Consider the following 53,591-nt stretch of genomic DNA (forward strand, 5'->3'; position numbering starts at 1 on the left):
GCAATACGCATGCTTCAAAAACTCAATATTTGGGATAATCTTCAAAAACATGCAGCTGCTTTATCATACATGAGAATTATAGATATAACTTCTAGAATTGTGCATGCTCCTACGGTGCATTTTTCTTCTGCTGAAATTGGTGAAAAAGCTTTTGGCTATAATATACCTAATGTAAAATTGAACAGTGCTTTAGTCGATGCTGTTACACATACGCCTAATATTACAAGATTTGTTTCTGCAGCCAAATCTTTTCATCACACAAAAAAACATGTATCTATTACTCTTGCTGATCGTAGAGTCCTTCAAGCACCACTTGTTGTTGCAGCTGATGGACGTCACTCTCTTACACGTACCGCAGCAGGGATAAGTGTCAAACAGTGGAATTATCCACAAAAAGCACTTGTTCTCAACTTTTCTCATGAGTTTTCTCATCAAAATACATCAACCGAATTTCATACAGAACATGGTCCATTTACACAGGTTCCACTACCAGGGCGAAGATCTAGTCTTGTATGGGTTGTTCATCCTTCTCGTGCTGAGGAATTATTGAATATAGAACCAAAAGTAATTGCAAAAATGATCGAAAACCAAATGCAATCAATGCTTGGAAAGGTAAGCTTAGAAACATCAATTCAAGCATGGCCGCTTTCAGGACTTCTTTCTCATCATTTTGCTGCTAATCGAACAATTTTAGTGGGTGAAGCCGCTCATGTTTTACCCCCTATTGGTGCACAGGGATTGAATTTAGGATTCCGTGATGTCCAAACTTTGATTGATATTTTACCCAATAAAATATCTAATTTTAACTTTGAAATGATTGTTGCACATTATAACAAATGCCGCAAACCAGATATATTAATCCGAAGTGGAGCTGTTCATACACTTAATTCTGCTCTACTTTCTCATATGTTGCCTGTTCATATCTTACGAAGCGTTGGGCTTGGTTTGTTACATAGTTTCTCACCATTACGTAATTTATTTATGCGCGAAGGAATGTATCCCGGTTATGGATTCAAGGAAATTATGCAAATATCTAACAAAATCATCTAAACAGCTCTACTGAGCAATAATAAGCAATATAATCGCTCTATGATTTAATATTGCATTTTTAATCATATATATTATTAATGTGAAAAATATTTTTGTTCTTTCTAATAAAACATGTATAATTAATATTAGTATAAATCATTTTTATTAAAAATTATTATATATTTAGCATACTGATATGAAATAATAGAGAACTTAATTATAGATTACAGCTGAAATTGTAAAGATATCTTTCTAAATCATATCTGTTAAATTTTGCACTATAAAGCAAATGAAAAATAATACCGTTTTGAAATATTTATTTTATAACATTAAGTATAATATTAAAAATAAAATCATCTTGGGAACCTGTTAGTAACACAGAGGTTAATGAAGTGTCGTTTCAACAAATGGTGACAAGATGAAACTAAATAAATTTTTGAAATTAAGTATTTTTTTTATAGTGATTGTATGTGTCTCGTTGATAGTCACTACTTCAATCAGTGAAGTTTTTCATCTTCCTTATTGTCAAACCTTTACCTATAGCTCTACTCAAAATGTCACTAAAATAGGTCAGAACTCATTTACTGCTTCACAAGTTAAAAATTGTCTTATGCAAAATGGTTTTGAGAATATTAAACGATTGCGTTTAGATGACAAAGGCATCTGGCGTGCTTTAGTAAAATTTAAAAAGTCTCATTTTTTCGTATCGGTTGACTATTCAGGAACAGTTAGCATTCAAAATGAAAGAAAAAAATATGATTGATTTTAAAACTTACAGCAACGTTTCTTTTCATAGCTGTAAGAAAAAAAAATTAAAAAAGTGCTGCCATTCTATTAAAGAATTTGCTTTCATTGGCGGATTAAATGGTAGCATATCAGGAGCTATCGCGGCAACTCTTGCAGCTTATGGTTATATTGCTCTTCCAGGATTTGGTCCAGTTATCACAATGGGTATAGGAGTAGCACTTTCTGCCGGAATGATAATAGGAACATTGGTAGGATCAGGAATGGGAGGGAGTGTCGGTATATGCTGTATTTTATGGGAAATTTATATGAATCATAATAATTTTTTCTCTTATAAATTTTATAATGAATAGAAATTTCTCGTCATTTTTTCTATTAAAAACAATTAAATCATATGTTTGTTTTTTGATGAAACGACTATCATATTATAAATGAAATAATATCTAACTTATTAAAATTTCTTGCTTAATTCCTTATTACACCTCAAAAAGTAGATTTTTTAAAGCATCTCTTGAAGAATTGTAAGCGAAATATAATTATTAGTCTATGAAAGCTATATTTTTTATAGATCAAAAAATAAGAGTTATCTTCAGAAAAATATATATAATTTAATTAATAATTATTTTTATAGATAATAATTTATTTAAATATAATTATAAAGGTATTTTATGAAAATATTATTATTAGTTTTTATGGCATTTTTAATTCATAAAAATTCTGCATTAGCACTATCAACACAAGTAAATATTTATAAATTAGAAGATAATAATTCCAAAAAGGCTATTGGTAGCATTAAAATTGAAGAAAACACATACGGTTTGATTTTTATCCCTAATTTATCTAATTTATCAGAAGGGATGCATGGTTTTCATGTACATGTAAATCCTTCATGTGATACAAAAGATGGCATAATTGGTGGAAGCGCAGGTGGACATTATGATCCGGAACATACCGGAAAACATTTAGGACCTTATAATATCAATGGTCATCTTGGTGATTTACCAGCACTTTATGTTGATAAGCAAGGATATGCCATGATGAGCGTTCTTTCTCCACGATTAAAAAAAATCTCTGAAATTAAAGGGCACTCTTTAGTCATTCATTTAGGGGCAGATAATCAATCAGATAAACCATTACCGCTTGGCGGAGGTGGTGCGCGTTTGGCATGCGGTATTATTAAAAAATAAAGAGAGTATTGGGGCAAACTGTGACAGTACACACTTCCTTTACCATAAGATCTGAGAGAAATTTATTTTTTTAAATCTATTTCAAGAAATTGAGTAAACTGTGTGAATATTTTATAAAATTAATGTTTTTTTTGAATGTTTAATTCGGATAACAAAAAGCTTAATAATAATCAAAACGAATAGAAATAGAAATTAAAGAAATAGTAGTATAAATTCTCCGTAAGAATACTTCAATATAAGGAAGTAATATTTTTAATGCTTGATGTAAACAAAGCAAATGCGATTATCTTTTAATAATGCAGAGAATTTTTTTCACTCATAGCCCAATTTCTACCATTAGGGGGCATCACTTTACGTCCAGAAGGTGTGATGATTTCATAAATATCCTTAAGCGTTACTCTTTTTACGGATAAGTCTCCAGATTTCCAAGAACCGCGGGAATCATTATCAGGATTTTTATAGCGGGCATCCATATTGCTTGAACGAGGAAGTAAATTAGGGCGCCAAATCGTTTTGTTTTTGGCATAACCCATTATAAAATCATGGTTATCAGAAAGCCATTTTGTATCATTTTGTGGAGCATATTTCTTTTGCCAAATAATATTGTTGATGAAATTTTGGCAACCAAAAATTTCATCCGTCATCACTTTAAGATAGAATATTTGATTTGAGGCATGATAAGATTTCTCAAGATCTTCTAATAAGATACGAGGCTTTAGTTTGGGGCATTTTTCTTTTCCAATCCAGTTAAGTTCTAATTTTGGTTTATTATAATGCATGTAATCGTTTTTAAATCCAAATGTTTGAGAAAAACGATGTATTCACGAACAGTATTGTTAGTACCATCCGACAGCAATTTGAGCTTCTTCTGACATACAATCAGGTGTCCATGGTGGATCAAAAGTCATAGTGACTTCAACATACGAAACCCCTTCAACTGCACTGACTGCATTTTCTACCCACCCCGGCATTTCACCAGCAACAGGACATCCCGGTGCTGTAAGAGTCATTTCAATTTTTACTGAACGATCATCTTCAATATCAATACGATAGATCAGTCCTAGCTCATAAATATCAGCAGGAATCTCTGGGTCATAAACTGTTTTGAGAGCAGCAATAATATCATTCGTCATACGATCAATTTCATCTGCTGGAATTGCTGATATATAAGATTTTTTATTTTTTCTTACAGTTTCAACAGATTCTGTAGAATGACGCTCTTCAATTGATTCAGCCATTAAAAAATGTCCTTGTTTCTTTCAATGCTTCTACTAATTGATCTACATCTTCTTGAGTGTTATACATGGCTAACGATGCACGACAAATAGATGTTAGACCAAAGCGCTGTAATAAAGGCTGTGCACAATGGGTTCCCGCGCGTATTGCAACTCCTTTTCTATCAATAAACATAGCGATATCATGGGCGTGAATCCCTTCAATTGTAAATGATATAATAGCTCCTTTATTGGGAGAATGACCATAAATACGCAATGACTCAACCATTTTAAGTTTTTCCTGCGCATAAGCTAAAAGGGATCTTTCATGGGCATGAATCGTACTACGACCTTTCTCTTGTATATAATCAATAGCTGCAGTTAATCCAATAGCTTCAACGATAGGAGGAGTGCCTGCTTCAAAACGGTAAGGAGGCGCATTATAAAAAACCTTATCGGTTGTTACCTCCTCGATCATTTCCCCTCCCCCTTGAAAAGGACGCATTTCTTCTAATCTATCTTCCTTACCATACAGAACGCCAATACCGGTGGGACCATAAAGCTTATGACCTGTAAAGACATACCAATCACAATCGAGATCTTGCACATCAACAGTTAAATGTATTGCTCCTTGAGAACCATCAACAAGAACAGGAATAGAATTTTGATGTGCTAGCTTAATAATCTCTTTAACAGGAGGCACAGTTCCTAATATATTGGACATATGCGTTATAGCAACAAGCCGCGTTTTTTCACTTAAAGCCTTTTGGAAATCTTCAATGTGCAGAACACCATTTTCATCGACAGGAACAAAAATAAGTTTAACACCTTTTTGTTCACGGATAAAATGCCAAGGAATAATATTTGAATGATGTTCCATGATAGTTAGAACAATCTCATCACCTTCTTTGAGTTTAGGCATAGCCCAACCATAAGCAACAGTATTAATAGCTTCTGTTGCATTTTTCGTAAAAACAATTTCTTCAGCTTTTTGAGCATTTATAAAAACACGAACGGTTTCACGAGAATTTTCATATGATTGTGTTGCTATATTGGCTAAAAAATACATTCCCCTATGCACATTAGCATAACTATAGTGATAATAATTATTCATTGCATTGAGTACTGACATTGGTTTTTGGGCAGAAGCACTACTATCAAGATATGCTAATCGCTTTCCATAAACTTGATGGTGCAAAAGAGGAAAATCACGCCGAATTTCTTCGACATTATAAGTAAATGTTTGTACGTTATTTTCCATTTTTTCTACCTTAAACATTTTTTTCAAGCCATTTACTAATGATAGTCTCCAAAACAATTTGAATATTATCTTGCTTAATGTCATCAATGAGCTCAGAGATAAATCCTTTAATCAAAAGTGCACGAGCCGTTTTAAATGGGATACCACGCGCCATAAGATAAAAAAGATAATCATGATTAATATTAGCAACTGTTGCACCATGACCGCATGCAACATCATCAGCAAAAATCTCCAGTTCAGGCTTTGCATTAAATTCTGCATCATCTGAAAGAATAAGGCTATTACAAGCCATGCGTGCATCTGTTTTTTGCGCTTTTTGAGAAACTCGTATTATTCCTTGGAAAACTCCAACAGCCTTATCTGTAACTACATTGCGTATAATTTCGGTTGATGTTGATTTTTCTTCCATATGACGAACAGTCATTGTAAGATCATTATGTGTTTGTCCTGATAATAAATTTATAACGCGTAATTGAAAATCAGATTCTTCCCCCTGTAATTCAATATCGACTTCTTGGCGATTTAATTGGCTCCCTATATTAATGACATAAAGTGATAACTTTGCTCTTTGATCAAGAACAGCACAAAATCGACCAAATTGTGTAGAATTAAAATCACGATTGCGAATGAGAATCCATGTGACATCACTATCAGCAGCAACATTTAATGAAAATATTGAACTGACAAAGGTATCTTTATCATTGCCAACCTGATGTTCAATAAACATAACTTGACTATTTTTATCAACTTTTATATCCGAAAAAATATGAGATTGTCCCCCCATTTGTATATTTTGTAATTCAATGGGTATATTTAACTTTGTATTTTCAGGGATGTGAAAAAGCCAACCATCTGTAAAAAAAGCTGTATTTAACTGTGCAATAAAATCCTCATCAGAAATGTTTTGATTTATCTGTACAGAATTATCTTCTAATGCGTCTGAAAGGCGTTTTACTATGATATTGTCTACCTTTGACTCTATCAATGTTTTTCCATTGTTTATCGAGAAAACAGCACTTTCTGAAAGCAATGCATCAACTAATTGACTGTCTTGAACTTTTGAAAAATTGCTAATAGACTTCAGTAAGGTACGCAGATTGGTATAATGCCAGCTTTCGATTTTACGGGAAGGAATCCGTGTCGTTTGAAACTGCTCAATAGCTTTCTTGCGGATTTCCTGTACAGCTTTATCACCAGGTAAGTCGTTTACATACTGATTGAAATTACTGAGTATATTTTCTTCAACCGCTAACAAGTTTTGCTGTGCATTCATATTCAATAACCTCAACCCGCTTCTCTGATAAGATCAGCATACCCATTTTGCTCTAAATAAATCGCTAAGGATTTATCTCCGCTTTTGATAATTTGTCCTTTATAAAGAACATGTACCGTATCAGGAATAATATAATTAAGCAGCCGTTGATAATGGGTAATCACCAAAAATGAACGTTTTGAATCCCGAAGTTTATTAACACCATCTGCAACAATTTTTAGTGCATCAATATCTAAACCAGAATCCGTTTCATCTAAAATGCAAAGTTTAGGTTCAAGAAGTGCCATTTGTAAAATTTCAGCGCGTTTTTTTTCTCCACCTGAAAAACCTACATTTAAAGGACGCTTTAGCATATCCATATCTATTTCAAGTTTGGCTGAAACTTCTTTAACACATTTTATAAATTCAGGAATTTTAAGCTCTTTGTCACCTCGTGCTTTGCGTTGAGAATTCATCGCAACTTTTAAAAATTCCATCGTTGCTACCCCTGGTATTTCCATTGGATATTGAAATGCAAGAAAAACACCATCTGCAGCACGTTCTGCTGGATCCATTTCTAAAAGTGATTGTCCATTATAGAGAATCTCTCCTTCTGTTATTTCATAATCATCATGACCAGCAATCAAATAAGACAAAGTTGATTTTCCAGCTCCATTTTGTCCCATGATAGCGGCAACTTCTCCATCTTGAACTGTCAAGTTTAAACCACGAATAACTTCTGTATCGGTCTCAGCAATACGGGCGTGCAAATTTTTTATCTCTAACATAATTTAATCCTGTTTTGGCTGTTTTTTCAGATACCAATGCGTATTATTTTACCTTAGCATCCACCTACTTTTGTAATTACCATAGAGGTCATTTTTAGCATTATTTGCTACTGTTACAGCCTTTTTACTTCAAATCTTCTATTTATCTAATTAAATGAAATTACCCAACACTACCTTCAAGGCTAATACCAATAAGCTTTTGTGCTTCGACAGCAAACTCCATGGGAAGTTTTTGAATGACCTCTTTTACAAAACCATTTACAATTAATGCGATAGCTTCTTCTTCGGGAATTCCTCGCTGCATAACATAAAAAAGTTGGTCATCAGAAATTTTTGATGTTGTGGCTTCATGTTCAAACTGAGCTGTTGCATTTTTTGCTTCAATATAAGGAACTGTATGCGCACCACAATCATTCCCGATTAACAAACTATCACACTGCGTAAAATTACGCGCATTTTGTGCTTTTCGATGTGCTGTGACTTGTCCTCGATAAGTGTTATTTGAAAAACCTGCAGAAATGCCTTTGGAAATAATACGACTGGATGTATTTTTTCCCAAATGAATCATTTTTGTACCGGAATCAATTTGTTGATGACCGTTTGCAACAGCAATAGAATAAAATTCTCCACGCGTATTATCACCACGGAGTAAGCAGGATGGATATTTCCAAGTAATCGCAGAACCAGTCTCAACTTGTGTCCATGAAATTTTAGAGTTATCACCTCGACAATCTCCACGCTTCGTCACAAAATTATAAATACCACCCTTTCCATCTTTATCGCCAGGATACCAGTTTTGTACTGTAGAATATTTAATCTCTGCATTTTTAAGGGCAATAAGCTCAACAACAGCAGCATGAAGTTGGTTTTCATCACGTTGGGGTGCTGTACACCCTTCAAGATAAGAAACATAAGAATCTTCAGCGGCGATAATCAATGTTCGTTCAAATTGGCCAGTGTTACGTTCATTAATCCTAAAATAAGTTGAAAGCTCCATAGGACAACGAACCCCTTTGGGAATATAAACAAATGAACCATCTGTAAAGACAGCAGCATTTAAGGCCGCATAATAATTATCACTTACAGGTACAACTGTTCCTAAATATTCTTTTATAAGTTCAGAATGTTCAATAATCGCCTCTGAAATAGAACAAAAAATCACACCAGCACGTGCCAGCTCTTTTTTGAATGTTGTTACAACAGAAACAGAATCAAAGACTGCATCAACAGCCACCTGTCCCGATACAGACATACTGTCATCAAAAGTAGAGGGATCAGACTGTTTTCTTACTCCTGCCAAAATCTCTTGTTCTTTAAGGGGAATGCCAAGTTTTTCGTACGTTGCTAATAACTCAGGATCCACTTCATCCAAAGATTTTGGTCCTGTATGATTTTTTGGAGCAGCATAATAATAAAGCTCCTGAAAATCAATTTTAGGATATTCAAGACGTGCCCAATGAGGCTCTTGCATTGTCAGCCAACGGCGGTAAGCTTTTAAGCGCCATGTTATCATCCATTCAGGCTCATGTTTTTTAGCAGAAATAAATTTGATTATATCTTCATTTAAGCCTTTTGGAGCTTTATCTGTTTCAATATTGGTTTCAAAACCATATCTATATTGGTCAACATCTATTTCACGTACTTGGCGTATTGTTTCTTGTACTGCCGGCATAAATTTTCTCCATTTTTTGGCGTCAGAAACCGGTAACTAAAAGTCTTGTTTTTTTTTACAAGATTAAAGTAAGTAAGTTATTTCCTAGGCTATAGGTAAAGTGCAAAAATTTCAATCAAACTTATCCTATTTTTAAAATGATTCTAATTTATAATTTTCTGATGAGAAATCTTACCCTTTTTTTCTGCTTATAATTTGAGAAAAAAAGGACAGAAAATCATCAATATCTTCAGAAGTTGTGTCACGCCCTAGCGAAATGCGAATAGCACCATTTGGAACATGATACCCCATTGCCTCCAATACTTTGCTTTGTTTTACTTTTCCCGAAGAACAAGCAGAGCCGGATGATATAGAGAACCCTTCTAAATCAAAAGCAATTTGCATTGTTTCAGCTTTTATATTTTTCACGGTAAAGTAAGTTGTATTTGGCAAACGTTGAACTTTTTTGCCAAAAATTTCAACATTTTTACTTATTTTTTGTAGTCCATCTTCTAATTTATTGCGTAAATATATTAACTGTTTTATTTCCTCCTGTGTGAAACAATCAGCTATTGCTGCTCCAAAAGCAGCAATAAGGGGCAATGCTTCTGTTCCTCCGCGGAGACCTTTTTCTTGTCCTCCCCCAATAATAAGAGGGTGTGGCATGAGAAGATTACTACATGAAACAAAAGCACCGATTCCTTTAGGACCACCAACTTTATGTGCAGACAGTATAAAAAAGTCTCCTCCTAGCTGATTAATATCTACGAAATTTTTATCTACATATTGTGTCAAATCAACAATAAGAGTGCCTCCTAAATCCCGAACAATAGCGGCGATTTCTGTTAACGGTTGAATAACACCCGTTTCACTATTTGCAGCTTGAATAGCAACAAGAGGTAAACCTTTTGTTTTATCGTGAACCGTTAAGAGTGATATTAATTTATCTTGTTGAATGAGTCCATCTTGATTAACAGCAATGACGCTTATCAATTCTTTAGAAAAACGCCCTCCCTCTGCAACAGAGGGATGTTCAGTCGCTCCAAGGTAAAGATGAGAAAATTGAACTTTTGCATTCCCCATATTGTAAAAGGGTGTTAACAAAGTCATTGCTGCTTCACTCGCACCAGAAGTAAATACCACGTGATCTGGATCTGTTTTAAGATTTTCAGCGATTTGTTGACGTGCCTTTTGCAACAAAGTTTTAGCCGCACGCCCTTCCTTATGAACCGATGATGGATTACCAAATATCTCTAAAGATTCCAGTAACGCCATCCGTGCCATTTTTTTGAGCGGTGTTGTTGCGTTATGATCAAAATATCGGCGTTTTATAACCATCTTACATCGCAATCATTAATCTTATGAATTGATGAAAAAAATAGCGCAATTTTCTTGAAAAGCGCACTAAAAAAAGAATATCTAATAATTATTTAAGAGATTCTATGGTAAAAGTCGACCAAGGTCAATGAGAGCCTTTTATTGCATTAAGGAGCATTTTATGCCAGAAATTATTTTTAACGGTCCCGCGGGTCGGCTCGAAGGGCGTTATCAACCTTCACAACAAAAAAATGCACCCATTGCGATCATTTTACATCCTCATCCCCAATTTGGTGGAACTATGAATCATAAAATTGTCTATGATCTCTTTTATATGTTCCAACAACGTGGCTTTACAACTTTACGTTTTAACTTTCGTGGTATTGGTCGTAGTCAGGGTGAATTTGATTATGGAATAGGAGAACTTTCAGATGCTGCTGCTGCTCTCGATTGGGTGCAAACACAACATCCAGACTCTAAAAATTGTTGGGTAGCAGGATATTCATTTGGAGCATGGATTGGTATGCAGCTTTTAATGCGCAGACCGGAAATTGAGGGATTTATCTCTGTTGCCCCTCAGCCTAATGTTTATGACTTTTCATTTCTTGCACCTTGTCCCTCCTCTGGACTTATCATTCATGGTGGTATCGATAAAGTTGCTCCTCCAAAAGATGTTCAAATACTTGTCGATAAATTAAAAACACAAAAAGGAATCATCATCACACAAGAAATATTGGAAGAGGCTAATCACTTTTTTAGTGGATGTCATGAAGAGCTTATTGAGCGATGTACTCACTATTTGGACAACCATATCACCAATGAACTTCTCGCTCCTCCTCCTGAAATACTTTCACTAACTTAGGAAAACACGATAGATTTATACAAAATCAGCAAAAGTCGTCTCTGATTATAACAAAGTAATTTTTTAGTCTGTATTTAAAACTTTTCTAAATCTTATTTCAGGATAGAAATGAGAATAACAGAATGTCTTTTTTCTATTACTGAAAACTCTTTTTTTTTAGCGTAAAAGGAAATAATACCTGTATTATTATCTATATTACCAATATGTCTCTTTCTCTTGTGATGTGTGTATCAGTTATGATAGATAACGTTCCATTAAATAATCACCTATTATATGAAATGAATGTACTCTTAAAATTAGGAAATTGAATCTGTGTTTGCCTTTAAATCTGATTTTTTACACATTATGAGCGAACGTGGTTTTATCTACCAAATTTCAGATGAAAAAGGCTTAGATGATCTTTTTTCAAAAGAAACTGTAAGCGCTTATACTGGATTTGATCCAACAGCATCGAGTTTACATGCTGGAAGTCTTCTTCAGATTATGATGCTTTATTGGTTACAAAAAACGGGACATCGCCCCATTGCATTAATGGGTGGAGGAACCGGTTTGATCGGTGATCCTTCCTTCAAAGATGAAGCGCGACGCCTTCTGACACAAGATGATATTGCTGCAAATATTGATGGTATTAAAAAGGTATTTGCTAACTATTTGACATTCGGTGACCGAGAAACTGATGCTTGTATTGTGAATAATGCCGAATGGTTATGCAATTTAAACTACTTAGAATTTTTGCGTGATGTAGGAAAACATTTTTCTGTCAACCGTATGTTGTCATTTGATTCCGTCAGACTCAGACTTGAGCGTGAGCACTCTTTGTCATTCTTAGAGTTTAATTATATGATTCTGCAAGCTTATGACTTTGTTGAACTTTATAAACGTTATGGGTTGCGTATGCAAATGGGGGGCTCTGATCAATGGGGTAACATTATTAACGGAATCGAATTAGGGCATCGTTTAGGAACACCACAATTATATGCGTTAACATCACCATTGCTGACAACCTCTTCCGGTGCCAAAATGGGTAAATCATTGAATGGGGCTGTATGGCTGAATGCGGATATGCTTTCACCTTATCAATTTTGGCAATATTGGCGTAATATAGAAGATGCTGATGTAACACGATTTCTAAAGCTCTATACCCCTTTGCCAATGGATGAGATTCTTAAACTTTCTGTATTACAAGGGACAGAAATTAACGAAGCAAAAAAAATTCTTGCAACAGAAGTTACAGCAATGTTGCATGGACGTGTTCTTGCCAATGCAGCAGCAGAGACTGCTCGCAAAACGTTTGAAGAAAAAACTCTGGGAGAAAATCTTCCAACTGTTGAAATTAATGCCTCAGAATTAAAAAAAGGTGTTGGATTGCTCACTCTTTTAGTACAAGCAGGACTCGCTAAATCTAATAGTGAGGCACGCCGACACGTTCAAGGTGGAGGTGTACGTGTAAATGATCAAATTATTGAGGATGAAACACATCTTATTATTGAAGGGGATGTCAGTGCAGAAGGAATCATTAAACTTTCTTTCGGTAAGAAAAAACATGTTGTGATGAAACCAGTATAATCTTTTGTTGTTTTGTTTATGTTGTTCACGTCGATCTTGTTCTTCCAATCCAATCGTTGTGATCGGGCGAGTTTTGTTAGGAAAATAAAGGTCTTTTCAAAACAATAATGTTCTAGAGAGTTGAATAGTTCTTTTCTTCTGTATACTCTGATATCTTATACCTGTTACACAAGAAAGAAAGATGAAAACAATGACAAGACCAATGAAAGGTACCCTTGCTCCTGATTTTAATTTGCCTCGCGATGGAGGAGAAACAGTGTGTCTTTCTGACTTTAAAGGAAAACCTGTTGTTTTATATTTTTATCCAAAAGATGACACCAGTGGCTGCACAAGCGAAGCACTTGATTTCACAAAATTAAAGATGAAATTTGATGAAATCGGTGTTGCTGTTATTGGAATCTCTCCAGATAATGTAAAAAAACATGATAAATTTAAATTAAAACATGAACTTGATGTCATCTTGGTTTCTGATGAAGAAAAAACAACCCTCGAAGCTTATGGTGTTTGGGTTGAGAAAAGCATGTATGGACGCAAATATATGGGTGTTGAACGGAGCACTTTTCTCATTGATGCAAATGGAATAATAGCAGAAGAATGGCGCAAAGTAAGCGTATCTGGGCATGCTGAAAATGTTTTAGCTACTGCAACACTTTTACATCATAGTGGTAACTTGTAAATTGAGTGTTTGATTTACTTTAAAAAGCAAAAGTTATCCTCCGAATATCGCAAATTTTTCTTATTTCAGCTTCTTCCTATTACTTGCGATATCATAAGCAGGATTGGCGTGTGAGAAAAAAATTGAAGAAAAGAACAAGAAGATCCCTCTTTGAATCTTTAAAGTATCAAGGGCTATAGTAACATCACAACATCAATAAAACGAATAGCTTAAGAAAAAAATCTACATGGCTTGAAGGAAGGATCTATAATTAACGAATATCCTCAATTTCTTTGTCTTGTCTATAAATGCGCCGTGCGAGTGCAGCCTCTATAAATGCATCTAAATTACCATTAAGTACGGATTGAGGGTCCGTATTTTCAATTCCTGTACGCAAATCTTTGACAAGCTGATAGGGTTGAAGAACATAAGACCTAATTTGATGTCCCCATCCGATTTCTGTTTTAGAAGATTCAGCAGCATTGGTTTCTTCTTCTCTTTTTTTAAGCTCTTCTTCATAAAGCCGTGCACGCAACATCGACCAAGCCGTAGCCCGATTTTTATGTTGAGAACGCTCTGTTTGACATTGAACAACAATACCCGTTTTTATATGTGTGATGCGAACAGCAGAATCTGTCGTGTTAACATGTTGTCCTCCAGCTCCCGATGCACGATATGTATCAATACGCACATCTGCCTCTGAAACATCAACTTCAATATTGTCATCAATAACTGGATAAACCCAAATGCTCGCAAAAGAGGTATGGCGCTTTGCATTCGAATCAAATGGAGAAATCCGCACCAAGCGATGAACGCCTGATTCTGTTTTTAACATTCCATAAGCATTATGCCCTTTTACAAGAATAGTCGCTGACTTTATTCCTGCTTCTTCTCCATCATGAATTTCTAAAATTTCAACCTTCATTTCATGCTGTTCAGCCCAGCGCATATACATACGTAAGAGCATAGAAGCCCAATCTTGGCTTTCTGTTCCCCCTGCTCCAGCATGAGCTTCTAAATAGGTATCATTCGGATCTGCCTCTCCTGAAAGAAGTACGTCAATTTGCCTTTTATCTATCTCATTTTTAAGATTACGTATTGAATTTTCTGCATCAGCGATAATTTCAACATCACTTTCTGCTTCGCCCATCGCGATAAGCTCAATGCATTCTTCAAGTGTTCTTGTAAATGATAAAAGACCATTGATTGAATCATCAAGACGTTGACGCTCACGCATCATATCTTGTGCTCGTCGTGCATCATCCCATAATGACGGATCTTCCGCTTTTTGATTAAGATATTCAAGACGCTTTAGTGATTGATCCCAGTCAAAGATGCCCCCTTAGCAATTGAATTGCTTTCTGGATTTCATCAACTAATGTTTCTATTTCTGCTCGCATAATTTAACACCGTATTTTTTAACATTCTTTCTGGTTATGTCTCTAGAATTTTATACAAATTTGATAGCTGCTGTGAAGAAATAGCACGGATTTATCCCTCTATTTACAGGACCGACACTGTAAAAAAATAAAAACCATGACTCATGGCGAAAGGAGCTTTTGTTGATTAATACAGCCCACCTGTCCCACTTTCAAGGGCTTTATTGACTTGTGGAGAAGTAGTTACTGCAGGAACACCTTCTTGAAAAGAATTTGTACTCCCAATAACTTGATATATATCAGCAGGACCAGTTCCTGGTTTAAATGCTTCTATAATGACATCTTGATCTCCTCTTTCTGCAAGCATTCCTGTTTTCCGATTAATTGGCATTAAAATCATGCCCTTTGGCATCTTAAAGGGAACATCTGGCTTCCCTTTAAGAGCATTTGCCATAAACTCACCAAAAATAGGTGCAGCTAATGAACTTCCGGTTCCATTATATCCTAACGGAGCAGGTTGATCGTAGCCGATAAAAATACCAACGACAATGTCAGGAGTAAATCCCATAAACCAGACATCTTTAGAGTCATTGGTTGTCCCTGTCTTAGCGGCAATATGTCGATTAAGATAACGTAAACGTGCTGCAGTACCACGCTGAACAACCCCTTCCATCATGGATGTAATCTGATAAGCCGTCATAGGGTCAAGAACTTGATCTCGCTCATCAATCAATGTGGGTTCACTTTGATTATTCCATGAATGCGTATTACAATTTTCACAAATACGATCATCATGACGATAAATTGTCTTTCCATAACGATCTTGAATTCTGTCTATCAGAGAAGGTTTAATAGAGCGTCCCCCATTGGCAATAACTGAATAAGCTGTAACCATTCGTAATACTGTTGTTTCGCCAGCCCCTAAAGCCATGGGAAGATAAGGCTGCAATTTATCCACCACGCCAAAGCGTTCTGCATATTCAGCGACAAGAGGCATTCCCATATCATTGGCAAGCCGTATTGTCATAAGATTACGAGAACGCTCAATACCATAACGCAACGTTGAAGGTCCCGCAAAGGTACTACCATAATTTTTTGGTTGCCAAACTTCACCATTATATTGACGAACTTCAATGGGACCATCTAAAACAACGGATGCTGGTGTATACCCGTTATCAAGAGCTGCAGCATAAACAAAAGGCTTAAAAGCAGACCCAGGTTGGCGATAAGCTTGGGTTGCACGATTGAATTCAGATGCGGCAAACGAAAATCCTCCCACCATCGCAAGAACGCGCCCTGTATGAGGTTCCATAGCAACAATTGCACCTTCAACCTTTGGAATTTGTTGTAAACGATAAGTGTTGTTTGTATTAGATAGTTTTTCAACAAAAATGACATCCCCAACTTGCAGAACATGAGATAAGCTCTGAACAGTTTTTCGATAACCATTTTCTTTTACAACATGGAGTGCCCATTTTGAATCAGCTTCAGATAAAACAGCAATTTCCTGTTTTTTTGATAATATACCTGAAGCTTCGCGCTGTGGCTGTAAACCAATCTCTACTTTATTGGGATTAGTAGAAAGAACAACAGCTAAACGCCATTCAGGAACATCACTTAGCCCTGTGATATTTGCAAGTTCTATCCCCCAATCACCTGTCTCATCAATATGCGCATAAGCTCCACGCCATCCTTGCGAATGATCAAATCTAATTAATCCATCGTGCAAAGCACGCCGCGCAATAAGTTGTAAATGCGGATCAAGTGTTGTACGAATGGAAAGCCCACCTTCATAAAGTGTTTTAGCCCCATAGCGATGTATTAAACGACGTCGCACTTCTTCAGTAAAATAATCAGCCGCAAAAACATAACTATCACTCCCACGTATTGTCGCTCCTAAAGGTTTAGCTTTCGCTTTTTCACCTTGATTACGCGTTACATATCCATTTGCAATCATTCGGTCTATAACCCAATTACGCCGATCAATAGCACGTTGTGTATTCTTAAATGGATCATAATTTGCTGGTCCTTTTGGAAGAGCAGCCAAATAAGCACATTGTTCTAGCGTCAGATCATTGACGGATTTATTGAAATAGGTCAAAGAAGCAGCTGCTATACCATAAGTGCCACGACCCAGATAAATTTCATTGAGATAAAGTTCGAGAATATGATCTTTTGAATAAGTTTTTTCAATACGCATTGCTAAAATAGCTTCCTTAAATTTACGCTCTAACGTTGTTTCTGAACTTAAAAGGAAGTTTTTAGCGACTTGTTGTGTTATAGTTGATGCACCCTCTGGACGTTTTCCAGAACCAATATTACGAATATTATTGATCAAAGCTCGAGAAAGTCCTTCAGGATCTAAACCAAAATGATGATAAAAGTTTTTGTCTTCAGCCGAAATAAAAGCATTTATAACAAGCTTTGGTATTGATTGAATCGGCAAATAGAGGCGATGTTTTGTTGCAAACTCTGCCATAAGACGGCCATCAGAAGCATGGACGCGGGTCATTACCGGCGGCTCATAAAGTGAAAGAACTTCATAATCAGGGAGTGCATTTGCTTGACCACTGCTTATAACACCCCACGTTATTGCTCCGCAAAGTCCAATAGCAACAAAAAAACGAAGAAGATATCTTAAAAAAATCATCATAAAAATGGCTATCGCTTTCTTAAGAATTAATCAAAGAAAAAATAGGTTACTTCAAACACCCCAAGTGGATATCACCACAAGATTGAGATCAAGAGAATTTGTTTTCTATCTTTTATTTATATTAAGGTACACTAAAACCCCATATTGATACTCTATTTTCTTACAAATTTAAAGAGGCCGTATCATTTTCTGCCTATAATCAGCAAATTGACGAATAGAATGAGCAATAGAGGCTGCCATTTGTTTTCTCCAACGAGGATCATTTAATAACTTTTCGTCCTCTTTATTGGATAAATAACCTATCTCTATCAAGACGGAGGGTATATCTGAAGCTCTTAAAACTTGAAAATTAGCATACCGATGTGGGTTATTAATCAAGTTAATATGATTCTTTAATAAACTTGAAATAACACTATTTGCAAAATTAACCGAAAATGTATGTGTTTCACGTCGTGTAAGATCCATCAAAATATCTGTAACTTCGAGCGTTTCATCTGCAGGCAAACCATCGAGCAAATCAACTTTATTTTCATTTTCAGCTAAAGATTTTGCAATGGCATCAGAGGCTTTTTCTGATATGGTATACACTGTAGCACCGCGAAGAGAATGTAGATCAATCGTATCCGCGTGAATAGATATAAAAAGATCAGCATCAAACTCTTGCGCTTTTTTAACTCTTTCACTCAGTCTTAAAAAAATATTGGAATCTCGCGTTAAAGCAACAATAATATGAGAATCCTTTTGTAATTCGTCTCGCAAAGCACGCGCAAAGTCTAAAGTCACATCTTTTTCTAAGATTCCAGTAACACCCCGTGCACCACCATCAATACCACCATGACCAGGATCAAGAACAACACGGAAACTATATGCTGGAATTAACTGTGTTTTTGTATCAAAAATGGTCCTTTGCTGGTTCTTTAATATCTCATCAAATTTTTCTTGTGTACTTTTACGAATATCAATCAGCAACTGCCATAAACCATTATTTAATTTTTTTACGACACTTTTTTCAACCACAAAAGCCGTTTTACTTGTCAAAATAATGCGTGAAGTCTGTATGTCAGAAAAAGCATACCGCACATCTGAAAGCATAACGGATAATGTATTTTGATTTTTTAAAGGCGTATTTTGTACTGAAAAGTCATTCGTAGGTAAATTGATAATCAAACGTGCAGGCCTGTCTAAAATCTGTAAACGAACATTTGGCTTTGAATTGAAAACCGCAATAATACGCGTATAAACACTATCACCAATGGTTCGAAAATTAATAAGTCTCAGAGGATCTGCAGCTTGAACACTGGTTTGTAATAGCAAAAAACATAATAAAAAGTACGTGACGAGCACAATAACATCCTCATACGCTGTTTTCAGCTTTTTGGTAAAAAAAACTCTTATCATAAGCAAAGTACTCTACATTACATTTGTAATAATTTATCTTGGTTATATAAAAACGATACAGCAATTTATTCTCTATCTTTCAATAAAAGCTAAATAAACACCCCAAAACGAAATTAAGGTCATAAATATCTTATCATTATACATGATGTACATTGTTACTTGCCAAACGCATGATATCAACATAAAAGAATATTTATGCTTCCGAGCTGATAATAGTCATCTAAATTATCTGTAACTCATATTAAGTTGTTTTTAGAGGTTTTTTGCCTATTATGCGTTGAGACTTTTTTATGGATGAAAAATTTCTATGTTATAACATTAGGATTGCATTACTTAAGATTCGTTGGTTCGGATATCCGAACTGTTTTAAAGATTATTTTACCGGAGACTTTTAAAAAGTATGAGTCATAAAAAACAGATGGAGATAATGATGAGAAATGGTGTAAATGCAGTCATGCCTCTGCACGTGGTGTTCCATCCTGTTTTTCTGGTACCTCCCTTTTATGGCAGACAGCCTTTTATGTTTACGAATAGTTATAGCGTTCGTTTGAATAAAATTGTGTATGTCGCCTTCAGGATATTAACTTATGTCAAACAAAATGCTTATAGATGCCTCCCATCCGGAGGAAACACGTGTTGTTGTTGTTCACGGCAACAAAATTGAAGAACTTGATTTTGAATCAGAACATAGAAAACAGCTCAAGGGGAATATTTATCTCGCACGTATTACGCGTGTAGAACCCTCTCTCCAAGCAGCTTTTGTTGAATATGGTGGAAACCGACATGGTTTTTTAACATTTTCTGAAATTCATCCTGATTATTATCAAATTCCTATTGCTGATCGCCTTGCTCTTCTTGAAGAAGAGGAAAAAGCAGCTGTAGGAGAAAATTCTGTAGATGCCTTTACGGAAGAAGCAACTAACAATAAAAAACGCTCCAGAAGAACAAAAAAAAATGGAAAAAACAATGTCATAGCAGCCGATATTGAAAATGATATCACATCTGAAGTGACAATAATTGATAATACAGAAGAAGCATTAAATGCCGATATCTCTTATGATGAGATCGAAATGGTCGGTGCTGAGGACATCCGTGAAGAGCTCCCAATTTATCAAAGAAAACAAGGGCGCCAGTATAAAATTCAAGAAGTCATTAAACGACGTCAAATTTTGTTGGTACAAGTCATCAAAGAAGAGCGTGGCAATAAAGGTGCTGCTCTTACAACATATCTATCTCTAGCAGGTCGTTATTCTGTTCTAATGCCCAACACAGCACGTGGTGGTGGTATTTCACGAAAAATTACGAACTTACAAGACCGTAAGCGTCTTAAAGAAATCGTAAAAGAATTAGCAGTTCCAAAAGGTATGGGCGTTATCTTACGAACCGCTGGTGCCAATAGAACAAAAGCTGAAATTAAACGTGATTATGAATATCTTATGCGGTTATGGGATACTATTCGCACTTTGACACTCGAGTCAACGGCGCCATGCCTTGTCCATGAAGAAAGCAATCTCATCAAGCGTTCTATACGAGATCTTTACAATAAGAACATTAGTGAAATTCTTGTCTCTGGAGACCAGGGATATCGTGAAGCGAAAGACTTTATGCGTATGCTCATGCCGAGTCATGCAAAAGTTGTGCAACCTTACCGTGATCCTACACCTATTTTTGCAAGAAATAATATTGAAATTCAACTTGATAAAATGTTGCAACCACAGGTTTCTTTAAAATCTGGTGGTTATCTTGTTATTAATCAAACAGAAGCACTTGTTGCTATTGACGTAAATTCTGGCCGCTCTACGAAAGAATTCTCTGTCGAAAAGACAGCCTTACAAACTAACCTTGAAGCTGCTGAAGAAGTAGCGCGTCAATTACGCTTGCGTGACCTTGCTGGTTTAATTGTGATTGATTTTATTGATATGCTTGAAGAACGCAATGTGAAGCTGGTCGAAAAAAAATTAAAAGATTGTTTAAAAAATGATCGTGCTCGTATTCAAGTAGGTCATATTTCACACTTCGGCCTTTTAGAAATGAGTCGTCAACGTATTCGCATATCGGTTTTAGAAAGTACAACACAGCCCTGCCCACATTGCGCAGGAACAGGAAATATACGTTCTGAATCATCAATTGCGTTACATGTCATGCGCTCAATTGAAGAATATCTTCTTCATAATTCGCAATATAATATTATCGTGCGCACACCCGTAGCAACAGCGCTTTATGTATTAAATCATAAACGCAACATTCTTGTTAATTTAGAAGCTCGCTTTAAGCTTAATATTAGTATTGAAGCAGATGATAGTATTGGGACGCAACATCTTGTTATTTCTAAAGGCTCAATAGCAGAGAGCATTTCTCGATCTTCATTGGAAGATGCCAATAAGAAAGAAATTGAAGATTCTGTTTTCATAAAAAGTGAATCTATTGAAAATCCTTCTCTCATTGAAACGAACCAAAAGCGTCGGCGCAAAAATCGTCCTGGTGAAATTACTGATCATTCTCTTTCCAATGTTCATAAAAAAGAAGATATCTTGAATGATGATTCTTATCGTCGAGGACGCCGTCGAGGACGTCGTGGTGGTCGACGCAATCAAGATAATAGTAGTTTTCATCAGATTCGCCTTCCTTACGCAGAACCAGTGGGAGATTTTGCTAAGCAGGCTTTAGCAGAAATTAAAGCAGTGCATCGCAAACGTCGTGTTTTACTTGCTAAATCCTTTGAACTTGAAGAAATAAAAAATAATACACAAGCTCTAGATATACAAAAACAGGGTGAATCTGAAAAAATTGATACAAGTATTAAACCTAAAAAACGTAAAACGCGTTCTTCAAAAGTATTAGAAAATCAACTTTCTTTAGAGAATGATCAAAATGTCGCAGAACAAAAATCTCTTGAAGAAAAACCTAAAACCAGTTCGGTACGTAAAGCTAAAACAAAAAAAGCAGACAAGTCTATTCATGAGGTAGAAGATAAAATTCTTGAAAATAGTAAAAAATCAACACGTGGAACACGTAAAAAAAAATCCTCTAAAGAGACAACACAGATACAAAAAATATTAGAGAAAGAAACTATAGTCAAGATGCAGGAAGTCGTTGAAACCTCTCCCACCCAAGTTGAAGAAACAATTAATCAACCCGTTGTTATTTCATCAACGCCTAATGATTCTTCCAAAACTGAACGTATTGGTTGGTGGAAACGCAGAATTCTTTCGAAAAATTAAGGATTAAAAAAACGCCACAGAAAACTGTGGCGTTTTAAATAAACAATTATAGAAGACGTTTCAACCAATTCTACGGTGTGGGTTTATTACTTTTGTTTTGCTTTTTCTTGCTCAGCCCGCATGCGCTCTTCAATTTCTTTTTGCTTTGATTGAATGGCTTGCTGCAGCTTTATTTGTTCTTGTTGGAAATCTTTTTCCTCCATACCAGGACCGGTATAGGCTGCTGTAAACCCATTAAGAGAAAATTCAATAGGATTAGCTGAACCACGGAAATTAACTGTGGTTACAACCATTTTTGTACCACTTTTCATAGCTGCTATAAGCTTATCATCTAAGACATCATTGGCAATACAACTTGGTCCATTACAAATAATATAAGGAATTTTTTTAGAGAAGTTGTCACCAATTTTAATGTGAACACCTTCTGGCAAAAAACGACCTGTAGGTACTTGAATACCTATACGTTTTTCATTTTGCTTCCCTTTTATTTCAACAAGATTAAAAGCCGTTAAAGGTTGTCCCGTATTCGATAATACAGTATTCATTGTATTACAAATATCAACATCATGCTGCTTACTGCAAACTTTGTACCAGCCTTGTGACAAAGTTTGCGCATTTGCAGAAATACCAGCTATAAGAAAAAGGGCAGCGGCTCCAACTAATACTGAAACAGCAGAATAAACATTTTTATGCGACATGATTAAGTTAATCCTTTCAACGCGCTCTTAAGTAACTTCAAAAAAATATTAAATATAATTCCAACTTAAATTTATTAAATTATAATGAAATAACACTTAAATTTTACTAGTTTTACTTCAATATATAAAAAAAAGTCAAATTTAGAGAAAAAATACGACGAGCCATTCTAATTTTTATACACCCATATAATTCCCCTCTTCATCACATTGGCATTTAATGCAATCTATCCATAAAACACCTCTGTGCATTTGAACTAAGATTACACAAACGAATCAATATTGCAATATTAATTAAAATAAACTCCCATACTACTCTAAAAGTCTTACTAATTAAACTTTTTACATTTATTACTCTTCATATTAAACTTATAGAACCTTAGAAGTAGATGTTGCAATGCATGAATCTCTAAAATATCAGATAAATTTTACTGTTTTCCTTATGTGCCTCGTGTGATACACAAAAAATCATTTACGGTATTATCGAAACATTTGATGAATTAAAACCAATGATTGTCTAAAATTTCTGTATAATTGTAAGAGATTTTTTTGCTAATGGACAATTTTTTGCCCTTGTTTACAAAACAATGGTGATACACTTTTGTAATAAAATTTTTATATTCTATATTTTTTAACTAAAAATTTTAGTTAAAAAATACCCTACTAGAAAAGTGCTGTTTTCTTAATTAAACAACACATTTTCTTAGAGAGAAAATTTATAACTGTTGAAAATATTTTATTTATAATAAACTTCCTTAAAATATAACAACATATTAATTTATAATAATAAATTATCTTTTTTCTATATTGTATGAAAGATTCTGATAAGGAATAAAAACACCCCCTACGAATCATCTCACGTGCCTAAAGCCATAATAACTTTATGCTCATATACCAAACATTATATATTGCACTTCTGTACAAATATCATCTCTCAGATTTATATGTGAATAAAAAATATAGCTTTTATCAATTTATTTTAAGTTATTTCTCAAATAAAAGAATCTACTAAAATGATAAATTATTTTCATCTTTCATAACATCAAAGATACAAATTGTTAATAATTTAAATTTTTAATGTAAAAATGAATTTAACATGTCATTCTGTACTACTGTATAAATTAACCTAGATATATAAAGTATATCTCTTATTGTACTTTATGATACGAAATGTATCGTCATTGAAATAATTAATCAGCTAAAAATAAAAATCTACAAGCACAAAAAATGTGTTTTTATCACTTAAATATAAAATTATCTTTTAATATAAAAAATATAAATAAATTTATTTTATGTATCAGTTATTTCCTCATCTTAATTATTCTGTATTTAATTGAGTAAATTTTTAATGATATATCATTATAGAATAATTTTTTATAAAGTTAGTAAATTATACTTTTATAGGAAATTAATTATTTTACTATTTTTAACATATTTTTACAAAAATAAAACAATACTTTTTAATTTAACTATTTTTCAATATAAGAACGCATACGATTTATAATATTCTTTCTCTTGTCTAGAAGAATTATATTATATAATTCTTTCAAGTTTCTACACAATATAGATAAATCTTTTATAATCCGACTACCCTCTGTAATATTATCTTTTACATCATCAAATGTTTGTTTTTCATAGCTATTAAGAGCCTTCTGTTAGCAATTCTTTTATATTGCTGTAAACTGGGGCTTATCGAATTAACTGCGTCTTTTGCCCAACCAAAATCTTTATCTTTCCAATCAAAATCTTTGCACAAAATAGCACCTATATCACTCTGCAATATATCCGATAAGGTTTTGTAACTAATAATAAATATGAGGATAATTTTTCATTATCTTATCATCTCCCCAACACCTTCATTCATTTTCCATTTATTAAATAATTCAGCTTTTCTTTATATTCTCCTACTTCGTACTCTCTCGCTATATGTACCCTAGATATAAATTTTATTTTTTTTAATAGATCCTATAATTTCGAACCAAGATTATAATATTCATTCTTCAGATTTTTCAGTTCTTTAAAAAATTTATCTCGTTCCTGCAAACGCTTATAGTATTCTTCTTTAGAAATATTTTTTCCCAAATATCTAAATGAGAAATACTTTCTTCAATAAATTGTATGCTATCTTTAATATTCTTTCTTTTGTTTTTATAATGTTTGTATTGTTACTCAGAAGATAACTCAGCGTAAGCGGTTTTTATGCCATATTATTACAGGGAGTGAAAAACGCCTACGTTAGCAATTTTTGTAATGAAGAAAACATATTATCTTGTCCTAAATTTTTTCTTTTTAGAGAACACACCTATATGCACGTTCTATTTATTGCGGTTACACCGTCTAAACTATTTTTTCATTATATCAATATGTATTATAATGAAGAACGAAAAATTAATATGTAAGGAGTTCTTTTATTATAAACTTAAATTTTATTCTTATAAAAAATAAATAAATATTTGTTTTTATAGAATAATTTTATAAAAATGAGTAACATTTCTGAAACAATAAAAAATTTTAAACAGAATGTTGTGCTGCCATTTCAACAAGCTGTGTCATAATATTCGCTGCTCCAACAAGCCTTTCATCCGCTGTGGACCAATCACGAATAAGAGCGATACTTTGATCTGGTCGAATTTTTGCCATCGAACCTTGTTTTCCAACCCACTGAACAAGAGCAACACTATTTGCAAAATAATTATTGCGAAACTGTATAACAATCCCCTTTGGTCCAGTATCTAATTTTTCTACATGCGCTTTTCGACACAATGTTTTGATATAAAAGACTTTAAGAAGGTGTTTAACTTCAAGCGGTAAAGGACCAAAGCGATCAATTAACTCTGCTGCAAATTCATCAATTTGTTTTAAATCATCAAGTTCTGTTAAACGACGATAAAGCCCCATACGTAATGGCAAATCAGGCACAAAACTTTCTGGTATCATCACTGTTGTACCAAGTGAAATTTGAGGAGACCATTGCCTATCTTCATTTAGCTCTCCATCTTTTAATTCAGCAACAGCTTCTTCAAGCATTTTTTGATAGAGTTCAAATCCAACTTCTTTGATATGCCCCGATTGCTCTTCACCTAAAAAATTGCCTGAACCGCGGATATCCATGTCATGGCTTGCCAATTGAAAACCGGCCCCCAAGGTGTCAAGAGATTGTAAAACTTTAAGACGGCGATCAGCAGCAGCTGTTAAAACTTTACCAGCAGGAAATGTAAAAAGAGCATAAGCACGTTGTTTTGAGCGCCCTACCCTCCCTCGTAACTGATAAAGGGCAGAAAGACCAAACATCTCAGCACGATGCACAATTAATGTATTAGCTGTTGGAATATCAAGACCTGATTCAATAATGGTTGTCGATAGCAAAACATCATATTGCCCATCATAAAATGCATTCATGATATCATCAAGTTGTCCAGCCGGCATTTGTCCATGAGCCACAACGAATTTCAGTTCTGGTACATGTGTTTTGAGATATTCTTCTACAAAAGCTAGATCAGAAATACGAGGACAAACATAGAAACTTTGTCCGCCACGATAATATTCTCGAAGCAGGGTCTCTCGTATAACAAGTGCATCAAATGGTGAAATAAAAGTACGAACCGCCATTCTATCAATGGGGGGTGTTGTTATCAATGAAAGTTCACGTACTCCCGATAAGGCTAATCCTAAAGTGCGTGGTATGGGAGTTGCTGAAAGTGTGAGAACATGAATATCACTTTTAAGCTCTTTTAAACGCTCTTTGTGTTTGACACCAAAATGCTGCTCCTCATCAATGATAAGAAGTCCTAACCGTAAAAAATTAACTGCACCACTTAATAATGCATGGGTTCCAATGACAATATCGATTGTACCATCTGAAAGACCTTTTTTTACTTGTGCAAGTTCTTTCGCTTTTACAAGCCTTGAAGCATGTCCAATCTTAACCGGTAATCCTTGAAAACGCGAAATAAATGTCTTGTAATGTTGACGTGAAAGCAAAGTTGTCGGTACAACAACAGCAACCTGATATCCATTTAAAGCTGCAACAAAAGCACTTCGAATGGCTACTTCAGTTTTTCCAAAACCAACATCACCGCATATCAAGCGATCCATCGGCTTGCCTGAGGCTAAATCGTCTAAAACAGCATCAATTGCATTCATTTGATCTTCCGTTTCTTCATAGGGAAAGCAAGCAACAAATTCATCAAATGTCCCAACTGGTGGAAGTAAAGTAGGCGCAGCGCGAGTCATACGCTCTGCAGCTATACGGATTAATTGCCCTGCCATTTCCAATAAATGTTTTTTAAGCCGAGCTTTACGTGCTTGCCAAGCAACACCCCCTAATTTATCTAAAGTTATCTCTGTTCCTTCTGAGCCATAACGTGAGAGAAGCTCAATATTTTCAACAGGTAAAAAGAGTAAATCACCTCCAGCATATCTAATTTCAAGGCAATCTCGTAAAATTCCAGTGGTTCTGATGGTTTTAAGCCCAACAAATTGGCCAATACCGTGGTCAATATGCACAATAATATCACCAGAATTTAAAGCAGAAATTTCAGAAATAAAATTTGTATTATTCTTACGCCGCTTTGGCGATCTTATAAAACGATCGCCAAAGATATCTTGCTCTGCTATAATAGCCAAATCTTCAGCCTCAAAACCATGTTCTATCATGATAACAGCTGCTAATACGCGATCTCGTGGTGTTGCTTTGACAGTTTGTAAGGATTTTGCAACATCTATTTTTTTCAATCCATGCTCGTCGAGAACTTGTAGCAAACGATTGAGAGATCCTTCACTCCAACACGCTAAAAGCACTTTTTTACCAGCAGTACGTAAAGATGCGATATGATCAATAACACTTGAAAAAACATTTTTTTCCTGCGCATTACGCTCTTTTACAAAATCATATCCCTGTTTAACATTAGTGTGAATAACAGTTTGTTCCAAACTTTGTGGTATATTAAAAGGCGAAAAATCAATACGCTGTGAAGATTGTTGCACACCTTCCAAAACACGCTCTGGCGTTAAATAAAAAAGACTAGGATCTATTGGATGATAAGAAGTAGAATTTTTTTCATCATTTTCGCGCTCTTTGCGCGCGTTATAATAGTCTTCAATAAGACGATAGCGCTCAATGAAGACTTCTTCTATACGATGCTCAAAAACTATCGGTAAGTTGCCACAATGGTCAAAAAAACTATCAAGGTTTTCATAAAAAAATGGAAGCCAATGTTCCATACCGGCAAAACGCCGACCTTGAGAAATTGCTTCATAAAGCATGTTATTTTTTTGTGATACACCAAATGTACGAGTATAATTACTTTTAAAACGGCTGATGCGTTCTGGTGTAAGAACAACCTCACTCATTGCCTGTAATAAAAGTTCAGTTTTTTGGCCTGTTGTCCTTTGACTTTCTGGATCAAATACGCGGATACTTTCTAGGGTATCTCCAAAAAAATCAAGACGTAAAGGTTCAACATCTATCGGAGAAAAGATATCAAGTATTCCTCCTCTTACAGCAAACTCACCAACATCACGGACAACCGTAACGCGTTCAAAACCATTGGTTTCTAGAAATTGAATAAGATTTCCCATGTTATTGCGCTGGCCAACACGTGCGTGAATAAGCTGAGCTTCTATCATTTCACGAGGAGGTAACTTTTGCATAATCGCATTTGCTGTTGTTAATATAATTGCAGGATGTGGATCTTTACGTAAATTTGCTATGTGTACCAATGCTGATAGTCGACGTGCCATAACAGCAATTCCTGGTGACACACGATCATAAGGCAAACAATCCCATGCAGGAAATTGAAGTACGGATAAATTGGGCTCAATAAAATTTAAAACTTGTTGTAAATGCACAATTTTTGTTCCGTCACGGACAACATAGATGAGCGGTTTACCTTGTGCAATTTCTGAACTTAATTTAGCAAGCGCAAAAGCTTCAAATCCATCAGTAACTCCATCAAAAATCATACGAACAGAATTATTTTGGGGAATAACAATTTTTTTAAATATAGGCATCGGAACTAATAACTTAAGCAGGTACGATAATTGGCAATATCACGAAAAAGTGGACTATCAACTTCAGAGGGTGGCGAAATTTCTCCAGTAATCCATGTGAGTAAATCACGATCATCAAAAGACATAATATACTCAAGTTCAGAGAGCGTTTTATCATTCATTTCAGTAATATGAGCATCGACATAATGTCCAAAAATGAGATCCATTTCACGAATACCACGATGCCATGCACGAAAAATCAATCGACGACGACGCACATCTAATTGATTTTTGTCAACGACAAAAACTGTCATAAAAAATCTCCTTGAATAAAGTAATATAAACTATTCAATTAGTCATATAAAATTTGTACCTTTCTTTTAAGGAAGTTCTACAATCTTTTGTTCTTTAAGTGTAATTCGACGATGCATTTGCTTAGCCAAAGCGTAATTATGTGTTGCAATAAGAGCAGAGAGACCAGACTGACGAACAAGGATAGATAAAGCTTGAAAGACATAAGCTGAAGTTACTGGATCAAGATTTCCTGTAGGTTCATCAGCCAAAAGAACCGAAGGGCCATTTGCTACTGCACGTGCAATAGCAACACGTTGTTGTTCTCCTCCTGATAACTCTGAGGGACGATGGTTCGCACGATGAGAAACACGCAGATACGTCAATAATTTGCGTGCACGATCTTCTGCTATGGATTTTTTTAATCCTGCTATCATTTGCGGTATCATGACATTTTCTAATGCCGTAAACTCTGGAAGTAAATGATGAAATTGATAAACAAAACCAATATCATTTCGTCTTATAGCTGTGCGCTCACTATCAGAGCGCTTTGCACAAGAAACACCCCGTAACATCACATCACCAGCTGTTGGTTTTTCTAATAACCCAGCAATATGAAGAAGTGTTGATTTTCCAGCACCAGATGGTGCAACAAGTGCGACAAGTTCTCCACGATTAAGAATAAAATTCGCTTTATCTAAAACAATAAGCGGCTTATGACTCTCGAAAAAGCGTCTTTCAATCTCTACAAGCTCTAAAATAGCTGTCATTATTCATACCTCAAAGCTTGTACGGGATCTAGCTTAGCAGCACGCCATGCCGGAATGAGAGCAGCAAGAAACGATAAGAATAAAGCCATCATAGCAACCAAGATGGTCTGCTTCCACTCAATTTGTGCAGGCAATTTTGTTAAAAAATAAAGTTGAGGATTAAAAACGTCGACATTAAATAACCAAGATATAAAGTCTTGGATATGATTAATATTCGTGGTCGCAATAACACCTAAAACTAAACCTAATATAGTTCCAATAAAACCAATCATCATTCCTGTAATGATAAATATACGTAAAATTGCACTCTGTTGAGCCCCCATCGTGCGTAAAATTGCAATATCATGACTTTTGTCTTTTACAAGCATAATCAGCCCTGAAATAATATTTAAAGCAGCAACAAGAACTATCAGAGAAAGAATGAAAAACATAACATTTCGTTCAATCTGTAAAGCTGAAAAAAAAGCCTGATTGCGTGTACGCCAATCAATTAAATAGACCTGTTGATCAACTGCTTTTTCTACAACAGGTTTTATTTGATCAACAGCATCAGGATCATTTAGAAATAATTCCAAAGACTGAACCTTATCTCCCAAATTAAAAAACATTTGTGCTTCATGGAGAGGCATAAAGATAAATATTGAATCATATTCAGACATACCAACTTCAAAAATAGCAACGACTTTATAGGCTTTCACACGTGGGGTCACGCCAAAAGGAGTCTCATCACCATCTGGAGTAATAATACGAAGATCTCTTCCAACTGTAAGTCCTAATTTTTCTGCTAAGCCACTTCCAATTGCAACACCTTCTTCTTGATCAAATTGAGAAATCGATCCTAATTTAATATTTTGAGAGACTGTTTTAAGCTTTTCTAGATCTTGTTTGCGCATACCACGAACTAACGCGCCAGAGCCACCTTGAGCTTCACCTTGAACAAGCGCTTGCCCCTCAATAACAGGCAAAGCAAACTTCACACCATTTGTAGTTTCTAAAGAAGAAATAAGAGTCTTATAATCAGAAAAACCAGAATCAACTGTTTGAATAATAAGGTGCCCATTCATACCAAGAATACGATTGAGAAGTTCTGTACGAAAGCCATTCATCACCGCCATAACAACAACCAAGGCGAATACTCCTAACATAATCCCAATAAGAGAAATAATTGAAATAACAGACGCAACGACATGTTTTTTATTGGGAATCATATAACGAAAAGCGATCATCCACTCGTAAGATGAAAACCTGTTGTTTTTCAGCCTCTTCATAACATTTCCTATTAAATTATAGAAAGTTGGCTGAGTACATCTTCAACCTTTAGAGATTTTTTTACACCTGTTTTTCGATCTTTAATTTCAACTTCATTTTGTGCAATGCTGTTAGGACCAACAATGATTTGCGTTGGCAAACCAATCAAATCCATTGTTGCAAATTTTGATCCAGGACGTTCATTTCTATCGTCTAATAACGGATCAAAACCAGCCTCCTTTAATCCTTGATAGAGAAACTCACATGCCTGTGTGCATTTTTCATCATCCGATTTCATATTGATAATTCCAAAATCAAACGGTGCCATCGACTTTGGCCAAATAATACCATTTTCATCATGAGAAGCCTCAATAGCAGCCGCAACAAGACGCGAAGGTCCAATACCATAAGATCCCATAGAGACCACATGCTCTTTTCCATCTTGTCCCATAACTTTTGCTTCCATTGGAGCAGAATATTTCGTGCCAAAGTGGAAAATATGCCCTACTTCAATACCACGCGCTGAAAGACGATCATGATCAGAAACTTTAGCCCACCCCTCTTCATTATGCATTTCTTCCGTCGCTGCATAAAAAGATGTCCATTGTTTAACAATATCATCTAAAACAGCTTTATCACTAAAATCGATTGAACTATCAGGAACTGTAAGTTCAAGAAATTGTTTATCACAGAAGATAGCACTCTCTCCCGTTTCAGCTAAAATGATAAATTCATGACTAAGTTTCCCCCCTATTGGACCTGTATCTGCACGCATAGGAATTGCTTTTAAGCCAAGGCGAGAAAAAGTGCGTAAATAAGCAACAAACATACGATTATAAGATGTTTTAGAGCCTTCATAATCAAGATCAAAAGAATAAGCATCTTTCATTAAAAATTCTCGTGCCCGCATCACACCAAAACGTGGACGAATTTCATCACGAAATTTCCATTGAATATGATACAAATTAAGAGGAAGATCCTTATAAGAACGAACATATGAGCGAAAAATATCTGTTACCATCTCTTCATTGGTTGGACCATAAAGTAAATCACGCTTTTGACGATCTTTAATGCGAAGCATTTCCAAACCATAATCATCATAACGACCGCTTTCACGCCAAAGATCAGCGGATTGAATTGTAGGCATCAATATTTCTATTGCACCCGCACGTTCTTGCTCCTCACGAATAATTCTACAAACTTTATCAAGCACTTTTTTTCCCAAAGGAAGCCAAGAATAAATCCCTGATGTTTGTTGTCGAATCATTCCAGCGCGTAACATGAAGCGATGAGAAACAATTTCTGCTTCTTTAGGATTCTCTTTTAAAAGTGGAAGTAAATATTGAGAAAGACGCATTGAAATAATTAACTCCTAATCAGACCTATCATATCGGAACAATTTATCACCCCCTCTATTCATCTATAGCCGCATTCTGAATACTTGCAAATATAACGATCTTATTATTTAAAAATTTATTGTGCTTCATTCTCTATTTTTTTATTTAGCAATAAAATAAAAATGCTCTTCTTAAATAACGTAATATAGAAGTTCTTTATTTTGACCGATGTAAAAAAACTGTACAGATAGGTTTTTTTTGCCAAATTTCATGAACAGCCGCCCTCACTGCACGTCGTGTTGCCTCTCGAATAAGTTCATTATTTTTCTGTTTTATGCGTGGGATATTGTAAACTGTATTTTCTACAATATCTAAAAGAATATCTTTTAAACTTTCTCCTTTCCCATTATTTTCAGGTAACCCGAATGTTGTTAGACCTATATCTCCTAATAATTCATGCTTACTATTTATATGGAGAGAAATAGTAACATGACCAGCATAACTTAGTTTTCGGCGTTCACGAATCCCTAATTCATCAGCATCTCCAATTAAGCAACCATCCTTATAGATACGGCCAACAGGAACTTGATCAACAACTTCTACAGGCTCTGGTGCAAAACGTAACATATGTCCATTTCTGATATCCGTAACAATTTTAATACCCGCTTGTCGTGCTAAAGTTGCCTGAGCCTTAAGATGTATTGCTTCCCCATGTACAGGAACAAGTATCTGTGGCTTTATCCAATCATACATCTGTAAAAGTTCTGAACGACGGGGATGACCTGAAACATGAACAAGTGCATCTTCATTTGTAATAATTTCAATACCCAAATCAATGAAACGATTTTGTACCTCAATAATCGCTTTTTCGTTTCCTGGAATACTTCGTGATGAATAAATAACAGTATCACCAGCGGAAAGTGCAATATTTCTCATTCCATCACGTGACAGTTTAGTCAAAGCAGCACATGGCTCACCTTGGCTCCCCGTGACAATTAAAACAAGATCTTTTCGCGAGATATAACCATAATCATCTTCCGTTATAAATGGTGCTAAACCATTCATATAACCAAGCTCTTGTGCAACCATAATACTTCGCTTAAGGGAGCGCCCAATGACGAGCACTTTACGTCCAGCAGCTTCAGCTGCAAGAGCAATAGAACGTATCCGACCAATATTAGAAGAAAAAGTTGCTATTGCAACGCGCCCTTCAGCTTTGGAAATAATCTCAGAAAGACTGGCTTGAACTTGCTGCTCTGATGGAGATATACCATCCCGACACGCATTTGTAGAATCACAAAGTAATGCTAAAACACCTTTTTTGCCTAACGCACGAAATCTTTTTTCATCCGTTACAGCCTCAAGTGAAGGAGTATGATCAATTTTCCAATCACCAGTATGAATCACAGTCCCCAAAGAGGTTGTAATTGCTAAAGATACAGATTCTGGTATTGAATGGTTAACAGCTATAGCCTCTACAGCAAAGGAACCTACCTGAAAACAATCACCAGCTTGAAAAATATTGAGTAAAATTTTTTGAGATTCAAAATCTAATTGTTTTTTAGTTTCCAATAATCCTGCTGTAAAAGGCGTACAGTAAATTGGAACTTGTAACTTTGGCCATAAATCAAGAACGGCCCCATAATGATCTTCGTGTGCATGTGTTAAAACAAGACCCCGTATATTATGTTTTTCACTTTCTAGAAAACGAATATCAGGCAAAACAAGATCGACTCCTGGTAATTCAGAACCAGCAAAACTAATTCCCATATCAACCAGCAGCCATTCACGAAGATTTTTGGGACCAAATCCGTAAGCAGCTAAATTCGTCCCTATTTCACCTACACCTCCCAGAGGTAAAAAAACAAATTCATTCTTATTGGCTGCAACCATAAACATCTCCCAAATCATTAAAGTATCTGATGGTAAAATAATTTTTTAATAACGACCTGCATTAACAGAAGCAGCCGAACCAAAATGAACATCTCCAGCTGTTATAATGGCTGTCTGACCATTTTTTTGCTTTATGATGCAGTTAAAATCACTATCAAGACCATCAAAAATACCCTCAATGACTTTTTCATCATTCACCACTTTGACATGTTTCCCAAGGTGAGCAGAATATAAAAGCCATTTTTTTCGGATTATTTCACATCCTTTTGGTTGTTTCCAAAGAAGGTAATTTTTAGAAAAACACTCCGTCAAAACCGTAAATAATTGTTCTGCTTCAACATGCAAACCGATATTCTTTAAGCTTGAAGTGGAATAGGGTGCATCTTCATAATTATATTTCACATTTATTCCAATACCAATAACCAATGCATATTGTTGTGATGACAATTTTAAAATCTCAAGCAAAACTCCAGAGCTTTTTGCTCCTCTGAGCAAAATATCGTTTGGCCATTTTAAACTCACAATATTGTTTATCTGCTTTTCATCTTTTATCAATTGTTTTATTGCCTCTGCCACACTTACTCCAGCAACAAAACCAAGTTGAGCTGCAGTTTGATGAACAATATCATCAATTAATAAAAGACTAGAATAAAGGTTTCCTTTTGGACTAGACCAAGTTCTCCCTCTTCTTGCTCTTCCCTGTGATTGTTCTTGTGCAACAATCCAAAGATTACCTTGATGACTAGTTTGCGCCTTTCGTTGCGCAATGAGATTTGTTGAATTAACACGATCGTACGCTTCAACAGTGTATCCTTGTTCTTGAGCAAAATCTGATAAAATATAAACCATATTCATTAAAACAATGCAGCTGCTGCTTTTTCTGCTAATTCAGCGAACCAAACTCCAAAAAGTGTATAAAATAAAATAAACAATGCAGAAAGACCGAGACAAAATTGAAGCTCATTCGATAAAGCAACAAAATGCGCTTTTTCGTTATCAAACCACATAATTTTAATGACTCGTAAATAGTAAAAAGCTCCAACGACAGACGCTATCATCCCAACGACTGCAAGTGGCGTCAGACCAGCATGGACAGCAGCAGAAAATGTATACCACTTCCCAAAAAAACCAGCCATAGGTGGTATACTAGCTAAAGAGAAAAGCTGTATCGTCATAACAATAGCCATAAACGGATTTGTCTTTGCTAACCCTGAAAGGTCATAAATATTTTCAACATTGCCATTTCTAGACCGCATTCCAAGAATAAAAGCAAACGAGCCAATCGTCATTCCAAGATAAATCGTCATATAAAGAATAACACTTTTTATTCCTAGCATATCTCCAGCAGATAAACCAACAAGTGCATAACCCATATGACTGATCGACGAATAAGCCATTAAGCGCTTAATATTATTTTGACCAATTGCTGCAAATGCACCAAGTATCATTGATGCAAGAGCTATGAAGACCAAAATTTGTTGCCATGCAGGCATCACGTTATCAATACGCCCTAGGGGAATAAAGGTCATCACAATAATACGGATGATTAAAGCCATTGCAGCAACTTTAGGGGCACCAGCAAAAAATGCTGTAATTGGTGTTGGCGCTCCTTCATAAACATCAGGTGTCCACATATGAAATGGAACAGCAGAAATTTTGAAAGCCAAACCAGCTAAAATAAAGACAATGCCAAAAATGATCCCCAATTGTAAATTTTTACCTTTTAAAGCAAGAGCAATTTCGTGAAAACCAATTTGACCGGTAAAACCATAAAGCAAAGAAATACCATAAAGCAGCAACCCTGAAGATAATGCTCCTAAAACAAAGTATTTTATACCGGCTTCAGAAGATTTTACATTATTACGATTAATCGCTGCTAAAACATATAAAGCTAAAGATTGCAGTTCTAACCCCATATAAAGCGACAGCATATTACCCGCTGAAATCATAAACATCATTCCAAGGGTTGCTAAAAGAACAAGTACTGGAAATTCAAATATATTAAACTTTTGTGTATTGGCAAAACCAACAGACATAATAAGAGAAAAGAGTGCACCAATAAGCATTAAAATTTTCATATAACGACTAAAGGAATCGATAATGAGCGCATTGGTTTGAAATGAACCATTTTTCGGAAAAATTATAAGAATAATAATGGTTGCCACAAGAAGTGCCATGGCTAAACCTGTCACTGTTAAAGAAGCACGTGTATTAGAATAAACACCAATCATAAGCAGCACAACAGCCCCTAATGCAATTAAAAGCTCCGGAAGAATTAAGACTAATTGCGCGATTATTTCAGTTTGCATGTGCATTGTTCCCTTATCTAGTGCAGTTTATTGATGAGGGTTTCTACGGAAAACGCCGTTGCTTTAAGAATAGGCATTGGATAGATACCAAAGAATATTGTAAGAATAACCATTGGATAAAGGATAAATTTTTCTCTTAAAGAAAGATCTATTAATACTTTTAAATTCTCTTTATCCAAGGAACCAAAAACCACACGCCGATAAAGATAAAGGGCATAGGCTGCCGATAAGATAACACCTGTTGTTGCTAAAACAACAACCAATTTATTTACTTGAAAAACACCTATTAAGGTTAAAAATTCACCCAAAAATCCTGAGCTTCCAGGCAAACCAACATTTGCCATAGTGAAAATTAAGAAAACAACAGCATATTTAGGCATATTATTCACTAAACCACCAAACGCTGAAATTTCACGTGTATGCAAGCGATCATAGATAACCCCGACACAAAGAAACAACGCTGCTGAAATAATTCCATGGGATAGCATCTGATAAATAGCCCCTTGTATCCCTTGTTCATTCGCAGCAAAAATGCCCATTGTTACATACCCCATATGCGCTATTGAAGAATAAGCAATAAGTTTTTTGATATCATTTTGAACAAGTGCGACCAACGATGTATAAATAATAGCGATAAGCGATAATGTGAAAATCAAAGGTGCAAAATCTGCTGAAGCGATAGGAAACATAGGCAAAGAAAAACGAAGAAAACCATACCCACCTAATTTGAGTAAGACACCAGCTAAAATAACGGAACCCGCTGTCGGTGCTTCTACGTGAGCATCAGGGAGCCATGTATGAACTGGCCACATTGGCATTTTAACTGCGAAAGAAGCAAAAAATGCAAGCCATAACCATATTTGCATATGAGCAGGAAACTGATAATTGAGTAAAGCTGGTATATCAAGTGTCCCAGCCTCCCAATACATAACCATAAGAGCAACCAGCATAAGCACTGAACCAAGTAAAGTATATAAGAAAAACTTTATACTTGCATAAACACGACGTGCTCCACCCCATACACCTATAATGATAAACATTGGAATGAGGCTGCCTTCAAAAAAAACATAGAATAGCATTGCATCAAGAGCACAAAAAACGCCAATAATCGCAACTTCTAGAAGAAGAAACGCAATCATATAAGCCTTTAATCTCTCTTTAACATTCTCCCAACTTGCTAAAATACAGAAAGGCAAAAGAAAAGCTGAGAGAACAACAAAAAGAATAGAAATACCATCAATCCCCATATGATAGCTAATGCCACCCCCTAACCAACTGGATTTTTCAACCATTTGAAAATTTTGGTTGCTAGAATCAAATCCTATCCAAATAATTAAAGAAATAATAAAAACAAATACAGTCGTAAAAAATGCGACATTACGTATATTATGGCGTGCTACTTCACTATCATCTTTGATAAACAAAATCAGAAGCACACCAACAAGTGGCAAAAATGTAACCGTAGAAAGAATAGGCCAATCGGTCATTAGTTTACTCCCCCGATCATCATCCATGTAATGAGTAATGCAACGCCGATAAGCATTGCAAATGCATAGTGGTAAAGATAGCCTGTTTGCATTCGAACAACTCTATTTGTAATATCAACAACACGCGCTGCGATACTATTAGGACCTAGACCATCAATAATCTTAGCGTCTCCCACTTTCCAAAGAAAAGAACCAATTCTAAAGGTAGGACGAATAAACAAAAAGTTATATAATTGATCAAAATACCATTTTTGGTAAAGAAAGTTATATGCTCCTGGCATAATACGAACCATTTTCTTAGGAAGAGATGGAATAGAAACATAAAATAAATAAGCTAAGATAAACCCAAGAACCATCGCTATAAATGGCGACCATTTTACCCAATTAAAGACATGGTGAGCATCATGAAGAATGTGATTGTGGCTGCTTGTAAATAATGCTCCCTTCCAAAAAGCATTATACAATTCACCAAAAAAGTAAGGTTGGAAAATGACACCAGAAAATATTGCTCCAATAGATAAAATAAAGAGTGGAATCAACATAACTGGAGGCGATTCATGAACATGATGCATAACATCAACTGTTGCCCGTGGTTTACCATGGAATGTCATAAAGATAAGCCGCCATGAATAGAAACTTGTTAATAAAGCTGCAAAAACAAGAAGATAAAAAGCATATCCTGAAGCAATATTATGGGATGCAAAAGCAGACTCTATAATCGCATCTTTTGAAAAAAAACCTGCAGTCCCGAAAAGTGTTCCTGGAATTCCCACACCTGTCAATGCAATGGTTCCTATCATCATCATCCAATAGGTAACCTTTATATGTTTGCGTAACCCACCCATTTTTCGTATATCTTGTTCATCAGATACAGCATGAATCACAGAACCTGCACCAAGAAATAATAAAGCTTTAAAAAAAGCATGCGTAAAAAGATGAAAAACAGCAGCGCCATAAGCTCCAACACCTAATGCCACAAACATATAACCAAGTTGAGAGCATGTAGAATAAGCAATAATACGTTTAATATCATTCTGCACCAACCCCACAGTTGCTGCAAAAAACGCTGTTGTTGCTCCAACAATAATAATCACGGTCAAAGCAGTCGAAGAAAGTTCAAAAATTGGCGACATACGCGCAACCATAAAAACACCAGCCGTTACCATTGTAGCGGCATGAATAAGCGCTGATACAGGGGTTGGTCCTTCCATTGCATCAGGCAGCCATGTATGTAAAAGAAACTGTGCTGACTTTCCCATAGCACCAATAAATAATAAAAGACATGTAATGGTAATTGCCGTCTGCCCATCAAATTGCCAACCTAAAAATGTCATATTTTGTATAAAGCTATTGTTTGCAGCTTTTGCAAAAATAGAGGAAAAATCAACCGATTGGAATAAAACAAAAATACTAAAGATTCCTAAGAGAAAACCAAAATCTCCAACACGGTTAACTACAAAAGCTTTCATTGCGGCCTTATTAGCAGAATCGCGCTGAAACCAAAAACCAATGAGTAAATAAGAAGCAAGTCCGACACCTTCCCATCCAAAAAACATCTGAATCAAATTATCGGATGTCACCAACATAAGCATCATAAATGTAAACAAAGAAAGATAAGAAAAAAAACGAGATCTTGAAGGGTCATGGTGCATATAACCAATTGAATAAATATGTACCAATGCCGAAACACTGTTCACAACAATAAGCATGACAGCTGTTAATGCATCAACATGTAAAGCCCAATTAAAGCTTAAGTCACCAATAGTAATCCAATGTAATACCAATACATCAACCGCTGGAATATGACCAAATGCAATACTGAAAAATGCTATCCACGATAATATGGCAACAACAACCATAAAGCTACATGTTATCAATTCACTCGCACGATCTCCTATCATTTTTCCACCTAGTGCAGCAATTAAAAAGCCCAAAAGCGGAAGAAAGACAATCGTATAATACATCACTGGTTAGCCTTTCATTACATTAACATCTTCAACCGCAATGGAACCACGATTACGGAAAAAAACAACCAGAATTGCTAAACCAATGGCAGCTTCAGCAGCTGCTACAGTTAAGACAAATAAAGCAAATATCTGACCAACGAGATCATGAAGAAATGCTGAAAATGCAACAAAATTGAGATTAACTGAAAGCAATATAAGCTCAATGGACATCAAGATAATAATCACGTTTTTTCTGTTGAGAAAAATTCCAGCAATACCAATTGTAAACATCAAAGCAGAAACAGTGAGATAATGTGTAATATCAATATACATCTACATAGCCTCCCTTATATACCTTTGCCTGATTCAACTTGTTTGATTTCAATGGCACTTTCTACCGTTCTAGAAACCTGCTCAGCAATAGATTGCCGCTTTACTCCTAATTTATGATGAAGTGTTAAAACAATAGCACCAATCATTGCAACCAATAAAATCATTCCAGCAATTTGAAAATAGAAAATATAATCCGTATAGAGAATATCACCTAATGCTTGTGTATTTGTTCGCTGCACTAAATCTGGCATTGGTTGCGTAACATGCATTCTCAATACTGGAGGAAAATAGCTACTCATAAAAACAACAATCAATTCTACAGCGATAATAACACCAATAAGAGCTCCAATAGGAGCATACCGAAGAGCTTCACTCTGTAACTCAGCAAAATCAACGTCAAGCATCATAACGACAAATAAAAATAAAACAGCGACAGCTCCAACATAAACAACAAGCAGAATAAGCCCTAAAAACTCTGCTCCTGCAAGCAAAAATAAAGCCGCTGCATTAAAAAATGCAAGGATTAAAAACAAAACAGAATGCACTGGATTGCGTGCTGTAATAACAATAACTGCACTTGTTAGCATAATAAAAGCAAACAAATAGAAAAATGCCGCCGCTAGATCTGTTAGCATAGGCTTCTCCTTAATTATTCAAAGAATTGGTATAAACTTCATACCAGATTACAATTTATCGGAAAAATATCCGACACCTCATTTAACGATACACTTAACGATAAGGCGCATCCATCAATATATTTCGAGCAATTTCTCGCTCCCAACGATCTCCATTTATTAAAAGTTTTTCTTTATCATAATAGAGTTCTTCACGCGTTTCTGTTGCAAATTCAAAATTTGGACCTTCAACAATAGCCTCTACCGGACAAGCTTCTTGACAAAAACCGCAGTAGATACACTTAACCATATCGATATCATAACGAACAGTTCTACGCGTACCATCATTACGTCGCGGTTCAGCCTCAATTGTAATCGCTTGCGCAGGGCAAATTGCTTCACATAATTTACAAGCAATACACCGTTCTTCACCATTTGGATAACGACGCAATGCATGCTCACCGCGAAAACGCTGAGACACAAAACCTTTTTCATAAGGATAATTAATCGTGGGCTTTGGTGAAAAAAATTGACGCATGGCTAAGAAAAAAGCACTCACAAATTCCAATAAAAGAAGTGACTTTGCCGCCTGAATAAAACCTGACATCGTAAAATCTCCTTTTAAACGAAATCCGTAAACTTTAAAAAAGCAGCAGTTATCACAACCATTGCTAGTGAGAGAGGAAGAAAAACCTTCCAACCAAGTCGCATGAGCTGATCATAGCGATAGCGTGGAACAAATGCTTTAACCATAGCAAACCAAAAAAATACAAAACAGACTTTTAAAACAAACCAAATGATACCAGGAACCCAATTAAGCCACCAAACATCTAAGGGAGGCAGCCAACCGCCTAAAAATAGAATGGTTGTTAATGCGCACATTAAAACAATCGCAACATATTCACCAAGAAAGAAAAGCATGTAAGGCGTTGAAGAATATTCTACCATATGTCCAGCTACAAGTTCAGATTCTGCTTCCACCAAATCGAATGGAGGACGGTTTGTCTCTGCGAGCGCAGAAATAAAAAATATAATAAACATTGGAAAAAGGACCAACCAATTCCAATCGAGAAAGCTATTAAAAGGAAGACCAAGAGTTGTACCAAGCCCGTGCGTTTGTTTAAAAACAATTGTTGTGAGATCCAACGAACCACTTATTAAAATGACAGTTACAAGCACAAAACCAATTGAAACTTCATAAGAAACCATTTGTGCTGCCGAACGAAGAGCTCCTAAGAAAGGATATTTTGAATTTGATGCCCATCCCCCCATAATAACACCATAAACTTCAAGAGATGAAATGGCTAAGATATAAAGCAAGCCAACATTAATCTTCGCAACCTCCCAGCCCTCATTGACAGGAATAACAGCCCAAGTTGATAAAGCAAGTGTCGCTGAAACAAAAGGAGCCAAAAGAAAAACACCCTTATTCGCAGCTGCAGGGATAATAGGCTCCTTAACAACAAACTTAATTAAATCTGCAAAAGACTGTAACAATCCCCACGGACCAACAACATTCGGACCACGCCGCAATTGTACCGCTGCCCAGATCTTTCTATCTGCGTAAAGAAGATAAGCAACTAAGACCAAAAGCACGACCAAAAGAAGAAGTGTTTTTCCGATTATAATGAGTAATGGCAACAGCCAAGTCATAAAGAAATCATACATCATTATTCCTTTTCCTTTGCCCTTACTTTACAGTTTGCGTAGCACGGTTTTTTGCAAGAGATGAACATTCAGCCATAACAGCAGAAGCACGTGCTATCGGATTTGTTAAATAAAAGTCTTTAACCGTAGAAGTAAATGTTTGACTCTCTAGAGAAACCATTTGTGAACCAAGCACCTTAAGACCATTTATATCAGAAGGCACTATATCATCAACAGCACAAAGGTGTGGATAATCATTAAACAAGCATTGTCTTAATTGAGAAAGAGAATCAAAAGGGAGCCTTTGTCCTAAAATGTCCGATAAAGCACGCAAAATAGCCCAATCTTCTTTTGCTTCACCTGGAGCAAAACCAGCCCGATTTGTCATTTGAACACGTCCTTCTGTATTCACATAAAGTCCTGATTTTTCAGTGTAAGCAGATGCAGGCAAAATAACATCAGCAGCATGTGCACCATTATCACCATGGCTACCAATATAAACTGTAAAAGCTTTTGTATTGGCTAATTCTACTTCATCAGCACCAAGCAAAAATAAAACTTCACAGGTTTTAATAATATTTGCAACCCCAAGCTTAGAAGTAAAGCCTATATCCAACCCTCCAACAATTGATGCTGCATTATGAAGAACTCCAAACCCATTCCATTCTTCACTAAGAGCACCAATATTATCAGCTAATTTAGCAAGACTTTTTAAAACAGATAAACCCTCATTTCCTAAAACAGCTCCCTCTCCGAAAAGAATAAGGGGCCTCTTCGCTTCTTTTAAGACATTAAAAAAAACATCCTCTCCACGAATAAGTTTCGTTAATGTATCACTCCCAGATCCAAGATAAGAATAAGGATAACGTAAATCGACTTTCTCTCCAATTAATGCGATAGGAAAATTTCCCATCCGTTGGCGCTTTAAAATACGCGCATTTAAAACAGCCGCTTCATGACGTGGATTAGATCCCACAATAAGCATTGCATCAGCCTGTTCAATACCTACAATTGTAGGATTAAAAATATAACTCGAACGACCAAACTCAGGCGATAAAGCCCCCCCTCTTTGACGACAATCAAAAAGCGTTGATCCCAAAGAGCTTAATAATGCTTTAAGGGCATACATTTCTTCAACAGAAGCAAGATCTCCAGCAATGGCTCCAATTTTTTCTGGAAAAATTTTAGAGATCACCATTTTAATTTTTGTAAAAGCTTCTGTCCAACTGACAGGTCGAAGCTTTCCATCTTTGCGTACATATGGTTTATCAAGCCGCTGAGTCCGTAATCCATCCCAAATAAAACGCGTTTTATCAGAGATCCATTCCTCATTTACATCTTCATTCGTACGCGGCATAATCCGCATAACTTCACGGCCGCGGCTATCAATACGGATAGCACTACCAAGCGCATCCATCACATCAATCGATTCCGTTTTTACCAATTCCCACGAACGGGCATGAAACGCATAAGGTTTTGAAGTTAAAGCTCCCACCGGACAAAGATCAATAACATTTCCCTGTAATTCAGATGTCATAGCTTTTTCAAGATACGTCGTAATTTCAGCATCTTCACCACGACCGATCAAACCAAGCTCAGAAATACCTGCGACTTCCGTTGTAAAACGAACACACCGTGTACAATGAATACACCGTGTCATAACAGTTTTGACAAGAGGTCCAATATATTTATCTTCTACAGCACGTTTATTTTCTGTATAACGAGAACAATCTCGTCCATAAAGCATTGCTTGATCTTGAAGATCGCATTCTCCCCCTTGATCACACACTGGACAATCCAAAGGATGATTAATGAGAAGAAATTCCATAACGCCTTCACGTGCTTTTTTTACCATCGCCGTATTGGTAAAAATCTCAGGTGCTTCACCATTAGGCCCTAATCGTAAATCACGAACCCCCATAGCACAAGAAGCCTGAGGCTTTGGAGGACCACCCTTAACCTCAACCAAACACATACGACAATTTCCAGCAATTGACAAAGATTCATGAAAACAAAAACGTGGAATTTCTGCCCCAGCCGCCTCAGCAGCTTGAAGCAACGTGTAGTAATCAGGAACTTCAATCTCTTTGCCATCAACTTTGATATTTATCATCACCCATCCAACCTGCGGATAACCCACTTAAAATTTGCATTCGGTTGCTCTTTTAAAAATCTTCTATCCTACTGCTTCCAAAGCAATATTTTTTCTTTGGACTACATTTCGCGTGTATTCATCAATTCTACGCTCGATTTCCGGACGAAAATTACGTATCAACCCCTGTACAGGCCATGCGGCAGCATCTCCAAGCGCACAAATAGTGTGTCCTTCAACCTGCTTAGACACTTCAAACAAAAGATCAATCTCGCGTTTTTGCGCTCTTCCTTCAACCATACGCCCTAAAAGACGCATCATCCAACCCGTCCCCTCACGACACGGTGTACACTGACCACAACTCTCGTGCTTGAAAAAAGCAGCTATACGCCAAATTGCCTTGATAATATCGGTTGATTTATCCATAACAATCATTCCCCCTGTGCCAAAAGAAGACCCGACATCTCGTATCCCATCAAAATCCATGATCGCATCGATCATATCCTCACCGCGGACGACTGGACAAGAAGCTCCCCCTGGAATAACTGCTAAAAGATTATTCCAGCCACCACGAACACCACCCGTGTGTTTTTCAATTAATTCACGGAATGAAACACCAAGAGCATCTTCAAATGTACAAGGTGTATTAACATGCCCTGAAACCATAAATAATTTCGTTCCAACATTATTTGCTCGTCCGATTGATGAAAACCACGAAGCACCCCGCCGCAAAATCGTTGGAACAACGGCAATGGACTCTACATTATTTACTGTTGTTGGACAGCCATAAATCCCCATATTGGCAGGAAATGGTGGTTTAAGCCGAGGTTGTCCCTTTTTTCCCTCAAGACTTTCAAGAAGAGCCGTTTCTTCACCACAAATATAAGCACCAGCTCCATGATGAATAACAATATCACAAGCATGCCCATATTTCGTTTTTTTGCCAAGTAAACCTGCATCATAGCATTCATCAACGGCAGCTTGAAGCGCTTCTCGTTCACGAATATATTCACCACGAATATAAATAAAAGCAACATTTGCTCCCATAGCAAAAGTAGCGATTGCACATCCTTCAATCAAAGTATGAGGGTCATGACGTAAAATATCACGGTCTTTACAAGTTCCAGGTTCAGATTCATCTGCATTGACAACCAAATAATGAGGACGCCCATCATTCTGCTTTGGCATAAAAGACCACTTCATTCCGGTAGGAAAACCAGCACCACCACGACCGCGTAAACCCGATGCTTTTACCTCATCAATGATCCAATCACGGCCTTTGTCAATCATCTCTTTCAGGCCATTCCAATGCCCACGCAACATCGCAGCCCTTAATGATTTTTCTTTTAAACCATAAAGATTGGTGAAGATACGATCTTTATCAGCTAGCATACCCCACCTTTTTTTCTATTACCCATAGCATTTTCCGCTTTTCCTCAAATGCAATTTTTAAATATCTTTTCAAGACTTCTTACTTTTCGTTAAATGTTGCCATCATGGGTAGAATAATAAAATATTTTTTCAAGAAAAATACTTCATTATGTTTCTATTCTTTCCTTATCCTTTTTTGGTGAAGACTTAAGAGATCTTTTTTTCTTTCTCATCATCAATAAGAGAAGTTAAACCACTAATCGGTTCCGACGATTTACGACTACTTTGCGGACCAACTGCTATCTCAGAACCTTTTCCTGCTTCAAATGCATCAATAATTTCTTCAAGACGCTCAGCTGTAAGATCTTCATAGGTATCTTTAAAAATCATAACCATCGGGGCATTCACACAAGCACCAAGACATTCTACCTCTTCCCATGATAAGGTTCCATCCTGATTGGTAGCAAAAGGTTCATGATGAATTTTTTTCTGACAAACTTTAATTAATTCACCAGATCCACGCAACATACAAGGGGTCGTGCCACAAACTTGAATATGTGCCTTTGTTCCCACGGGTTTGAGTTGAAACTGAGTGTAAAAAGTTGCAACTTCCAAAACACGAATATAAGCCATGGAAAGAATCTGAGCAATATGCTCAATCGCAGCACGTGTCACCCAACCATCTTGCTCTTGAGCACGCATTAATAATGGAATTACAGCAGACTGCTCACGCCCTACAGGATATTTCTCTATAGTATTTTTTACCCATATCTGATTTTCTTTTGTAAAAGAAAACTCAGCGGGCTGATAAACATTATCTGCAAGACGGCGTACGGACATTAGCGATCAACCTCCCCAAAAACAATATCAATCGAACCCAAAATAGCTGTAGCATCCGCCAGCATATGGCCTCTGGTTAAAAAATCCATAGCTTGGAGATGAGCAAACCCAGGAGCACGCAACTTGACACGATAAGGCTTATTGGTTCCATCAGAAACAAGATAAACACCAAACTCACCCTTCGGAGCTTCCACAGCAACATATACTTCTCCAGGAGGCGTATGAAAACCTTCCGTATAAAGCTTGAAATGGTGAATCAGTGCTTCCATCGAACTTTTCATTTCACTCCGCTTCGGTGGTACAATTTTGCGATCCAAGCTCGAAACCGGCCCATTTTTTTCAGTACTCAGTAAACGCTCCACACATTGGCGCATAATTTTCGCTGATTGACGCATTTCTTCCATACGAATAAGATAGCGATCATAACAATCGCTATTTTTACCTATAGGAATATCGAATTCCATTTCATCGTAACATTCATAAGGCTGACTTTTACGCAAATCCCATGGAACACCAGCTCCACGAATCATAACCCCAGAAAAACCACGTGCCCAAGCTTCATCAATACTTACAACGCCAATATCCACATTACGCTGCTTAAAAATCCGATTTGGGGTCACAAGCGCATCAAGTTTCCCGAGAGAAATAAGAAATGGATCAATAAAATCACCAATATCTTCAACTAAAGATTCTGGTAAATCTTGATGCACGCCACCAGGACGAAAATAATTTGCATGAAGACGAGCGCCACAGGCACGCTCATAAAAAATCATCAATCTTTCACGCTGCTCAAACCCCCAAAGCGGTGGTGTTAAAGCACCAACATCCATTGCCTGTGTCGTTACATTAAGCAAATGATTAAGAATACGCCCAATTTCAGAAAACAAAACACGTATTAATTGTCCTCTTTTAGGAACTTTAATATCCAATAACTTTTCAATAGCAAGAACAAAAGCATGTTCCTGATTCATAGGGGCAACATAATCCAAACGATCTAGATAAGGACCCGCTTGAAGATAAGTTTTTGTTTCCATTAATTTTTCGGTACCGCGATGCAATAACCCAATATGTGGATCTACACGCTCAACAACTTCACCGTCCAACTCCAGAACCATGCGCAAAACCCCATGCGCGGCAGGATGCTGCGGACCAAAATTGATATTAAAGTTTCGAACATTGACCTCAGCCACCATCAACCCCTTGCTTTTAAAAAAACTTCATATCAAATATCAAAAAAATCTATCATACTAAAAAATATTTAATTATTTTAAAAATACAGTACTCTACTGTAACGCCTTATCAAAATTAATATTATTTTTCACCACCTATTTTTTCATCACATGGCAAAGTATACTGTCCTCCTTCCCAAGGAGAAAGAAAATCAAAATTACGCATCTCTTGGCGCAAAACAACAGGCTCATAAATTACCCTCTTTGCTTCATTATCATAACGGCATTCAACAAATCCTGTCACAGGAAAGTCTTTGCGTAAAGGATATCCTTCAAACCCATAATCTGTTAAAATCCGTCTTAAATCCGGATGTCCTGAAAATAAAATCCCATACATATCATACGTTTCACGTTCATACCACTCTGCGCCAGGATAAACCGTACAAGCTGAAGCAACAGGAGTATTTTCATCCGTACGAACTTTTACACGTAAGCGTAAATTCTCACGAGGAGATAACAATTGGTAAGAAACATCAAAGCGCTTATCGCGAAAAGGATAATCCACACCACTAATGTCTGTAAGATTAATAAATTGACAGCGCGAATCATCACGAACAAACATTAAGACATCGATAATTGCATCAAGACGTGCCACAATGGTCAATTCACCAAAAGCAAGAACAGTCTCTTCAAGCTTATTTTTTAACTTATTTTTCAAATAAGCAGCAAGTTCAATCAAAGTTTCATCCATCATAACAAAAAACTCTCTATCGCTCTATGGATCCGATACGACGGATTTTTTTCTGTAGCAACAATATGCCGTATAATAATGCCTCTGCTGTAGGTGGACACCCTGGAACATATATATCGACAGGCACGATACGATCACATCCACGCACTACTGAATAGGAATAATGATAATATCCCCCACCGTTTGCACATGACCCCATAGAAATCACATAACGTGGCTCTGGCATCTGATCGTACACTTTTCTTAAAGCAGGAGCCATCTTATTTGTTAGAGTACCTGCCACCACCATCACATCTGATTGACGGGGTGAAGCTCGTGGTGCATATCCAAAACGTTCATTATCATAATGAGGCATTGAGCATTGCATCATTTCAATAGCACAACAAGCCAAACCAAAACTCATCCACATTAAAGAACCTGTACGCGCCCAAGTAATCAAAGCATCTGCGGAGGTAACTAAAAATCCCTTATCTGATAATTCAGCATTAATATCACGAAAAAACTTATCGTCAGATCCTATCAGCTCACCAGTATTGGGATCAATGATTCCTTTTGGTTTTGGAGCAGAAATCGCTGAATTATTAGACCTTAATTCCATTCAAGGGCTCCTTTTTTCCATTCATATATAAATCCAATAGTCAAAATCGCTAAAAACACAATCATCGACCAAAAGCCAAACATACCTATTGATTCGAATGAAACAGCCCAAGGAAAAAGAAAAGCAACTTCAAGATCAAAAATAATAAATAAAATTGATACCAAATAGAAACGAATATCAAACTTCATGCGTGCATCACTAAATGAATTAAACCCACATTCATAAGCCGATAACTTTTCAGGATCGGGAGAACGATATGCTACAATGTAAGGTGTAATCAACAAAACTCCAGCAATAACTGCTGACACAATAATAAAAACCACGACCGGTAAATAAGAGCTCAATAAATAAGCCATAACCCTCTTCCATCGTAATGAAATGCCTGAGTTTAACACAATGATTCAATATTGCGAGACCAAACAGACAAATTTAATAATTGCTCTGTTAACTCTATTCATACTGCTTCAAAGGCATACAGAGCGATACTTTTCTTATCGGCATAGGTAACGCAGAGCAAAGAAAGACGCAAGTCCTATTCTTATAAACCATATAAAAAGAAAGAAAAAACACATTTATCCCTCAATCAAATACTCCACCGCCTTAATTCATAGCATATGGATATTTTAAAAAGGAAATTTCATAAAGAATCATGAAATGGCGCGAGTGACGGGGCTCGAACCCGCGACCTCCGGCGTGACAGGCCAGCACTCTAACCAACTGAGCTACACCCGCGCATTTTTTTTCGAACCAATTTAATTTGGTACAAGCGGTCGTGTAAGGGTTTCATGCGTTTATGTCAAGAAGGATTGTGCATTTTTAAAAAAAATTATCAAATACCATCTTTATTCTTGCGTTTAGAAAAATTTTTCCTTAAAGAGTTTCCATTCAATTGCTAATCATTGCATTGGGCGATTAGCTCAGCTGGTAGAGCGCCTCGTTTACACCGAGGATGTCGGGAGTTCGAGTCTCTCATCGCCCACCATTTTATTTCGTAAATAAATTTTTTATTTTACACATACTTGTGAATGAAACGGCTTTTAAAGCCTTATTTGTTAAAGTTTATACTTTCTGCCTCTGCATAATTTAGCGTTTTTAAGTTCTATTCTTGAAAAACTATACAACACCTGCACAAACTATCTATTGATCTAAGCGTATTGCTTAATAATCTTTTCTTCCATTCCAATTAACTTTTTGTTTATCCCACAGAAAAAGCATTATAAATATACCTAATTTCCAGTCATATCTGGAAGAGGTTTTAAACTGTCGATGCAAATCTTATATAAAATTTTATCCAAATAGTGCAAATCAGCCATTCTCTCCAAGATACCCTTTAGACGCACTCGATATCTGAATATTTTTATTTAAAAAATTAAAATCTTTTAAAGATCTGTCTTATCGAATTGTACTTATTTAAACTCAATAAAAACTTTCCTTGAATATATTATGTCATTCTTACAAATTTATCTCTCATAAACTGTCAGAGAAATAACATTTTCTTTTCGCAGATATGGACGATCTGAATAGACTAAATATCTGGAAAGGTAGAATAATTAAAAAATATACGCCCGCAAAGAATTTAATATAATTTATCAAACATTTTCAACTGAACATTTCTTATTATTACGAATAACGATCGTTAGAACTTTAAAAAATATTGCTTTGTGAAAAATTTTAAACAGAAAAAACTATCATGTTTAAAAATGAAACTCTTAGATAACATACTCAATGAATTGACTTATGAAGAATTATTTTAATTGAAACTTAAATAGTTTTACAAAGAACGCTTTAAAATACGCATTAAAATGATTGACCTTTTGCAAGAAATTTGTCAAAAAGCATATCCAGTTTGGAGGGGTGGCCGAGCGGTTTAAGGCACCGGTCTTGAAAACCGGCGTGCAGGAAGCTGTACCGTGGGTTCGAATCCCACCCCCTCCGCCACAGCACTTTTATGGTGCTATAACTTATTGATTTTATGTGTGTTTTTTCAAGGTGCGGGATTCGTTGTGGCTTGCCAGCGTGTAGCTTGCCAGCAGGTTTTGTATAATTTGCCTGTAGCTTGCCAGCGGGTTTTGTATATTTTGCCACTAGGTTTTGTACCAATTTATTTTTTTTAAAGAGTTTTTAAGGGGTTCTCAAAGGATCTTCAAAGACCTTTCAAAGATCATTTAAAGCCTCTTTTTCTTTTCTGCTCAAAATCGCAATTTGAGATGATCAATCATTGAGTTGGAATCGTATTATTTGAGAAGCAGTGTGCATAAAATGGTATGACTTCTTTTAGCATAAATTGACTGATGATTTTTCTGTATCCTAAGCACATTATTCAGGACATTATTAAAAAGGGAAGCGTTTAAGGAATTCGGTCAACTTGACCAAATTGCTCTTCAGTCTGCAATTGTGCAATGTTTGCACCATTGCTCCTTTTAGGAATTGGGTAAACAATACCTTATTGCTGTACTCATGCAATTGGATCAACTTGATCCTATTTCTCGTTTTAGCAATTGGTGCAAGTTGCACCTATTCCTCATCACGACCGATCAAAGGGTCAAGTTGTCCCTTTGATTTTCTGTCACTCAGAGGTTTCCTTTTCTCCTGCCTCTTTTCCCTTGTCTGGTGCTTCGAGTGTAGTTTCTGTTGTGTATCCGCTTTGTTTTTCATAGCAGTGGGTGACAGTGGAAGCTTTCCATGGTCCATTGATTTCGCCGCGAAACCCTTGCAATAAAANGCCCACGAAACCCTTGCAATAAAAGAGGTTGATCCGCCATGATTTCTGGGCGCCCTTCTAGAGTTAAGGAACCACTGCCCACAGCACGGCAAAGTCGGTCTGATTCTGATGCAGCAGCAGCTCGTGCTTCTTCCTNAGAGGTTGATCCGCCATGATTTCTGGGCGTCCTTCTAGAGTTAAGGAACCACTGCCCACAGCACGGCAAAGTCGGTCTGATTCTGATGCAGCAGCAGCTCGTGCTTCTTCCTCACAAGTGTAACAAGTCCGCAGACGGCGCACGGGACCGCTAAACCCTGTATGATGCTTGACTTGGCATTGCTGCCCTTTTGAGCGATCAAAATAAGAAGCCTCAATCGTGCCATATTGCGTGCGCGGCTCTAACGTGAATTCCCAGTTGGAACAGTCATGTTTATGGATGTCGAGTGCTGGTAAGTTATCCCCGCTTAAAAACAAAAACTTATTGTCCTTAATCAAAAAACGTGCCTGCATGCGGTCAGCAAGGCGGGTTAAAAAATCAACAGCCGATTGATCTGTACGAATCACATAAGGCAAAATTTGTTTGGTGAACTGGGGACTGACCTTTGCTTGATAGCCATGGCGTTTGGCAAGTGTCTCAACAATCTCACTAATGGTTTGGTGGTCAAAATGCTCACTCACCTGTTCTTTGAGCTCTTTACGCATCGAGGCACTTTTGCCACAAAGGCGCAAAATCTCTCCATCACTGCCACCACAACTCACAACCGATTCGACAACAAAACGCCCCATAAATGCGCTGATGCTGTTCTCATAACCAAAGATCACCTGTAGCGCACTGTTGCTCTGTGGAACCTCTAAATCATTCCCACTATCGTCAAACTCTGCTTCAAATGTATCGGCTTCATTACCGGCATGGTCCGTAATGGTTGCGGTTAAAAGACGCTGGTAAAAAACCTCATGAACAGGTTTGTCTCCCACCTTGACCGCAATAAAGGGGTGTATGCGTATTAATCCCATAACCGCTTCACCATGCTTTGGGGATTAGACAACACAAATTCAGGCAAAGTAACCGTTAAGCCGCGCGGTAAAAACACACCATATTTGGCAATCTCTGGATTGGCTTCCAGTGTGGCTTCACAATAGCCCTTTAGTCCCCCAACTTGGATGCGGTCTCCTAACACAGCCATGGCATGTTGAAAGCAGAGGAGGTCTAAGCTCATATCCTCTAGCTCTACAACCACATGCTTTTCTGGTATCTTCATGGCGTTTGCTCCACTTGATATTGCCCCACTTGGGTTTGTCCCACTTGATATTGTCCTTGCGGTTTTCCGCCA

41 protein-coding genes, 3 tRNA genes and 2 pseudogenes (1 of these 46 running past the window's edge) are annotated in these 53,591 nt (G+C 36.3%); 10 read left to right on the plus strand and 36 right to left on the minus strand.

What is annotated here, in order from left to right:
- The 4 genes from ACFIJ0_RS02440 to sodC all read left to right on the plus strand — a co-directional run.
- Positions 1 to 1,050 carry the 3' portion of a UbiH/UbiF family hydroxylase gene (locus ACFIJ0_RS02440; RefSeq protein ID WP_375623603.1) on the plus strand. 162 nt of this gene lie to the left of the window's left edge, so the window shows 1,050 of its 1,212 coding nt (coding positions 163-1,212); its start codon lies off the left edge, out of view; it ends in the stop codon at positions 1,048 to 1,050.
- Positions 1,051 to 1,447: 397 nt separating this feature from the next.
- Positions 1,448 to 1,792, plus strand: a complete 345-nt coding sequence (locus tag ACFIJ0_RS02445; protein WP_375623601.1) for a hypothetical protein — start codon at positions 1,448 to 1,450, stop codon at positions 1,790 to 1,792.
- Complete coding sequence (locus ACFIJ0_RS02450) at positions 1,770 to 2,126, plus strand: hypothetical protein (protein ID WP_375623599.1); 357 nt, start codon at positions 1,770 to 1,772, stop codon at positions 2,124 to 2,126. Before ACFIJ0_RS02445 ends, ACFIJ0_RS02450 begins: the two co-directional genes overlap by 23 nt.
- 315 nt (positions 2,127 to 2,441) lie before the next feature.
- On the plus strand, positions 2,442 to 2,960 hold the full coding sequence (gene sodC / locus ACFIJ0_RS02455) for a superoxide dismutase [Cu-Zn] SodC (protein WP_375623597.1): 519 nt from the start codon (positions 2,442 to 2,444) through the stop codon (positions 2,958 to 2,960).
- Between the two features lie 290 nt (positions 2,961 to 3,250).
- On the opposite strand, the gene ACFIJ0_RS02460 is transcribed toward sodC, so the two are convergent.
- The 7 genes from ACFIJ0_RS02460 to ACFIJ0_RS02490 form a co-directional block, all read right to left on the minus strand.
- On the minus strand, positions 3,251 to 3,739 hold the full coding sequence (locus tag ACFIJ0_RS02460; protein WP_375644188.1) for a hypothetical protein: 489 nt from the start codon (positions 3,737 to 3,739) through the stop codon (positions 3,251 to 3,253).
- 57 nt (positions 3,740 to 3,796) lie between these two features.
- Positions 3,797 to 4,198: an SUF system Fe-S cluster assembly protein gene (locus tag ACFIJ0_RS02465; protein WP_375623593.1), complete on the minus strand. Its 402-nt coding sequence runs from the start codon at positions 4,196 to 4,198 to the stop codon at positions 3,797 to 3,799.
- The gene (locus ACFIJ0_RS02470) at positions 4,191 to 5,435 is read right to left on the minus strand and encodes a cysteine desulfurase (RefSeq protein ID WP_375644190.1); all 1,245 of its coding nucleotides are present in this window, start codon (positions 5,433 to 5,435) and stop codon (positions 4,191 to 4,193) included. Before ACFIJ0_RS02470 ends, ACFIJ0_RS02465 begins: the two co-directional genes overlap by 8 nt.
- Before the next feature lie 10 nt (positions 5,436 to 5,445).
- Positions 5,446 to 6,708: a Fe-S cluster assembly protein SufD gene (sufD, locus tag ACFIJ0_RS02475; protein ID WP_375644191.1), complete on the minus strand. Its 1,263-nt coding sequence runs from the start codon at positions 6,706 to 6,708 to the stop codon at positions 5,446 to 5,448.
- 11 nt (positions 6,709 to 6,719) lie between these two features.
- Entirely contained in the window at positions 6,720 to 7,475 is a 756-nt protein-coding gene (sufC, locus tag ACFIJ0_RS02480; protein WP_375623588.1) for a Fe-S cluster assembly ATPase SufC, read from the minus strand.
- 160 nt (positions 7,476 to 7,635) lie between these two features.
- Positions 7,636 to 9,147, minus strand: coding sequence for a Fe-S cluster assembly protein SufB (gene sufB / locus ACFIJ0_RS02485; RefSeq protein WP_375623587.1), 1,512 nt, complete (start codon positions 9,145 to 9,147; stop codon positions 7,636 to 7,638).
- Between the two features lie 171 nt (positions 9,148 to 9,318).
- A complete protein-coding gene (locus ACFIJ0_RS02490; RefSeq protein WP_375623585.1) occupies positions 9,319 to 10,464 on the minus strand; it encodes a cysteine desulfurase family protein in 1,146 nt (381 codons plus the stop codon).
- 160 nt (positions 10,465 to 10,624) lie between these two features.
- Here ACFIJ0_RS02490 and ACFIJ0_RS02495 point away from each other — a divergent pair, with 160 nt between their 5' ends.
- From ACFIJ0_RS02495 to ACFIJ0_RS02505, 3 genes are all read left to right on the plus strand, one after another.
- Positions 10,625 to 11,305: an alpha/beta hydrolase gene (locus ACFIJ0_RS02495; RefSeq protein ID WP_375623583.1), complete on the plus strand. Its 681-nt coding sequence runs from the start codon at positions 10,625 to 10,627 to the stop codon at positions 11,303 to 11,305.
- A 312-nt stretch (positions 11,306 to 11,617) separates the two neighbouring features.
- Entirely contained in the window at positions 11,618 to 12,871 is a 1,254-nt protein-coding gene (tyrS, locus tag ACFIJ0_RS02500; RefSeq protein WP_375623581.1) for a tyrosine--tRNA ligase, read from the plus strand.
- Positions 12,872 to 13,061: 190 nt separating this feature from the next.
- The gene (locus ACFIJ0_RS02505; protein ID WP_375644192.1) at positions 13,062 to 13,547 is read left to right on the plus strand and encodes a peroxiredoxin; all 486 of its coding nucleotides are present in this window, start codon (positions 13,062 to 13,064) and stop codon (positions 13,545 to 13,547) included.
- Positions 13,548 to 13,797: 250 nt separating this feature from the next.
- On the opposite strand, the gene prfB is transcribed toward ACFIJ0_RS02505, so the two are convergent.
- From prfB to ACFIJ0_RS02520, 3 genes are all read right to left on the minus strand, one after another.
- Positions 13,798 to 14,926 (minus strand): peptide chain release factor 2 gene (gene prfB, locus ACFIJ0_RS02510; RefSeq protein ID WP_375644194.1). Its coding sequence is split into 2 segments (ribosomal slippage): positions 13,798 to 14,856 and positions 14,858 to 14,926, totalling 1,128 coding nucleotides; the frame shifts between segments, so codons are not numbered across the junction.
- Positions 14,927 to 15,092: 166 nt separating this feature from the next.
- Positions 15,093 to 17,558, minus strand: a complete 2,466-nt coding sequence (locus ACFIJ0_RS02515) for a penicillin-binding protein 1A (protein WP_375623575.1) — start codon at positions 17,556 to 17,558, stop codon at positions 15,093 to 15,095.
- Positions 17,559 to 17,726: 168 nt separating this feature from the next.
- On the minus strand, positions 17,727 to 18,956 hold the full coding sequence (locus tag ACFIJ0_RS02520) for an N-acetylmuramoyl-L-alanine amidase (RefSeq protein WP_375623573.1): 1,230 nt from the start codon (positions 18,954 to 18,956) through the stop codon (positions 17,727 to 17,729).
- A gap of 587 nt (positions 18,957 to 19,543) precedes the next feature.
- Here ACFIJ0_RS02520 and ACFIJ0_RS02525 point away from each other — a divergent pair.
- Positions 19,544 to 22,177: an Rne/Rng family ribonuclease gene (locus ACFIJ0_RS02525; protein ID WP_375623571.1), complete on the plus strand. Its 2,634-nt coding sequence runs from the start codon at positions 19,544 to 19,546 to the stop codon at positions 22,175 to 22,177.
- An 86-nt stretch (positions 22,178 to 22,263) separates the two neighbouring features.
- Here ACFIJ0_RS02525 and ACFIJ0_RS02530 read toward each other — a convergent pair whose 3' ends face one another.
- From ACFIJ0_RS02530 to ACFIJ0_RS02640, 23 genes and pseudogenes are all read right to left on the minus strand, one after another.
- Positions 22,264 to 22,875: an invasion associated locus B family protein gene (locus ACFIJ0_RS02530; protein ID WP_375623569.1), complete on the minus strand. Its 612-nt coding sequence runs from the start codon at positions 22,873 to 22,875 to the stop codon at positions 22,264 to 22,266.
- A gap of 2,508 nt (positions 22,876 to 25,383) precedes the next feature.
- Positions 25,384 to 28,884 carry a transcription-repair coupling factor gene (gene mfd, locus ACFIJ0_RS02535; protein ID WP_375644195.1) on the minus strand — a complete coding sequence of 1,167 codons (3,501 nt, stop codon included), beginning with the start codon at positions 28,882 to 28,884 and terminating at the stop codon, positions 25,384 to 25,386.
- A 5-nt stretch (positions 28,885 to 28,889) separates the two neighbouring features.
- Positions 28,890 to 29,177, minus strand: a complete 288-nt coding sequence (locus ACFIJ0_RS02540) for a succinate dehydrogenase assembly factor 2 (RefSeq protein WP_375623565.1) — start codon at positions 29,175 to 29,177, stop codon at positions 28,890 to 28,892.
- 66 nt (positions 29,178 to 29,243) lie between these two features.
- On the minus strand, positions 29,244 to 29,924 hold the full coding sequence (locus tag ACFIJ0_RS02545) for an ABC transporter ATP-binding protein (RefSeq protein ID WP_375623563.1): 681 nt from the start codon (positions 29,922 to 29,924) through the stop codon (positions 29,244 to 29,246).
- Positions 29,924 to 31,192, minus strand: coding sequence for a lipoprotein-releasing ABC transporter permease subunit (locus ACFIJ0_RS02550; RefSeq protein WP_375623561.1), 1,269 nt, complete (start codon positions 31,190 to 31,192; stop codon positions 29,924 to 29,926). The genes ACFIJ0_RS02545 and ACFIJ0_RS02550 overlap by 1 nt, the downstream gene beginning before the upstream one ends.
- Before the next feature lie 11 nt (positions 31,193 to 31,203).
- The gene (proS, locus tag ACFIJ0_RS02555; protein ID WP_375623559.1) at positions 31,204 to 32,529 is read right to left on the minus strand and encodes a proline--tRNA ligase; all 1,326 of its coding nucleotides are present in this window, start codon (positions 32,527 to 32,529) and stop codon (positions 31,204 to 31,206) included.
- A gap of 196 nt (positions 32,530 to 32,725) precedes the next feature.
- The gene (locus ACFIJ0_RS02560) at positions 32,726 to 34,402 is read right to left on the minus strand and encodes a ribonuclease J (RefSeq protein WP_375623557.1); all 1,677 of its coding nucleotides are present in this window, start codon (positions 34,400 to 34,402) and stop codon (positions 32,726 to 32,728) included.
- 45 nt (positions 34,403 to 34,447) lie between these two features.
- Positions 34,448 to 35,257, minus strand: a complete 810-nt coding sequence (locus ACFIJ0_RS02565; RefSeq protein WP_375644196.1) for a biotin--[acetyl-CoA-carboxylase] ligase — start codon at positions 35,255 to 35,257, stop codon at positions 34,448 to 34,450.
- Positions 35,257 to 36,711, minus strand: coding sequence for an NADH-quinone oxidoreductase subunit NuoN (gene nuoN, locus ACFIJ0_RS02570; protein WP_375623554.1), 1,455 nt, complete (start codon positions 36,709 to 36,711; stop codon positions 35,257 to 35,259). The genes ACFIJ0_RS02565 and nuoN overlap by 1 nt, the downstream gene beginning before the upstream one ends.
- A gap of 17 nt (positions 36,712 to 36,728) precedes the next feature.
- The gene (locus ACFIJ0_RS02575) at positions 36,729 to 38,198 is read right to left on the minus strand and encodes an NADH-quinone oxidoreductase subunit M (RefSeq protein WP_375623552.1); all 1,470 of its coding nucleotides are present in this window, start codon (positions 38,196 to 38,198) and stop codon (positions 36,729 to 36,731) included.
- Positions 38,198 to 40,162: an NADH-quinone oxidoreductase subunit L gene (gene nuoL / locus ACFIJ0_RS02580; RefSeq protein WP_375623550.1), complete on the minus strand. Its 1,965-nt coding sequence runs from the start codon at positions 40,160 to 40,162 to the stop codon at positions 38,198 to 38,200. Before nuoL ends, ACFIJ0_RS02575 begins: the two co-directional genes overlap by 1 nt.
- A gap of 6 nt (positions 40,163 to 40,168) precedes the next feature.
- The gene (gene nuoK / locus ACFIJ0_RS02585) at positions 40,169 to 40,477 is read right to left on the minus strand and encodes an NADH-quinone oxidoreductase subunit NuoK (RefSeq protein WP_015856359.1); all 309 of its coding nucleotides are present in this window, start codon (positions 40,475 to 40,477) and stop codon (positions 40,169 to 40,171) included.
- Positions 40,478 to 40,491: 14 nt separating this feature from the next.
- The gene (locus ACFIJ0_RS02590; RefSeq protein ID WP_375623548.1) at positions 40,492 to 41,112 is read right to left on the minus strand and encodes an NADH-quinone oxidoreductase subunit J; all 621 of its coding nucleotides are present in this window, start codon (positions 41,110 to 41,112) and stop codon (positions 40,492 to 40,494) included.
- Between the two features lie 94 nt (positions 41,113 to 41,206).
- Positions 41,207 to 41,698, minus strand: a complete 492-nt coding sequence (nuoI, locus tag ACFIJ0_RS02595; RefSeq protein WP_375623546.1) for an NADH-quinone oxidoreductase subunit NuoI — start codon at positions 41,696 to 41,698, stop codon at positions 41,207 to 41,209.
- Between the two features lie 14 nt (positions 41,699 to 41,712).
- Positions 41,713 to 42,759: an NADH-quinone oxidoreductase subunit NuoH gene (gene nuoH / locus ACFIJ0_RS02600; RefSeq protein WP_375644200.1), complete on the minus strand. Its 1,047-nt coding sequence runs from the start codon at positions 42,757 to 42,759 to the stop codon at positions 41,713 to 41,715.
- Between the two features lie 22 nt (positions 42,760 to 42,781).
- A complete protein-coding gene (gene nuoG / locus ACFIJ0_RS02605; protein WP_375623544.1) occupies positions 42,782 to 44,851 on the minus strand; it encodes an NADH-quinone oxidoreductase subunit NuoG in 2,070 nt (689 codons plus the stop codon).
- 63 nt (positions 44,852 to 44,914) lie between these two features.
- Positions 44,915 to 46,222 (minus strand): NADH-quinone oxidoreductase subunit NuoF, encoded by a 1,308-nt coding sequence (gene nuoF / locus ACFIJ0_RS02610; RefSeq protein ID WP_375623542.1) that lies wholly within the window; start codon positions 46,220 to 46,222, stop codon positions 44,915 to 44,917.
- 146 nt (positions 46,223 to 46,368) lie between these two features.
- Positions 46,369 to 47,041 (minus strand): annotated as a pseudogene (nuoE, locus tag ACFIJ0_RS02615) (NADH-quinone oxidoreductase subunit NuoE).
- Positions 47,041 to 48,231: an NADH-quinone oxidoreductase subunit D gene (locus ACFIJ0_RS02620; RefSeq protein WP_375623698.1), complete on the minus strand. Its 1,191-nt coding sequence runs from the start codon at positions 48,229 to 48,231 to the stop codon at positions 47,041 to 47,043. The pseudogene nuoE and the gene ACFIJ0_RS02620 overlap by 1 nt, the downstream one beginning before the upstream one ends.
- Positions 48,232 to 48,352: 121 nt before the next feature.
- Positions 48,353 to 48,961 (minus strand): NADH-quinone oxidoreductase subunit C, encoded by a 609-nt coding sequence (locus ACFIJ0_RS02625; protein WP_375623696.1) that lies wholly within the window; start codon positions 48,959 to 48,961, stop codon positions 48,353 to 48,355.
- 16 nt (positions 48,962 to 48,977) lie between these two features.
- Positions 48,978 to 49,559 (minus strand): NuoB/complex I 20 kDa subunit family protein, encoded by a 582-nt coding sequence (locus ACFIJ0_RS02630; protein ID WP_375623540.1) that lies wholly within the window; start codon positions 49,557 to 49,559, stop codon positions 48,978 to 48,980.
- Positions 49,550 to 49,915 carry an NADH-quinone oxidoreductase subunit A gene (locus tag ACFIJ0_RS02635; protein ID WP_375623538.1) on the minus strand — a complete coding sequence of 122 codons (366 nt, stop codon included), beginning with the start codon at positions 49,913 to 49,915 and terminating at the stop codon, positions 49,550 to 49,552. The genes ACFIJ0_RS02630 and ACFIJ0_RS02635 overlap by 10 nt, the downstream gene beginning before the upstream one ends.
- Before the next feature lie 299 nt (positions 49,916 to 50,214).
- Positions 50,215 to 50,291: transfer RNA gene (locus ACFIJ0_RS02640), tRNA-Asp, on the minus strand.
- 174 nt (positions 50,292 to 50,465) lie between these two features.
- Here ACFIJ0_RS02640 and ACFIJ0_RS02645 point away from each other — a divergent pair.
- A tRNA-Val gene (locus ACFIJ0_RS02645) sits at positions 50,466 to 50,541 on the plus strand.
- An 866-nt stretch (positions 50,542 to 51,407) separates the two neighbouring features.
- Positions 51,408 to 51,497, plus strand: a tRNA-Ser gene (locus ACFIJ0_RS02650).
- A 628-nt stretch (positions 51,498 to 52,125) separates the two neighbouring features.
- Here ACFIJ0_RS02650 and ACFIJ0_RS02655 read toward each other — a convergent pair.
- The 3 genes and pseudogenes from ACFIJ0_RS02655 to ACFIJ0_RS02665 form a co-directional block, all read right to left on the minus strand.
- Positions 52,126 to 52,402: pseudogene (locus ACFIJ0_RS02655) on the minus strand (late control protein); the annotation flags it as partial.
- Positions 52,345 to 53,274: a phage late control D family protein gene (locus tag ACFIJ0_RS02660; protein ID WP_375661389.1), complete on the minus strand. Its 930-nt coding sequence runs from the start codon at positions 53,272 to 53,274 to the stop codon at positions 52,345 to 52,347. The pseudogene ACFIJ0_RS02655 and the gene ACFIJ0_RS02660, both read right to left, overlap by 58 nt.
- Complete coding sequence (locus ACFIJ0_RS02665) at positions 53,265 to 53,519, minus strand: tail protein X (protein WP_375661391.1); 255 nt, start codon at positions 53,517 to 53,519, stop codon at positions 53,265 to 53,267. The genes ACFIJ0_RS02660 and ACFIJ0_RS02665 overlap by 10 nt, the downstream gene beginning before the upstream one ends.
- Between the last annotated feature and the right edge of the window lie 72 nt (positions 53,520 to 53,591).

The organism is Bartonella sp. OC68QHHN (genome assembly GCF_042193875.1).
Classification (GTDB): Bacteria; Pseudomonadota; Alphaproteobacteria; order Rhizobiales; family Rhizobiaceae; genus Bartonella; species Bartonella grahamii_A.

Bases quoted from the DNA above. Each gene is read 5' to 3' on its own strand.
- ACFIJ0_RS02445 (WP_375623601.1), top strand. From the start codon at position 1,448: ATGAAACTAAATAAATTTTTGAAATTAAGTATTTTTTTTATAGTGATT.
- ACFIJ0_RS02450 (WP_375623599.1), top strand. From the start codon at position 1,770: ATGAAAGAAAAAAATATGATTGATTTTAAAACTTACAGCAACGTTTCT.
- sodC (WP_375623597.1), top strand. From the start codon at position 2,442: ATGAAAATATTATTATTAGTTTTTATGGCATTTTTAATTCATAAAAAT.
- ACFIJ0_RS02460 (WP_375644188.1), bottom strand. From the start codon at position 3,739: ATGCATTATAATAAACCAAAATTAGAACTTAACTGGATTGGAAAAGAA.
- ACFIJ0_RS02465 (WP_375623593.1), bottom strand. From the start codon at position 4,198: ATGGCTGAATCAATTGAAGAGCGTCATTCTACAGAATCTGTTGAAACT.
- ACFIJ0_RS02470 (WP_375644190.1), bottom strand. From the start codon at position 5,435: ATGGAAAATAACGTACAAACATTTACTTATAATGTCGAAGAAATTCGG.
- sufD (WP_375644191.1), bottom strand. From the start codon at position 6,708: ATGAATGCACAGCAAAACTTGTTAGCGGTTGAAGAAAATATACTCAGT.
- sufC (WP_375623588.1), bottom strand. From the start codon at position 7,475: ATGTTAGAGATAAAAAATTTGCACGCCCGTATTGCTGAGACCGATACA.
- sufB (WP_375623587.1), bottom strand. From the start codon at position 9,147: ATGCCGGCAGTACAAGAAACAATACGCCAAGTACGTGAAATAGATGTT.
- ACFIJ0_RS02490 (WP_375623585.1), bottom strand. From the start codon at position 10,464: ATGGTTATAAAACGCCGATATTTTGATCATAACGCAACAACACCGCTC.
- ACFIJ0_RS02495 (WP_375623583.1), top strand. From the start codon at position 10,625: ATGCCAGAAATTATTTTTAACGGTCCCGCGGGTCGGCTCGAAGGGCGT.
- ACFIJ0_RS02505 (WP_375644192.1), top strand. From the start codon at position 13,062: ATGACAAGACCAATGAAAGGTACCCTTGCTCCTGATTTTAATTTGCCT.
- ACFIJ0_RS02515 (WP_375623575.1), bottom strand. From the start codon at position 17,558: ATGATGATTTTTTTAAGATATCTTCTTCGTTTTTTTGTTGCTATTGGA.
- ACFIJ0_RS02520 (WP_375623573.1), bottom strand. From the start codon at position 18,956: ATGATAAGAGTTTTTTTTACCAAAAAGCTGAAAACAGCGTATGAGGAT.
- ACFIJ0_RS02525 (WP_375623571.1), top strand. From the start codon at position 19,544: ATGTCAAACAAAATGCTTATAGATGCCTCCCATCCGGAGGAAACACGT.
- ACFIJ0_RS02530 (WP_375623569.1), bottom strand. From the start codon at position 22,875: ATGTCGCATAAAAATGTTTATTCTGCTGTTTCAGTATTAGTTGGAGCC.
- mfd (WP_375644195.1), bottom strand. From the start codon at position 28,884: ATGCCTATATTTAAAAAAATTGTTATTCCCCAAAATAATTCTGTTCGT.
- ACFIJ0_RS02540 (WP_375623565.1), bottom strand. From the start codon at position 29,177: ATGACAGTTTTTGTCGTTGACAAAAATCAATTAGATGTGCGTCGTCGT.
- ACFIJ0_RS02545 (WP_375623563.1), bottom strand. From the start codon at position 29,924: ATGACAGCTATTTTAGAGCTTGTAGAGATTGAAAGACGCTTTTTCGAG.
- ACFIJ0_RS02550 (WP_375623561.1), bottom strand. From the start codon at position 31,192: ATGAAGAGGCTGAAAAACAACAGGTTTTCATCTTACGAGTGGATGATC.
- proS (WP_375623559.1), bottom strand. From the start codon at position 32,529: ATGCGTCTTTCTCAATATTTACTTCCACTTTTAAAAGAGAATCCTAAA.
- ACFIJ0_RS02560 (WP_375623557.1), bottom strand. From the start codon at position 34,402: ATGGTTGCAGCCAATAAGAATGAATTTGTTTTTTTACCTCTGGGAGGT.
- ACFIJ0_RS02565 (WP_375644196.1), bottom strand. From the start codon at position 35,257: ATGAATATGGTTTATATTTTATCAGATTTTGCTCAAGAACAAGGATAC.
- nuoN (WP_375623554.1), bottom strand. From the start codon at position 36,711: ATGCAAACTGAAATAATCGCGCAATTAGTCTTAATTCTTCCGGAGCTT.
- ACFIJ0_RS02575 (WP_375623552.1), bottom strand. From the start codon at position 38,198: ATGACCGATTGGCCTATTCTTTCTACGGTTACATTTTTGCCACTTGTT.
- nuoL (WP_375623550.1), bottom strand. From the start codon at position 40,162: ATGTATTATACGATTGTCTTTCTTCCGCTTTTGGGCTTTTTAATTGCT.
- nuoK (WP_015856359.1), bottom strand. From the start codon at position 40,477: ATGTATATTGATATTACACATTATCTCACTGTTTCTGCTTTGATGTTT.
- ACFIJ0_RS02590 (WP_375623548.1), bottom strand. From the start codon at position 41,112: ATGCTAACAGATCTAGCGGCGGCATTTTTCTATTTGTTTGCTTTTATT.
- nuoI (WP_375623546.1), bottom strand. From the start codon at position 41,698: ATGTCAGGTTTTATTCAGGCGGCAAAGTCACTTCTTTTATTGGAATTT.
- nuoH (WP_375644200.1), bottom strand. From the start codon at position 42,759: ATGTATGATTTCTTTATGACTTGGCTGTTGCCATTACTCATTATAATC.
- nuoG (WP_375623544.1), bottom strand. From the start codon at position 44,851: ATGATAAATATCAAAGTTGATGGCAAAGAGATTGAAGTTCCTGATTAC.
- nuoF (WP_375623542.1), bottom strand. From the start codon at position 46,222: ATGCTAGCTGATAAAGATCGTATCTTCACCAATCTTTATGGTTTAAAA.
- ACFIJ0_RS02625 (WP_375623696.1), bottom strand. From the start codon at position 48,961: ATGGATGAAACTTTGATTGAACTTGCTGCTTATTTGAAAAATAAGTTA.
- ACFIJ0_RS02630 (WP_375623540.1), bottom strand. From the start codon at position 49,559: ATGGAATTAAGGTCTAATAATTCAGCGATTTCTGCTCCAAAACCAAAA.
- ACFIJ0_RS02635 (WP_375623538.1), bottom strand. From the start codon at position 49,915: ATGGCTTATTTATTGAGCTCTTATTTACCGGTCGTGGTTTTTATTATT.
- ACFIJ0_RS02665 (WP_375661391.1), bottom strand. From the start codon at position 53,519: ATGAAGATACCAGAAAAGCATGTGGTTGTAGAGCTAGAGGATATGAGC.